This is a genomic window from Pseudolysinimonas kribbensis, from assembly GCF_039531715.1.
In the GTDB taxonomy this organism is placed as follows: Bacteria; Actinomycetota; Actinomycetes; order Actinomycetales; family Microbacteriaceae; genus Pseudolysinimonas; species Pseudolysinimonas kribbensis.
Genome location: NZ_BAAAQO010000002.1, coordinates 1,136,153 through 1,193,823 on the forward strand (window position 1 = coordinate 1,136,153; position 57,671 = coordinate 1,193,823).

General features: G+C 71.0%; 46 protein-coding genes (1 of these 46 cut by a window edge). 37 read left to right on the forward strand and 9 right to left on the reverse strand.

The annotated features are described in order from the left end of the window. Positions 1-36 precede the first annotated feature (36 nt). On the forward strand, positions 37-1,059 hold the full coding sequence (gene ligD, locus ABD285_RS06305; RefSeq protein WP_344201298.1) for a non-homologous end-joining DNA ligase: 1,023 nt from the start codon (positions 37-39) through the stop codon (positions 1,057-1,059). Between the two features lie 12 nt (positions 1,060-1,071). Here the strand turns inward: ligD and ABD285_RS06310 are convergent, their stop codons facing one another. Together ABD285_RS06310 and ABD285_RS06315 are read right to left on the reverse strand one after the other, a co-directional pair. Further along, the gene (locus ABD285_RS06310; protein WP_344201156.1) at positions 1,072-2,124 is read right to left on the reverse strand and encodes an ATP-dependent DNA ligase; all 1,053 of its coding nucleotides are present in this window, start codon (positions 2,122-2,124) and stop codon (positions 1,072-1,074) included. Positions 2,125-2,142: 18 nt separating this feature from the next. After that, a complete protein-coding gene (locus ABD285_RS06315; protein ID WP_344201159.1) occupies positions 2,143-4,011 on the reverse strand; it encodes an acyltransferase family protein in 1,869 nt (622 codons plus the stop codon). Positions 4,012-4,128: 117 nt separating this feature from the next. Between ABD285_RS06315 and ABD285_RS06320 the strand changes: the two genes are divergently transcribed. The 7 genes from ABD285_RS06320 to ABD285_RS06350 all read left to right on the forward strand — a co-directional run bounded on the left by ABD285_RS06320 (position 4,129) and on the right by ABD285_RS06350 (position 18,058). Beyond that, positions 4,129-5,037 (forward strand): tRNA pseudouridine synthase A, encoded by a 909-nt coding sequence (locus ABD285_RS06320; RefSeq protein WP_344201162.1) that lies wholly within the window; start codon positions 4,129-4,131, stop codon positions 5,035-5,037. A gap of 187 nt (positions 5,038-5,224) precedes the next feature. Then, on the forward strand, positions 5,225-14,365 hold the full coding sequence (locus ABD285_RS06325; protein WP_344201165.1) for a DUF7927 domain-containing protein: 9,141 nt from the start codon (positions 5,225-5,227) through the stop codon (positions 14,363-14,365). A gap of 47 nt (positions 14,366-14,412) precedes the next feature. Then, positions 14,413-15,063 carry a hypothetical protein gene (locus tag ABD285_RS06330; RefSeq protein WP_344201168.1) on the forward strand — a complete coding sequence of 217 codons (651 nt, stop codon included), beginning with the start codon at positions 14,413-14,415 and terminating at the stop codon, positions 15,061-15,063. Positions 15,064-15,249: 186 nt separating this feature from the next. Further along, on the forward strand, positions 15,250-15,696 hold the full coding sequence (rplM, locus tag ABD285_RS06335; RefSeq protein ID WP_284254418.1) for a 50S ribosomal protein L13: 447 nt from the start codon (positions 15,250-15,252) through the stop codon (positions 15,694-15,696). A 29-nt stretch (positions 15,697-15,725) separates the two neighbouring features. Further along, entirely contained in the window at positions 15,726-16,211 is a 486-nt protein-coding gene (gene rpsI, locus ABD285_RS06340) for a 30S ribosomal protein S9 (RefSeq protein ID WP_284254419.1), read from the forward strand. 5 nt (positions 16,212-16,216) lie between these two features. Beyond that, a complete protein-coding gene (gene glmM / locus ABD285_RS06345) occupies positions 16,217-17,587 on the forward strand; it encodes a phosphoglucosamine mutase (protein ID WP_344201171.1) in 1,371 nt (456 codons plus the stop codon). A 27-nt stretch (positions 17,588-17,614) separates the two neighbouring features. Continuing rightward, the gene (locus tag ABD285_RS06350; protein WP_284254420.1) at positions 17,615-18,058 is read left to right on the forward strand and encodes a nitroreductase family deazaflavin-dependent oxidoreductase; all 444 of its coding nucleotides are present in this window, start codon (positions 17,615-17,617) and stop codon (positions 18,056-18,058) included. Here the strand turns inward: ABD285_RS06350 and coaA are convergent. Further along, complete coding sequence (gene coaA, locus ABD285_RS06355; RefSeq protein WP_284254421.1) at positions 18,055-18,993, reverse strand: type I pantothenate kinase; 939 nt, start codon at positions 18,991-18,993, stop codon at positions 18,055-18,057. The genes ABD285_RS06350 and coaA overlap by 4 nt on opposite strands. A gap of 43 nt (positions 18,994-19,036) precedes the next feature. Between coaA and glmS the strand changes: the two genes are divergently transcribed. The 9 genes from glmS (at position 19,037) to ABD285_RS06400 (ending at position 25,907) form a co-directional block, all read left to right on the forward strand. Beyond that, the gene (glmS, locus tag ABD285_RS06360) at positions 19,037-20,881 is read left to right on the forward strand and encodes a glutamine--fructose-6-phosphate transaminase (isomerizing) (protein WP_344201175.1); all 1,845 of its coding nucleotides are present in this window, start codon (positions 19,037-19,039) and stop codon (positions 20,879-20,881) included. 4 nt (positions 20,882-20,885) lie between these two features. Next, the gene (locus ABD285_RS06365) at positions 20,886-21,239 is read left to right on the forward strand and encodes a holo-ACP synthase (RefSeq protein ID WP_284254422.1); all 354 of its coding nucleotides are present in this window, start codon (positions 20,886-20,888) and stop codon (positions 21,237-21,239) included. Further along, the gene (gene alr / locus ABD285_RS06370; RefSeq protein WP_344201178.1) at positions 21,236-22,315 is read left to right on the forward strand and encodes an alanine racemase; all 1,080 of its coding nucleotides are present in this window, start codon (positions 21,236-21,238) and stop codon (positions 22,313-22,315) included. Before ABD285_RS06365 ends, alr begins: the two co-directional genes overlap by 4 nt. Next, a complete protein-coding gene (tsaE, locus tag ABD285_RS06375) occupies positions 22,312-22,785 on the forward strand; it encodes a tRNA (adenosine(37)-N6)-threonylcarbamoyltransferase complex ATPase subunit type 1 TsaE (RefSeq protein ID WP_344201181.1) in 474 nt (157 codons plus the stop codon). The genes alr and tsaE overlap by 4 nt, the downstream gene beginning before the upstream one ends. Positions 22,786-22,794: 9 nt before the next feature. Continuing rightward, positions 22,795-23,403: a tRNA (adenosine(37)-N6)-threonylcarbamoyltransferase complex dimerization subunit type 1 TsaB gene (tsaB, locus tag ABD285_RS06380; RefSeq protein WP_344201184.1), complete on the forward strand. Its 609-nt coding sequence runs from the start codon at positions 22,795-22,797 to the stop codon at positions 23,401-23,403. Then, the gene (rimI, locus tag ABD285_RS06385; RefSeq protein WP_344201187.1) at positions 23,400-23,867 is read left to right on the forward strand and encodes a ribosomal protein S18-alanine N-acetyltransferase; all 468 of its coding nucleotides are present in this window, start codon (positions 23,400-23,402) and stop codon (positions 23,865-23,867) included. The genes tsaB and rimI overlap by 4 nt, the downstream gene beginning before the upstream one ends. Then, positions 23,864-24,925 carry a tRNA (adenosine(37)-N6)-threonylcarbamoyltransferase complex transferase subunit TsaD gene (tsaD, locus tag ABD285_RS06390; protein WP_344201190.1) on the forward strand — a complete coding sequence of 354 codons (1,062 nt, stop codon included), beginning with the start codon at positions 23,864-23,866 and terminating at the stop codon, positions 24,923-24,925. Before rimI ends, tsaD begins: the two co-directional genes overlap by 4 nt. Positions 24,926-24,929: 4 nt before the next feature. Next, a complete protein-coding gene (locus ABD285_RS06395) occupies positions 24,930-25,439 on the forward strand; it encodes a DUF4190 domain-containing protein (RefSeq protein ID WP_284254425.1) in 510 nt (169 codons plus the stop codon). Positions 25,440-25,547: 108 nt separating this feature from the next. Next, positions 25,548-25,907 carry a hypothetical protein gene (locus tag ABD285_RS06400; RefSeq protein ID WP_284254426.1) on the forward strand — a complete coding sequence of 120 codons (360 nt, stop codon included), beginning with the start codon at positions 25,548-25,550 and terminating at the stop codon, positions 25,905-25,907. Positions 25,908-25,996: 89 nt separating this feature from the next. On the opposite strand, the gene ABD285_RS06405 is transcribed toward ABD285_RS06400, so the two are convergent. Then, positions 25,997-27,172, reverse strand: coding sequence for a THUMP-like domain-containing protein (locus ABD285_RS06405; protein WP_284254427.1), 1,176 nt, complete (start codon positions 27,170-27,172; stop codon positions 25,997-25,999). A 287-nt stretch (positions 27,173-27,459) separates the two neighbouring features. On the opposite strand from ABD285_RS06405, the gene groES reads away from it, so the two are divergent. The 14 genes from groES (at position 27,460) to ABD285_RS06475 (ending at position 44,871) form a co-directional block, all read left to right on the forward strand. After that, positions 27,460-27,753, forward strand: coding sequence for a co-chaperone GroES (gene groES / locus ABD285_RS06410; RefSeq protein WP_284254428.1), 294 nt, complete (start codon positions 27,460-27,462; stop codon positions 27,751-27,753). A gap of 62 nt (positions 27,754-27,815) precedes the next feature. After that, on the forward strand, positions 27,816-28,715 hold the full coding sequence (gene rarD / locus ABD285_RS06415) for an EamA family transporter RarD (RefSeq protein ID WP_284255697.1): 900 nt from the start codon (positions 27,816-27,818) through the stop codon (positions 28,713-28,715). Positions 28,716-28,766: 51 nt separating this feature from the next. Further along, positions 28,767-30,020: an ABC transporter substrate-binding protein gene (locus ABD285_RS06420; protein WP_344201196.1), complete on the forward strand. Its 1,254-nt coding sequence runs from the start codon at positions 28,767-28,769 to the stop codon at positions 30,018-30,020. Positions 30,021-30,145: 125 nt separating this feature from the next. Beyond that, complete coding sequence (gene guaB / locus ABD285_RS06425) at positions 30,146-31,648, forward strand: IMP dehydrogenase (protein WP_284254431.1); 1,503 nt, start codon at positions 30,146-30,148, stop codon at positions 31,646-31,648. A gap of 35 nt (positions 31,649-31,683) precedes the next feature. Further along, entirely contained in the window at positions 31,684-32,697 is a 1,014-nt protein-coding gene (locus tag ABD285_RS06430; protein WP_344201199.1) for a LacI family DNA-binding transcriptional regulator, read from the forward strand. Positions 32,698-32,805: 108 nt separating this feature from the next. Beyond that, positions 32,806-34,101 (forward strand): ABC transporter substrate-binding protein, encoded by a 1,296-nt coding sequence (locus ABD285_RS06435; RefSeq protein WP_284254434.1) that lies wholly within the window; start codon positions 32,806-32,808, stop codon positions 34,099-34,101. Position 34,102: 1 nt separating this feature from the next. Further along, a complete protein-coding gene (locus ABD285_RS06440; protein WP_284254435.1) occupies positions 34,103-35,044 on the forward strand; it encodes a carbohydrate ABC transporter permease in 942 nt (313 codons plus the stop codon). Next, the gene (locus ABD285_RS06445; RefSeq protein ID WP_284254436.1) at positions 35,045-35,947 is read left to right on the forward strand and encodes a carbohydrate ABC transporter permease; all 903 of its coding nucleotides are present in this window, start codon (positions 35,045-35,047) and stop codon (positions 35,945-35,947) included. It begins immediately after the preceding gene. Positions 35,948-35,949: 2 nt separating this feature from the next. Continuing rightward, positions 35,950-38,073: an alpha-galactosidase gene (locus tag ABD285_RS06450; RefSeq protein WP_344201203.1), complete on the forward strand. Its 2,124-nt coding sequence runs from the start codon at positions 35,950-35,952 to the stop codon at positions 38,071-38,073. Continuing rightward, positions 38,070-40,943, forward strand: coding sequence for a glycoside hydrolase family 2 TIM barrel-domain containing protein (locus tag ABD285_RS06455; RefSeq protein ID WP_284254438.1), 2,874 nt, complete (start codon positions 38,070-38,072; stop codon positions 40,941-40,943). The genes ABD285_RS06450 and ABD285_RS06455 overlap by 4 nt, the downstream gene beginning before the upstream one ends. Before the next feature lie 2 nt (positions 40,944-40,945). Further along, positions 40,946-42,067, forward strand: a complete 1,122-nt coding sequence (locus ABD285_RS06460; protein ID WP_425564953.1) for a GuaB3 family IMP dehydrogenase-related protein — start codon at positions 40,946-40,948, stop codon at positions 42,065-42,067. A 55-nt stretch (positions 42,068-42,122) separates the two neighbouring features. Then, positions 42,123-42,650 (forward strand): cation:proton antiporter regulatory subunit, encoded by a 528-nt coding sequence (locus ABD285_RS06465; RefSeq protein WP_284254441.1) that lies wholly within the window; start codon positions 42,123-42,125, stop codon positions 42,648-42,650. After that, complete coding sequence (locus ABD285_RS06470) at positions 42,650-44,098, forward strand: cation:proton antiporter (RefSeq protein ID WP_284254442.1); 1,449 nt, start codon at positions 42,650-42,652, stop codon at positions 44,096-44,098. The genes ABD285_RS06465 and ABD285_RS06470 overlap by 1 nt, the downstream gene beginning before the upstream one ends. After that, entirely contained in the window at positions 44,098-44,871 is a 774-nt protein-coding gene (locus tag ABD285_RS06475; protein ID WP_344201210.1) for an SURF1 family cytochrome oxidase biogenesis protein, read from the forward strand. The genes ABD285_RS06470 and ABD285_RS06475 overlap by 1 nt, the downstream gene beginning before the upstream one ends. A gap of 6 nt (positions 44,872-44,877) precedes the next feature. Here the strand turns inward: ABD285_RS06475 and ABD285_RS06480 are convergent, their stop codons facing one another. After that, positions 44,878-46,629 carry a cation:proton antiporter gene (locus ABD285_RS06480; protein ID WP_344201213.1) on the reverse strand — a complete coding sequence of 584 codons (1,752 nt, stop codon included), beginning with the start codon at positions 46,627-46,629 and terminating at the stop codon, positions 44,878-44,880. A gap of 62 nt (positions 46,630-46,691) precedes the next feature. Here ABD285_RS06480 and ABD285_RS06485 point away from each other — a divergent pair, with 62 nt between their 5' ends. Both ABD285_RS06485 and guaA read left to right on the forward strand, forming a co-directional pair. After that, a complete protein-coding gene (locus ABD285_RS06485) occupies positions 46,692-47,126 on the forward strand; it encodes a DUF3817 domain-containing protein (RefSeq protein ID WP_284254444.1) in 435 nt (144 codons plus the stop codon). Beyond that, complete coding sequence (gene guaA, locus ABD285_RS06490; RefSeq protein WP_284254446.1) at positions 47,123-48,727, forward strand: glutamine-hydrolyzing GMP synthase; 1,605 nt, start codon at positions 47,123-47,125, stop codon at positions 48,725-48,727. Before ABD285_RS06485 ends, guaA begins: the two co-directional genes overlap by 4 nt. A 9-nt stretch (positions 48,728-48,736) precedes the next feature. Here guaA and ABD285_RS06495 read toward each other — a convergent pair whose 3' ends face one another. From ABD285_RS06495 to ABD285_RS06505, 3 genes are all read right to left on the reverse strand, one after another. Continuing rightward, entirely contained in the window at positions 48,737-49,699 is a 963-nt protein-coding gene (locus ABD285_RS06495) for an IS481 family transposase (RefSeq protein ID WP_284255698.1), read from the reverse strand. Between the two features lie 95 nt (positions 49,700-49,794). Then, positions 49,795-50,622 carry a Bax inhibitor-1/YccA family protein gene (locus tag ABD285_RS06500; protein WP_284254447.1) on the reverse strand — a complete coding sequence of 276 codons (828 nt, stop codon included), beginning with the start codon at positions 50,620-50,622 and terminating at the stop codon, positions 49,795-49,797. Between the two features lie 111 nt (positions 50,623-50,733). Further along, entirely contained in the window at positions 50,734-51,216 is a 483-nt protein-coding gene (locus ABD285_RS06505; protein WP_344201218.1) for a DUF4190 domain-containing protein, read from the reverse strand. Positions 51,217-51,241: 25 nt separating this feature from the next. Between ABD285_RS06505 and ABD285_RS06510 the strand changes: the two genes are divergently transcribed. The 4 genes from ABD285_RS06510 to ABD285_RS06525 all read left to right on the forward strand — a co-directional run bounded on the left by ABD285_RS06510 (position 51,242) and on the right by ABD285_RS06525 (position 56,596). Next, positions 51,242-52,195 (forward strand): glycerophosphodiester phosphodiesterase family protein, encoded by a 954-nt coding sequence (locus ABD285_RS06510; RefSeq protein ID WP_344201221.1) that lies wholly within the window; start codon positions 51,242-51,244, stop codon positions 52,193-52,195. Between the two features lie 51 nt (positions 52,196-52,246). Beyond that, positions 52,247-54,619, forward strand: a complete 2,373-nt coding sequence (locus ABD285_RS06515) for an ATP-dependent helicase (protein ID WP_284254449.1) — start codon at positions 52,247-52,249, stop codon at positions 54,617-54,619. A gap of 67 nt (positions 54,620-54,686) precedes the next feature. Next, on the forward strand, positions 54,687-56,303 hold the full coding sequence (locus tag ABD285_RS06520; protein ID WP_344201223.1) for a toxin glutamine deamidase domain-containing protein: 1,617 nt from the start codon (positions 54,687-54,689) through the stop codon (positions 56,301-56,303). A 29-nt stretch (positions 56,304-56,332) separates the two neighbouring features. Next, positions 56,333-56,596 carry a hypothetical protein gene (locus tag ABD285_RS06525; RefSeq protein ID WP_284254452.1) on the forward strand — a complete coding sequence of 88 codons (264 nt, stop codon included), beginning with the start codon at positions 56,333-56,335 and terminating at the stop codon, positions 56,594-56,596. Between the two features lie 59 nt (positions 56,597-56,655). On the opposite strand, the gene ABD285_RS06530 is transcribed toward ABD285_RS06525, so the two are convergent. Continuing rightward, positions 56,656-57,671, reverse strand: partial view of an MFS transporter gene (locus ABD285_RS06530; protein ID WP_344201224.1) — the 3' portion only. The gene runs 256 nt beyond the window's last position; the window shows 1,016 of its 1,272 coding nt (coding positions 257-1,272); its start codon lies beyond the right edge, outside the window — the gene reads right to left on this strand; its stop codon occupies positions 56,656-56,658.

Sequence of the window (57,671 nt, forward strand, 5' to 3'; positions counted from 1 at the left end):
GGGGCGTTCGTCGTCGTCGCGGCGTACGGTGGCGGCATGGCGGACGCGGTGACGCTCGACGTCGAGGGACCCGACGGCCCACGGTCGATGCGGGTCTCCAGCCCTGACCGTGTGCTCTGGCCGGATGCCGGGGTCACCAAGCGCGAGCTCGTCGAGTATCTGGTGGCGGTCGGCGACGCGTTCGTCGAGGCCAACGGCGACCGGCCCGTGGCCCTGCAGCGCTTCCCCGCCGGGATCGAGGGCGAGGAGTTCTTCAGCAAGGCGCCGCCGAAGGGCACCCCGGACTTCATCCGCACGACGATGGTGACGTTCCCGAGCGCCCGCGCGCATCCCATGCTCGTGATCGACGAGCCCGCCGCCGCGGTGTGGATGGCGCAGATGAACACGATCGTGTTCCACCCCTGGCCCTCCCGCGCCGAGGACATCGATCATCCCGATCAGCTCCGCATGGACCTCGACCCGCAGCCGGGCGTCGGCTTCGCCGATGCGGTGCGCGCGGCGCCCGTGCTGAAGGGGATCCTCGAGGAGGCCGGGCTGACGCCGTACGTGAAGACATCGGGCAACCGCGGCCTGCACGTCTACGCCCCCATCGAACCGGTGCGCGACTTCATCGACGTGCGGCACGCCGTCATCGCCGCGGCGCGGGAGCTGGAGCGCCGGATGCCGGGCGAGGTCACGACGGCATGGTGGAAGGAGGAGCGCGGCGAGCGGGTGTTCGTCGACTTCAACCAGACCGCGCGCGACCGCACGATCGCCGGCGCCTACAGCCCGCGCGCCCGGCCCGGCGCGGTGGTCTCCACCCCCATCACGTGGGACGAGCTCGACGGCGTCGACCCGACCGCCTTCACCGTGCGGTCGGTGCCCGACCGGCTGCGCGCGCACGGCGATCCGTGGCGCGGGATGGCCGAGCACCGCGGCACCCTCGACGTGCTGCTGGGCTGGTGGGAGCGCGACCTCGCGGCCGGGATCGGCGAGCTGCCCTACCCGCCGGAGTATCCGAAGATGCCGGGGGAGCCGCCGCGCGTGCAGCCGAGCCGTGCGCGCAAATCCGCGGAGTAGTCGCGGTCCGGCTCAGCCGAGCGCGTCGTCGAGGTCGTAGGCCGGGGGGCTCTCGAGCTGGTCGTAGCGGCACGACGCGGGGTCGCGATCCGGCCGCCAGCGCTCGAACTGCACGGCGTGCCGGAATCGCCCGCCCTCGAGCTGGTCGTAGCGCACCTCGAGCACGCGCTCGGGGCGCAGCCGCACGAAGCCGACGTCCTTGGCGGCCGAGAACCGGCTGCGCTCGCCCTCGCCGCGCACCGGCTCGCCGGCGGCATCGCGCTCGACCAGCGGCTCCAGCTCGTGCAGAAGCTCGAGCCGGCGGGCGGTGCTGAACGCCGAGGCGCCGCCGACGCCGCGCAGCGTGCCGTCGGCGTCGTAGAGGCCGACCAGGAGCGACCCGACGCCGGTGCCGGACTTGTGCACCCGGTAGCCGACCGGCACGACGTCGGCGGTGCGGTGGTGCTTGACCTTGCGCATCACCCGCTTGCCCGGCTGGTACGCGGCCGCCCGCGGCTTGGCGACGACCCCGTCGAGGCCGGCCCCCTCGAACTCGGTGAACCAGCGGCGGGCGAGGGCGGCATCCCGGGTCGTCCGGCTCAGGTGCAGCGGCGGCGCGACGTCGGCGAAGAGGGTCTCGAGCCGGGCGCGGCGCTGGGCGAAGGGCTCGTCGAGCAGCGAGCGGCCGTCGGCAGCCAGCAGGTCGAAGGCCACGAACGACGCCGGCGTCTCCTCGGCGAGCTTCGCGACCCGGCTGGCTGCCGGGTGGATGCGCTGGGACAGGGAGTCCCAGTCGAGCCGTTCGGCGCCGGGCCGGCCGGTGCGCACGACGATCTCCCCGTCGACCACGCAGCCCTCGCCCAGCTGCGCGGCGAACACGTCGACGAGCTCGGGGAAGTAGCGCGTGAGCGACTTGGACCCGCGGCTGCCGATCTCGACGTCCGCGCCATCTGCGAAGACGATGCCCCGGAAGCCGTCCCACTTGGGTTCGTAGTCGTACCCGCCCTCGACCGCGTCCGGCTCGGGCACCGCGTCGACGGCGGTCGCGAGCATCGGCTCGGTCGGCGGGTGCAGCGGCAGCGCCATCCGGCCAGCGTAGGCGCGCTACACCGGAATCGGCAGGGCCAGATCGTCGCGCTCGTCGCGCGGGGGCGGCAGCTCGGCCAGCTGCTGCAGGGCGTCCTTGACGACGCTCGTGAAGAGCCGGGCTCCCGCCCCGCCGAAGTGGATCTGATCGCGGTTGAGCTCGGAGAGATACGGCTGCACGGCGTCGTGCCAGTTCGCGAGCACCACGTTGCGGTACCGGTCCGCGAAGGCGGTGAGCGCCGCATTGACGCCGGGGGTCCAGCCGCGCGGCGCCTGCGCCGAGACCACGATGATCTCGCGGTCCGGTCCGACCAGCTTGTGGATCTGCTCGAGCGTCGCATGATCGATCGGGCCGTTGGTGCCGAGCTCGATGAGCACCACCTTGCGCAGGGACCCGGCGTCGAGGTCCGCCTGGATGATGCCCGGGGCGGCATACATCGAGCGCGACACGGCGGCGTCGATCGCGATGCCCGGCAGTCCAGCCTGCAGCTCCGGGGCCGCCGCGAGCATGACCGAGTCGCCGATGGCGGTGACCTGGTTGCCGCCGACCGGTGTCGGCACGGGTGTCGGGGTGCCCGAGGCGCCGGGCGTGGGCGCGGCATCCGGCGTCGGCGCGGGCGATGCCGATCGGATCGCCTTGCGCCCGGCCTCCACCTGCTGCTGGGTCTGCCCGATGCCCGGATCGGCGGCGAGCGCGAGCGTGCTGCCCGCCCCCGCGACGACCAGGAGGGCTCCGATCGCGACCGCCCACACCGGCACGCGCCACCGTGCGCGGCCGGACGGACGTGCCGAGCGGCGGAACCGGAACCGCCGGACCGGTTGCTCGACGAAGCGGTACGACAGGGCGGACGCGACGACCGTGATCGCGGCGGCGATGCCGCCGAGCGCCCAGCCCTGCCACCCGTCGCGCTGCCACGTCGGGAGTGCGCTCTGCACGAGCAGGAGCACCGGCCAGTGCCAGAGGTAGAGGCCGTAGCTGCGCCGGCCGACCCACCGGAACGGGCCTGTCTCGAGCGCGCGGCCGAGCCACGACCCGGGCACCAGCAGCGACGTGATGACCGCCGCGGTGAGGACGGCCACGAGCACGAGCCCGCCGCGGTAGGCGTCCGGGTCGGCGCCGTCGAGGACGACCGAGAGGCCGATCAGCGCGAGGAGGGCGAACACGCCGACGACGGGCAGCAGCCAGCGGACGGCGCGCGGCCAGGCGATCCGGCGCATCGGCCACCGCACCGCGGCGAACGCGAGAACCGCCCCGATGGCGAGTCCGAAGGCGTGCGTGTCGGTGCCGTAGTAGACGCGGGTGCTGTCGGTCGGGTCCACCAGCAGCGCCATCGCGAGCCCGGAGGCGGCGGCGAGCAGCAGCACGATCGCGATGCGCAGCCAGCGCGGGATGCGCAGCAGAACGAGCACGAGCAGCAGCGGCCAGACGAGGTAGAACTGCTCCTCGACGGCGAGCGACCACAGGTTGCGGAACAGCTCCGGCAAGCCGGTGCCGAAGTAGGTCGACCCGCTCGCGATGAGCAGCCAGTTGGTGCTGAACGTCGCCGCGCCGATCAGCTGGCGGCCGATACCGACCAGCACATCGCCGCCGATCGCCCATGCCGCGCTGCAGCAGACGAGCACGAGCACGACGAGCGCGGGCAGCAGCCGTCGAGCGCGTCGCAGCCAGAAGGACCCGAGCCGGATGCGCCCGGTCTCGTCGCGCTCGCGCACCAGCAGCGTCGTGATGAGGAACCCGCTGACCACGAAGAAGACGTCGACACCGAGATAGCCGCCGACGAGGGCGCCGGGGCCGAGGTGGAAGACGATGACCAGCACGACGGCGATCGCGCGGACGCCGTCGAGGCCGACGACACGGTACGGGCCGGCACCGGGCAGCCGGGTCACGGGGTCCTCGCGGGTCGAGGGCGTCTCCGCGGGCGCAGGCGCGGGGCGGCTCGGTCGACTCGGTGTCATGGGGCTTCGGGATCGGGGCGGGTGCGCCGTCAAGCCTAGACTCGCGGCATGCTCGAGGCGGGGCCGGCCGGGATCGATCCAGGAGTCGTCCGGGTGAGGCTCGACATCGCCTACGACGGCACCGGCTTCTCCGGATGGGCGCGCCAGCCCGGACTGCGCACCGTGCAGGGGGAGCTCGAGGAGCGCCTCGCCGCGCTGTTCGCCTCGACCGGTGCGACGCCCCGCGTGACCGTCGCCGGCCGCACCGACGTGGGCGTGCACGCGACCGGCCAGGTCGGCCACGTCGACCTCGGCGCCGGGGAGCTCGCGGTGCTCGCGCGCGTCCGGGGCCACGCGACGTCGTCGGGGCCCGACTCGCTCGCACGACGGCTCACGGGCATGGGCGGTCCGGTCTCGGATCTCGTCGTCCGCCGCAGCGGGGTGGCTCCGGCGGGATTCGATGCGCGGTTCGCGGCGCTCTGGCGGCGGTACGAGTACCGGATCGCGGACGCCGCCGGCGAGCGCGACCCGCGTCGTCGCGATCACACGCTCTGGCATCCGGGCCCGCTGGATGAGGCGGCCATGCTGGATGCCGCGGAGTCGCTGCTGGGGTTGCACGACTTCGCCGCGTTCTGCCGTCCGCGTGAGGGGGCGACGACGATCCGCACGCTGCAGGCCTTCTCGTGGCAGCGCGACGACTCGGGTGTGCTCGTAGCCGAGGTGCGTGCCGATGCCTTCTGCCACAGCATGGTGCGTGCGCTCGTGGGCGCGTGCATCGCCGCGGGCGAGGGGCGGCTCGCCGGCGGCGAAACGGCGGCGCTGCGGGATGCCGGCCTCCGGACGTCGGCATTCACGGTCGTGCCGGCCCGCGGTCTCACCCTCGTCGAGGTCGGCTATCCCTCCGACGACGAGCTCGCGTCACGCGTGGAGCGCACCCGCGCTCGTCGCGATGCGGGAGAGCTGCAGGCGGCCGACTGAGGGAGCCGGCCGACGTGACCAGGTGATAAACGGGTGAATTCTCGGAATCGGTCCCGAGGGGGTATGTTCAACGCGATTGAATCCAACTGTCAACCCTCGATTCAACGTTGATCGAGGCCGCGGGGGGCGCGGCCGATCGGCTCGGGTGACAGCAACAGGGGGAGCAGCCATGCACGGTCGATGGGGCATGTCGTCAAATAGCCGACCGGAGCCGCACCCGGCGCAGCATCGGCGGGCCATCGGCGTGCGGGGTCTTTTCTGGTACACGGATTCGCCCACCCGCGGGTTCCGGGCGCTCTCAGCGGCGGTGGTGCTGACGATCGCCGGCTTCTCCGTCTTCGGTCTGGCCGGCGCCGCCAACGCGGCCACCACGGCCGTGCACGAGATCACGGCGAACTGGGTCGGGAGCCCCTCGTCGGCGCCATACGGGAAGGCGGTCACGTCCGAGTGGCACATCAGCACGAACGATGCCACCGATCCGGAGGCGAACGACCCGGTCAACGACGTGCGCGCGACGCTCACCGTCACGAACGGCGTGTTCGCCAGCATCCCCACCGTCTGCAAGACGAAGGGCGTCACGCCCGTCTCCTCGATCTCGGCGAACGGCTCGACGCTGGTGTGCAACCTCGGCACCATCACCGAGGGCACGGCCTCGGTGATCCAGGCGCCCGTGCGCGCCACAGGAGCGGGGGGATCCGCGCTCTCCGTCTCCGGGACGGTCACCTCCGACTCGGCCGTCGCGACGGCGGGGCCCGCGACCACGACGTCGCTTCCCATCACGGGAACGCACGGCATGGACCTCGTGCTCAGCGCGCCGAACCAGAACTATCAGCAGACCACCGTGCAGAGTCGCAGCGGCGGCAACCGTCCGACCGTGGTGGTCGACTACGGCGTCGCCATGACGACGGGCAGCATCCCGGGTCCGTCGAGCTATTCGTTCACGGTGGACATCGCGGTCTCCGTCGCCGGGCAGCTCCCGGGACTGCAATGGGAGGGCTGCCGGCCGGTCGACGACTCGGCCCAGGCCACCGGGATCCCCTACTCCGATTCCGCCTTCAAGAACCGCACCAATGCGCCCACGTGCACCATCACCGGCAGCAGCACGCATTACACGGTGACGTTGAGCGGGCTGGACTACTCGCTCAAGCAGGTCCCCACCGTCGACAGTCTGGGGAACGCGATCCCGTCGACGAGCACCTTCGTCGCCTCCGGCCAGTTGCTGTTCAGTTACACGACTCCGATCACGACCACCGTGGGAGTGACGTTCGGGGCGACTTCGACCCCCTTCGTCTTCAGCGATGGGGTCACGCAGCCGGAGACCAACACCACCAACGACGTCTCCGGCACGACGCTGGTCCTCCCCGGTGTGTTCTCGATGAGCTGGCAGGGCGGCCCCACCGCCGGTCGCGCGCCGTGGGACGCCAATCTCTGGGTGGCACCGGGAACGGCGCAGGACAAGACGCTCCCCTGGCCTCCGGCGCGCTCGTCGACCGATCCCGGCCCGTACACCCTCGCCGACGAGCCTCTCGTGGGTCAGGCGGACAGCGTGACGTGGTCGACGTACAGCGGTCCGGGCGCGGCGAATCTGGCGGGTTCCTGCGTGATGGTGCAGAACCCGGCCGCGTTCACTCCGAGATGGGCGGATTTCGTCGCCGCAGATGGAGCCTCGTACTCCAACATGAAGACCGCACATCTCTGGTACCGCACCGATGCGCTGAGTACGAAGACGGAGACCTGCGGCGAGCCGGTCGGCGTGGCGGGGAGTCCGTGGATCGCCGCCCCGGTCGGCGCCGCGTGCGCCACGCAGAGCATCTCGATCTCGCCTGCGTACTCGGATGACCCGTGCATCGCCGCCCTCCCGGCAGGTGTGACCGCGGTGAAGATGACCTGGGATCCGGCGGTGGACAAGCAGTTCCACCACTTCCTGCGAGTCTGGGGCTACATTCCGCCGACGGCCCCGATCGGTGCGGAGTCGTGGGTGGTCGGGGCGTTCAACGCGCCCTACAACACCGCGACGGTGTTCCCGGGCTATCCGACCCTGAACAACTACACCAACCTCAGCACCAACCCGACGGTCTACGCGACCATTCCGGGCAGCACCTACGGCCCCAACACCAACGGCATGCGCGACGCCTTGCGCATCCAGGGCCCGACCGGCGTCATCACCAAGACGACGCCGAGCACGACGGCACAGCCCGGCGTCCCCGTGACCTACACCCTCAGCGCCGAGGCGGATCTCGCCGTCCAGACCCCGCCGAACCAGACGTTCACGGTCACCGACACCCTCCCGGCCGGCATGGCCTATGTCGCCGGCTCGGGCACTCCGACGCCGGCCCTGTCGACCAACGGCTCCGGTCAGCAGGTGCTCAGCTACACCTTCACAAACGTGCCGGCGAACACGGCGCAGCCCATCACCTACCGGGCGCAGATCCCGGCGAGCGCCTCGGTCGCGCCGGGAACCGTCTTGACCAACGTCGCCCAGATCGACGTGCCCGGCGACAACCGCCCGGCCGCCGTCCGGCAGGCGAGCGCGAGAGTGACCGTCCCGAGCAACAGCGCCACCACGCTCGGCAAGTCGGTCGAGTCGAACGTGCTGTCGTTCTACGGCGACAGCTCGGCGTGGGACCTCGCGATCAACTCGCAGGACCCTGTGACCAACTCCTTCACGGACACCATTGACATCCTGCCGAGCACAGCGGACGGTCGCGGCACAAATATCACCGGCGGCTACTCGATCACCGGCGTGACGCCTCCCGCCGGATCGACCGTGTACTACTCGTCCGCGCCGATCGGATCGCTCAGTAACGACCCGCGCGCCGCGTCGAACGGAGGCACGCCGGGGAGCATCAGCGGCAACACGGTGGGATGGTCCGCCACGGCCGTCGCGCACCCGACCGCCATTCGGGTCATCGCGCCCGCCCTCGCTCCCGGCGCCACCCAGAGGATCCGCATCGCGTTCACGACGCCGGCGGGAACGAGCTGCACGGCGCCGTCGGCGACGGACAACCAGCCGGGACAGGTGCTGGTGAACTCGGCCCTGTCGTTCGCCGGGCACACGGCCCTGCCCATGCTCTCGAGCGCGACGACGACCATCGGCGACTGCTACGCGTTCGACCTCAAGAAGTACGTGCTGGTCAAGGGTGGCAACCCCGCGACGGCGGCGGACTGGCATGACGCCAACGCGACCGCCGACTACCAGCAGTACGCGGCGGGCGACGCCGTGCCGTACAAGATCACCGTCACGAACAAGGGCACGGGCACCCTGACCGACATCCCGGTCACCGACTCCCTGGTGCCGGGCTGCGACTTCACGGTGCCCTCGCTCGCCGCCGGGGCCTCGGCGTCGAACACCTGCACGTCGACCGCCGTGGTCGGAACGACCGTGAACACGGCCTCCGCGAGCGTCACGCCGCCGTCGGGTCCCGTGCTCACCGCGAGCGACCCGGCCGGGATCGCCGTCCCGGAGCCGTATCACGTCGCGAAGACCTCCGTCCCCGCCGCCGGCAGCCCGATCGCGCCCGGCTCCAAGGTCACCTACACGGTGACGGTGTCCGAGCCCGCGACGAGCGCCGCGCCCTCGCTGAACCCCTCCCTGGCGGACGACATGTCCGGCGTTCTGGACGATGCCGCGTATGACGGCGATGTCGCCGCGAGCTCGGGCACCGCGACGGTCAGCGGCCAGACCCTGAACTGGTCGGCGCCCTCGATCATGCCCGGGCAGTCCATCACCATCACGTATTCGGTGACCGTCGACAGCCCTGATGCCGGCGACAAGGTCATGACGAACACGGTGACCAGCGGCACCGGAAGCAACTGCGTGACCGGCAACGCGGACCCCGCCTGCAGGGTGACCGTCGACGTCGAGTCGTACACGGTCGCGAAATCCGTCTCCGTCACCTCGGCGGCCGAAGGACAGAAGGTCACGTACACGATCGCGGTGACGAACACCGGCCAGGCCGCATACACGGCCGCCCACCCGGCGACGTTCACCGACAGCCTGACCGGAGTGCTGGATGACGCGAGCTACGACAACGACGCATCCGCGGGCGCCACGTACTCGGCTCCGAACGTGTCATGGTCGGGGGCGCTCGCCGTCGGCGCGACCCAGCTGGTCACCTACTCGGTGACCGTGAACTCGCCCGAAGCGGGCGACCACGTGCTGAAGAACTCCGTGTCGCCGACCGGCGACGGCGGCGTCTGCGACACCCCCGCGGCCTGCACCACGTCGACGCCGGTCGCCGCGTACACGGTTACCAAGACCTCGTCGCCCGCGAGCACGAGTCCCGGCAGCACCGTCGTCTACACCGTGACCGTGAAGAACACCGGGAAGGTGGCCTACACAGCCGGTACGCCGGCCTCGTTCACCGACGACCTCAGCGGTGTCCTCGACGACGCGACCTACAACGGCGATGCCTCGAACGGTGCGACGTATGCCGCGCCGACCGTGTCGTGGGCCGGCCCGCTCGCGGTGGACGGCATCCAGACGATCACCTACTCGGTGACCGTGAACACACCGGATGCCGGCGATCACGTACTGACCAACAGCGTCGTGCCGACCGGCACCGGGGGAACCTGTGCGACCGCCGACGCCTGCCAGACGCACACCCCGGTCGGAACGTACACGGTGTCCAAGACGGCCTCGGCGTCGTCGACGACGCCCGGATCGAGCATCACCTACACGATCGTGGTCACCAACACTGGGCAGGTGGCGTACACCGCGGCCAAGCCCGCCACCATCACCGACAACCTAAGCGGTGTGCTCGACGATGCGGTGTACGACGGCGATGCGACCGGTGGCGCGACCTACTCGGCGCCGACACTCAGCTGGGCCGGGGCGCTGCCGATCGGCGGCACCCACACGATCACCTACTCCGTGACCGTGAACAACCCGGACAACGGCGATCACCTGCTGAAGAACACCGTGTTCACACCGCCGGGCGTCGGCAACTGCTCGGCGGGATCGACCGATCCCGCCTGCTCGCCGGTCACCCCGGTGCAGTCGTACCGGGTGGTCAAGACGACCACGGCGACGACCGTCACCCCGGGTGAGGTCGTGCCGTACACGATCACCGTGACCAACACGGGACAGGTGGATTACACGGCGGCCGCCCCGGCGACCTTCACGGATTCGCTCTCGGACGTGCTCGACGACGCCACCTACGACAACGACGCCACGGGCGGGGCGACCTACGCGGCGCCGACGCTCTCGTGGTCGGGACCGCTCGCGGTCGGCGCGACCGTCACGATCACCTACTCGGTCACGGTGAACACCCCGGACGCGGGCGACCAGGAGCTGAACAACGCGGTCGTCACGGGGTCGACGGGTAACTGCTCGGTGACCTCCACCGACCCGTCGTGCTCCGCGCACGTGCCGACGAAGGCGTTCGACGTCGTGAAGACGTCGTCCGCGTCGACCACCACGCCCGGCGCGACGATCACGTACACGATCGTCGTCACCAACACCGGAGCGACCGACTACACGGCGGCGGCCCCGGCCTCCTTCACCGACAGCCTGGCCGGGGTCCTCGACGACGCGAGCTACGACAACGACGCCAGCAACGGCGCCGTGTACTCGGCCCCCGTCCTGTCGTGGTCCGGGCCGCTCGCGGTCGGCGCTTCGGAGACGATCACGTATTCCGTGACTGTCGACGATCCTGACAACGGGGACCATGCTCTGGACAACGCCGTGCTGACCCCCGCGGGATCCGGCGCGAACTGCACCGCGGACACCACGGACCCCGATTGCGCGGTCCACGTGCCCGTGCAGTCCTACACCGTCCAGAAGACCGTCTCCACGACCTCGACGACCGAGGGATCGCGGGTGACGTACACGGTGCTGGTGACCAACACGGGAGACGTCGACTACACCGCCGCCATCCCCGCCACCTTCACCGACGACCTGAGCGCGGCACTCGATGACGCCACCTACAACGGGGACGCCACCAACGGGGCCACCTACGCCGCGCCGACGCTCTCGTGGGCAGGAGCGCTGCCCGTCGGCGGATCCGAGATGGTGAGCTACTCGGTGACGGTCGACGGCCCCGACACCGGTGACCACGCGCTGCACAACACCGTCGTGCCGAGCGCGGCGGGCGGCTCGTGCGCCGCCGCGGGCGACTGCTCGACGACCACGCTGGTGCGGTCGTACACCGTGACCAAGAGCTCGTCGGCGACGACGACGACACCCGGCGGGACCGTGGACTACACCGTGACGGTCACCAACACCGGCGCCGTTCCGTACACGGCCGCCGACCCGGCGACCTTCACCGACAGCCTCGCCGACGTGCTGGACGACGCGGCGTACGACGACGACGCGACGAATGCGGCGACCTACGCATCGCAGACCCTGTCGTGGTCCGGTGCGCTGGCCGTGGGCGCCACCGAGACGATCACCTACTCCGTGACCGTCGACGATCCCGGCACCGGCGACGGCGTCCTCGCCAACACCGCGGTGCCCACCGCATCCGGCGGCACCTGCACGACGCCCGAGGCGTGCACGACCTCGACGCCGGTCGCCTCGTACACGGTGGCGAAGTCGGCGTCGACGGCCACCGCGACGCCGGGTGCGACGGTGACCTACACCGTGCTGGTCACCAACACCGGGCAGGTCGCCTACACCGCGTCGAACCCCGCGAGCTTCGCGGACGACCTCACGGGAGTGCTGGACGACGCGGCGTACAACGGCGACGCGAGCGCGGGCGCGACCTACGCCGCTCCGACGTTGTCGTGGGCGGGCGACCTCGCGGTCGGCGCCACCCGCACCATCACGTACTCGGTGACGGTGGACGAGCCGGATGGCGGCGACGACATCCTGAAGAACGCGGTCGTTCCCACCGGATCCGGAGGCGCGTGCGCGACGACGGGCGGGTGCGACACGACGACACCGGTCGAGTCCTACACGGTGGCGAAGGTCGCCTCGACGACCTCGACGGCGCCCGGCGGCACCGTCCGCTACACCGTCACGGTGACCAACACGGGCTCGGTGGCGTACACCGCCGCGCATCCGGCGTCGTTCAGCGACAGCCTCGCGGCCGTGCTGGACGACGCGACGTACGACAACGACGCGTCGAACGGTGCGACCTACGCGGCTCCGACCGTGTCGTGGTCCGGAGCGCTCGCGGTCGGCGGGACACGGACGATCACCTACTCGGTGACCGTCGACTCCCCCGACGCGGGAGATCACCTCCTGACGAACGCCGTCACACCGACGGGATCGGGTGGCGATTGCGTCAGCCAGAGCGCGTGCAGCACGACCACCCAGGTCGCCGACTACACGGTCGCCAAGTCGGCTTCGGCCGCGGTCGCGACTCCGGGGGCGACGGTGACGTACACGATCTTGGTGACCAACACCGGGCAGTTCGCGTACACCGCCACGCGCCCGGCGACGTTCACCGACAACCTCTCCGGCGTGCTGGATGACGCGACCTACGACAACGACGCGTCAAACGGGGCGACGTATGCGGCGCCGACCCTGTCGTGGTCCGGTGCTCTGGCGGTCGGCGCGACGCAGACCATCACGTACACGGTCACCGTGAAGAACCCCGACAACGGGGACCACGTGCTGGCGAACACCGTGTTCACCCCGCCGGGGGTGGGCAACTGCCCGGCCGGTTCGGATGATCCGGCGTGCTCCACGCACACGCCCGTGCAGGCGTACCGCGCGGTGAAGACCAGCTCGGCGACGACCGCCGACCCGGGCGACGTCGTGCCGTACACGATCACGATCACCAACACCGGCGAGGTGCCGTACACCGTGGACGACCCCGCGACGTTCGTCGACGACCTGTCGAGCGTGCTCGACGACGCGACGTACGACGGCGATGCCACCGCCGGGGTGACCTTCGACGGCACGTCGCTGTCGTGGTCCGGCGCCCTGGCCGTCGGCCAGAGCCTCACCTTCACCTACTCCGTGACGGCGAACACGCCGGATGCCGGGGATGCGCTGCTGACCAACGCCGTCGTCACGGGCTCGACCGGCAACTGCTTCGACGGGTCGACCGATCCGTCGTGCTCGGTGCAGGTGCCCACGACCGCCTTCCACGTCACGAAGTCCGCCTCCACGACCACGACGAGCCCGGGATCCACGGTGACCTACACGATCGTCGTGACGAACATCGGGGCGACCGACTACACGGCGGCGAAGCCGGCGAGCTTCACGGACGACCTGTCGCAGGTGCTCGACGACGCCCGCTACGACGACGACGCGACCAACGGGGCGGTGTACTCGGCGCCGACCCTGTCGTGGTCCGGGCCGTTGGCGGTCGGAGAGTCGGAGACCATCACCTACTCGGTGACGGTCGACGATCCGGACCACGGCGATCAGTCGCTCGACAACGCGGTGCTGACCCCGGTCGGCTCGGGCGGCAACTGCACGGCGGACACCACCGACCCCGACTGCGCGGTCCACGTTCCGGTGCAGTCGTACACGGTCGCCAAGACGGCCTCGACCACGTCGACCCTGCAGGGAGGGGTGGTGACCTACACGATCGTGGTCACCAACACCGGATCCGTCGACTACACCTCGGCGGCGCCCGCCACCTTCACCGACGACCTGTCCCGGGTTCTGGACGACGCGACGTACGACTTCGACGCGACGAACGGCGCGACGTATGTCGCTCCCACACTGTCGTGGCGCGGGGCGCTGCCGATCGGGGGGTCGCAGGCCATCACCTATTCGGTGACCGTGAACACACCGGACTCGGGGGATCATCTGCTGAAGAACACCGTGGTCACCCCGGGCGGCGACTGCGTCGCCGGGTCGTCCGACCCGGCGTGCTCGGTCACGGTGCCCGTGCAGTCGTTCCGGGTGGTCAAGACGGCGAACGCCGCCACGGCGGTGCCGGGTGCGGTGGTGGACTACACGATCACCGTCATCAACACCGGCGAGGTGGCGTTCACGCAGGATCGGCCCGCCTCGTTCAGCGACGACCTGACGAACGTCCTGACGTACGCGAGCTATGACGGCGACGTCGACAGCGGCGCGACCTACGCGGAGCCGACCATCCACTGGTCCGGCGCGCTGCCGATCGGCGGGGTCGTGTCGGTCACGTACTCGGTGCGGTTGGCCGCGGACGCGTCGGCGGGCGAGAGGCTGCTGAACACCGTGGTGACACCGGAGGACCCGTCGGGCGTGATGTCGAACTGCCTGCCGGGCGATCCGGATCCGTCCTGCGCCGCGAACGTCACGGTCCGGTCGGCGACGGCGTCCGGCGGCCAGGTGGCGTTCACCGGGCTCGACGTGATGCCGGCGCTGCTGTGGGCCGTCTCCCTCCTCGCGGCGGGCGCGCTCATCACCCTCGCAATCCGGCTCCGTCGTCGTCGTAGCTGATGCCGCTGCAGTCGCCACGTTCTCGGAGACAGGAGATGGTCGCGGGCATGAATCGGACCACAGCGCGGGCCGGCAGGCGCTCACGGGCGGCGTCCGCCGCCATCCTGGCGGGGCTCGCCGCGCTCGCCATGACGGGGCTCACCTCCGTCGAGCCGGCAGCGGCGGTCGCTCCGCCCGCGGGCCTGTCGATCACGCTCAGTGACGCGACCACTCAGACCGAGTCCGGCGCGATCCTGACCTACACGGCTGCCGTGACCAACGCCGGCGCCAGTGCGGTCAAGGGCACACTGCAGGTCACGGTGCCCGGCTATGCGTCGTACGCCCACTCGGCGTCGGGGAAGAAGACGGGCTCCGACCTCAGCTGGCCGATCACCGTCGGGGCGGGGAAGACGGTCAGCCGCGAGACCACCGTCCGTGTGGGCCGCATTCCCCGCGGCGAGGTGCGCTTCACGACCCTGGCGACCCTGTATCCGGAGGGGGAGCCAGGTCGGATCCTGGTCCGCACGGCGGACCCGGACGGCATCCGGGGAGTCGTCGATCCGGCACACTCGGTGCGGTCGCCCGGAGCCTCGGCGGGGCAGTCGAACGCGCCCCTGGTCATCACCGCGATCATCGGCGGCGCCATCATCGTGGTCGCGCTCGCCGTGCTGCTGTGGATCCGCGGGCGCCGGCGCGCACGGGCACGCTCCGCCACCTGAGCCCGGTCGCCCCGAGCGGGCGGGTGCGCCGGAATTGGCCGAATCGACGCCGATCGACTAACCTATTGAGGTTGCCCACCCGCGTGGGCGACGTTCCGAGCCCTCCACCGCAGGGTTCCCGGCGATCCGCCGAGAACGCTCACCGGAGCGGGATTCACGATTCTCCTCGACAGAAACGAGTCATTCATGACGCGTACGTTCAGCCCCAAGCCGGCGGACATCAAGCGCGACTGGGTCGTCATCGACGCGACCGACGTCGTGCTCGGCCGTCTCGCCAGCCACGCTGCGGCGCTGCTCCGCGGTAAGCACAAGCCCACCTTCGCCCCCCACATGGACATGGGCGACTTCGTCATCGTCATCAACGCCGAGAAGGTCGCGCTGACGGGCCAGAAGCTCGAGAAGAAGCTCGCCTACCGCCACTCGGGCTACCCGGGCGGCCTCTCGAGCGAGACCTACATCGAGATGCTCGAGAAGCACCCGACGCGCGCCGTGGAGAAGGCCGTGCGCGGCATGCTCCCGAAGAACTCGCTGGGCCGTGCCCAGATCAAGAAGTTGAAGGTCTACGCGGGCGCCGAGCACCCGCACGCCGCGCAGCAGCCCACGCCCTACACCCTCAACCAGGTCGCGCAGTAAGCGCCCGCATCGACTTCTTAGGACAGACAATGGCGAACATCGAGGACCTGGCTCCCGAGCTCCAGAGCTATTCCACCGAGACCCCGGCCGAGGAGACCGCCGAGGTCCGCGCTCCGCGCAACCTCAGCGTGCCCGGCGCGGCTGTCGGCCGACGCAAGGAGGCCATCGCCCGCGCGCGACTGACGCCCGGCACCGGCGGCTTCATCGTCAACGGGCGCTCGCTCGAGGACTACTTCCCCAACAAGCTGCACCAGCAGCTCATCAACGATCCGTTCAAGGTGCTCGAGCTCGCGGGCAGCTACGACGTGACGGCGAAGATCACCGGCGGCGGACCCTCGGGCCAGGCCGGTGCCCTGCGCCTGGCGATCGCACGCGCGCTCAACGAGATCGACCGCGAGAACAACCGCCCCGCCCTCAAGAAGGCCGGATTCCTCACTCGCGACGCCCGCGTCATCGAGCGCAAGAAGGCCGGTCTCAAGAAGGCCCGCAAGGCGTCGCAGTTCTCCAAGCGGTAACCGCCATGCCCCGCCTGTTCGGGACCGACGGAGTCCGGGGCCTGGCCAACGGCGACGTCGTCACCGCGGACCTGGCCCTCGGGCTCGCCCAGGCGGCGGCGCGGGTGCTCACGCACGGTCGGCACGCCGACCAGCTGCGCACCGAGGGCCGCCGGCCCACCGCTGTTCTGGCGCGCGACCCGCGAGTCTCGGGCGAGTTCATCGCCGCGGCTGTCGCCGCCGGGCTCGCCAGCTCCGGCGTCGACGTGCTGGATGCCGGAGTCATCCCGACCCCGGCCGCGGCGTTCCTGATCGGCGACATCGACGCCGACTTCGGCGTCGTCGTCTCCGCCTCGCACAACCCGGCGGCCGACAACGGCATCAAGTTCTTCGCGATCGGCGGCACCAAGCTGCCCGACGAGGTCGAGGACCGGATCGAGCTCGCGCTCAGCCAGCCGAAGATGACGCCGACCGGCGGGGGAGTGGGCCGCATCCGGCGCTTCTCCGACGCCGAGGACCGCTACATCGTGCACCTCGTCGGCACGCTCGACGTGCGGCTCGAGGGCCTGCACGTGGTGATCGACGCGGCGCACGGGGCGGCATCCGGAGCGTCGCCGGAGGCGTTCGCGCTCGCCGGCGCGAAGGTCACCGTGATCGGCGCCGACCCCGACGGTCTCAACATCAACGACGGCGTCGGGTCGACCCACCTCGACCACCTCCGTTCGGCGGTGCTCGAGCACCACGCCGACCTCGGCATCGCGCACGACGGCGACGCCGACCGCTGCCTCGCGATCGACGCGAACGGCGAGATCGTCGACGGCGACCGGATGATGGCGATCCTGGCGGTGTCGCTCAAGGAGCGCGGTCTGCTGGCCCGCGACTCCCTCGTGGCCACGGTCATGAGCAACCTCGGCCTGCGCATCGCGATGCAGGAGCACGGCATCCGGATGGTCGAGACCAAGGTCGGCGACCGCTATGTGCTCGAGGAGCTCGACGCGCAGCAGCTCAGCCTCGGCGGGGAGCAGTCGGGGCACATCATCTTCCGCGACCACGCGACGACCGGCGACGGCATCCTGACCGGACTGCAGCTCGCCGCCGAGATCGTGCGCAGCGGCAAGCCGCTCGCGGAGCTCGCCGAGGTCATGACGGTCTACCCGCAGGTGCTGCTGAACGTGAAGGGCGTCGACCGCGAGCGGCTCGACTCCGACGAGGCCGTGGCCGCGGCGGTGGCGGCGGCGCAGGAGCGGCTCGGGTCGACCGGCCGCGTGCTGCTGCGCCCGTCCGGCACGGAGCCGCTCGTGCGTGTCATGGTGGAGGCGGAGGATCACGACGCCGCGGTCGCCATCGCCGACGAACTCGCGGATGTCGTCCGGGATCGGCTCGCGGTCGTCGCCTGAGATCCTCTCCGAGCCGAGGAGGACACCATGCCGCTGAGCGGCGAGTACGCACCGAGCACCGCCGAGTGGGCGCGCAAGCAGGCCGACGTCTATGAGGCGAGCGGCGGCGCCGAGTCGCCCGATATGCGCGGCAGGCCGATCATCGTGCTGACGAGCGTCGGCGCGAAGACGGGCAAGCTGCGCAAGACGGCGCTCATGCGGGTCGAGCACGACGGCGAGTACGCGGTCGTCGCGTCGATGGGCGGCGCCCCGAAGCATCCGGTCTGGTACTGGAACCTCGTCAAGAACCCGCACGTCGAGTTGCAGGACGGCCCCGAGAAGCACGACTACACGGCTCGGGAGCTCGACGGCGACGAGTACCGCACGTGGTGGGAACGCGCCGTTGCGGCGTGGCCCGACTACGCGGTCTATCAGACCAGGACCGAGCGCCGGATCCCCGTGTTCCTGCTGGAGCGCGCGCTGGAGTCCTAGAGCTTGCGCAGCAGTACCGTCGACACGGAGTGATCCGCGTCCTTGCGCAGCACGAGCGACGCGCGGCCCCGGGTGGGCAGCACGTTCTGCTCGAGGTTGGGGCCGTTGATTTCCGCCCAGATCGAGCGGGCGCGGGCGACCGCCTCGCCCTCCGTGAGGTCGGCGTAGCGGTGGAAGTAGCTGTCCGGGTCGGCGAACGCGCCGCGTTGGAGGCGCAGGAACCGCTCGACGTACCAGCGCTCGATGTCGGCCGTGCGGGCATCCACGTAGATCGTGAAGTCGAACAGGTCGCTCACCGCGAGCCGACCGCCGACCGCCGGCTGCAGCACGTTCAGGCCTTCCACGATCAGGATGTCGGGGCGCTTCACGACGACCGCCTGCCCGGGCACGATGTCGTAGACGAGATGCGAGTAGACGGGTGCGCTCACCTCGGATGCGCCGCTCTTGACCTCGCTCACGAACCGCACCAGCCCCCGGCGGTCGTAGCTCTCGGGGAAGCCCTTGCGCTGCATGAGTCCGCGCCGCTCGAGCTCGGCGTTGGGCAGCAGGAACCCGTCCGTCGTGACGAGCTCGACCTGCGGGGTGTCGGGGAATCGGGCGAGCATCTCGCGCAGCAGCCGGGCGATCGTCGACTTGCCGACCGCGACGGAGCCGGCCACGCCGATGACGAACGGCGTCGGCGCGATGTCGTGCCGCAGGAACTCGCTCGCGGCCCGGCGGGTGCCGCGGGCACCCTGCACGTAGAGGTTGAGCAGACGGCTGAGGGGCACGTAGACCTCGGCGACCTCGTCGAGGTCGAGGGGGTCGCCGAGGCTGCGCAGACGCTCGATGTCGCGTTCGGTGAGCTGCATCGGCGCGCTCGGCGCGAGGGCGGCCCAGTCGCGGCGCTCGATCTCGACGAACGGCGTCGTTCCGGAGGCGCCGAGGTCGGACATCCGCACCAGATTACCGACAGGGCCAGACCATAGGATCGAGCCCATGTGCGGAATCGTGGGCTACGTCGGTCCGGGCAGCACCGTCGACGTGCTCCTCGGGGGCCTCCGGCGCCTCGAGTACCGCGGGTACGACTCCGCCGGCGTCGCCGTGCTCGGCGTGGACGGCGTGCTGCGCACGCGCAAGAAGGCCGGCAAGCTCGGGGCGCTCGTCGACGACCTCGACCGCAGCGGCATGGCCGACGGCCGCACTGGCATCGGGCACACGCGGTGGGCGACCCACGGCGGCCCCACCGACGCGAATGCGCACCCGCACCTGGGCGACGACGGGCGGCTCGCGCTCATCCACAACGGCATCATCGAGAACTTCGCCGAGCTCAAGGCGGAGCTCGGCGACGAGGACTTCACGAGCGAGACCGACACCGAGGTCGCGGCGCTGCTCGTCGGCCGGGCTTACCGCGAGACCGGTGACCTCACCGAGGCGCTGCGCCGAACCGTCGCCCGGCTGGAGGGCGCCTTCACGCTCCTCGTCATGCACCAGGACGCGCCGGGCGTCGTCGTCGGCGCGCGGCGCAACTCGCCCCTCGTGATCGGGCTGGGCGACGGCGAGAACTTCCTCGGCTCCGACGTCGCCGCGTTCGTCGAGCACACCCGGCGCGCGATGGAGATCGGGCAGGACCAGATCGTGACGATCCGGCCGGATGGCGTCGAGGTCGCCGACTTCGCGGGCACCCCCGTCGCCGCCACCGAGTTCGAGATCGCCTGGGACGCGTCCGCCGCCGAGAAGGGCGGCTGGTCGAGCTTCATGCGCAAGGAGATCAGCGAGGAGCCCGCGGCCGTCGCCAACACGCTTCTCGGCCGGATCCATGACGGCGCTGTGACGCTCCCCGAGCTCGACGACATCGCAGACACGCTCACCGGCATCGACCGGGTGATCGTGCTGGCCTGCGGCACGGCGGCGTACGCGGGGCTCGTCGGCCGCTACGCGATCGAGTCGTGGGCCGGGCTGCCCGTCGACGTCGAGCTCTCGCACGAGTTCGGGTACCGCGATCCGGTCGTGAACGAGCGCACCCTCGTCGTCTCGGTGAGCCAGTCGGGCGAGACGATGGACACCCTGCTCGCGGTGCGCGCCGCGAAGGAGCGGGGCGCCCACACGGTCTCCATCTGCAACACGCAGGGCGCGACGATCCCCCGCGAGTCCGACGCCGTGCTCTACACGCACGCCGGGCCGGAGGTCGCGGTCGCCTCGACGAAGGCGTTCGTCGCCCAGATCACGGCCCTCTACCTGCTGGGCCTGCACCTCGCCCGGCTGCGCGGTGCGCTCGACGAGCCGGCGATCGCGAAGCTGCTGGCCGAGCTGCAGGACATCCCCGACAAGCTCGACCAGGTGGTCGAGTCGACGCCGGCCCGCATCGCGGAGTTCGCGCACTGGATGGCCGACACGCAGTCCGTGCTGTTCCTCGGTCGGCACGTCGGCTACCCGATCGCGCTCGAGGGGGCGCTCAAGCTCAAGGAGCTCGCGTACATCCACGCGGAGGGCTTCGCCGCGGGTGAGCTGAAGCACGGCCCGATCGCGCTCATCGAGCCCGGGCAGATCGTGTTCGTGATCGTGCCGAGCCCGCGCAACGAGCACTCGCTGCATAAGAAGGTGGTCTCCAACATCCAGGAGATCCGCGCGCGCGGGGCGCGGGTCATCGCCGTCGCGGAGATCGGCGACGTCGCGGTCGCGCCGTTCGCGGACGAGGTGATCCGGATCCCGTTCGCCGCCCCCATGTTCGAGCCGTTGCTCGCGGTCGTGCCGCTGCACGTGTTCGCCATGGAGCTCGCCTCGGCCAAGGGTCTCGACGTCGACCAGCCGCGCAACCTGGCCAAGTCGGTCACGGTCGAGTGATCCGATGGCCGTCGTCGGGATCGGCGTCGACGTCGTCGACCTCGCCCGGTTCGAGCGCGCCCTGAGCCGCACGCCCGTGCTGCTCGAGCGCCTGTTCGCCCCCAGCGAACGCGAGCGCCCGCTGCGGTCGCTGGCGGGACGGTTCGCGGCCAAGGAGGCCGTCATCAAGGCGCTCGGCGAGTCGACGGGCGTCGGCTGGCACGACATGGTCGTGGTGAGCGACGACCTCGGCAACCCCGCGGTCGAGCTCTCGGGGGCGGCCGCGGCGCTCGCCGACGCGCGCGGCATCACGTCGTGGCACCTGTCGATGTCGCACGACGCCGGCGTCGCGGTCGCGATGGTGGTGGCCGAGCGATGATGCGCGAGGCGCGGATCGACCTGTCCGCGATCCGGGACAACGTCGCGAAGATCCGGCGGCTCGTGGCCCCGGCGCGCGTGCTCGCGGTCGTCAAGGCGAACGGGTACGGCCACGGGCTGGAGCTCGCGGCGCGTGCCGCGCTGGAGGGCGGCGCCGACCAGCTCGGCGTCGCGGACCTGGCCGAGGCCCTCCAGCTCCGCGCCGCCGGGATCGACGCGCCCGTGCTCGCCTGGCTCCATGCTCCGGATGCCGACTTCGACGCCGCGGTCGACGCCGGCATCGAGATCGGCGTCTCGTCGCGGGAGCAGCTCGAGCGCGCGGTGGGCGCGGTGGTGCACCTCAAGATCGACACGGGTCTCAGCCGCAACGGCATCCCGCCGGCCGACTGGGATGCGGCGGTGGCGCGCGCCGCCGAGCTCGAGCGCACCGGCGTGCTCCGCGTGCGCGGCGTGTGGAGCCATCTCGCCAACGCCGGAGCGCGCGAGACCGAGCGGCAGCGGCGGCGCTTCGAGGATGCCGTGGCCGCGGCCCGCGCGGCCGGCCTCGACCCCGAGGTGCGGCATCTCGCCGCGAGCGAGGCCGCGATCGCCGCTCCGGCGACGCGGTACGACCTCGTGCGCATCGGGATCGCGATGTACGGGCTGCCGCCGGCCGAGGACGTCGACGTCGCGGCCCTCGGGCTGCGCCCCGCCATGGAGCTCGCCGCGTCGGTGGCCGCCGTGCGCCGGGTGCCGGCGGGGGAGGGCGTCTCGTACGGCTTCGTGCATCGCACCGAGCGCGAGACGACGCTCGCGCTCGTGCCTCTGGGCTACGCCGACGGGCTGCCGCGCGCCGCGACGGGCGAGGCGGAGGTCGCGATCGGCGGCCGCCGGCATCCCGTCGTCGGCCGGATCGCGATGGACCAGTGCGTCGTCGACGTGGGCGACGCGCACGTGGCGGTCGGCGATCGCGTCGTGGTGTGGGGCGACCCCGCGACCGGAGCACCCTCCGCGGAGGACTGGGCGGCCGCCGCCGGCACAATCGGCTACGAGATCGTCACGCGCGTCGGCCCGCGTGTGCCCCGGGTGCCGGCGTGAGCGACCTCGAGCTGACGATCGCCGACCCTGAGGCGATGGAGGCGCTCGGCGAGCGGCTCGCGCGCGAGCTCCGTGCGGGCGACCTCGTGCTGCTGGAGGGCGAGCTCGGCGCCGGCAAGACGACGCTCACGCGCGGCATCGGGCGCGGGCTCGGCGCGCGCGGTGCCGTGACGAGCCCCACCTTCGTGCTCGCGCGGGAGCACCCCACGGCATCCGGCCCGCCGCTCGTGCACGTCGACGCCTACCGGCTCGGCAGCGCCGCGGAGCTCGACGACCTCGACCTCGACCTCGAGCGCTCGATCGTCGTGGTCGAGTGGCCGAACGACCGGGTGGATGCGGATTCCTGGCTCCGGCTGCGCATCGAGCGCCCCGCGGCGGGCGACCCCGACGCCGAGGCCGAGCCGCGGCGCGTGACGATCGACGCATCCGGAGCGCGGTGGGCCCCGGTGCTGAACGCCCTGGGCTCGTAGGCTCGGATCGTGCTGCTCGCGATCGACACCTCGGCGGGCACGAGCGTCGCCGTCGTCGATCGCGACCGCGGCATCCTGGCGCAGGAGGACGAGGCCGACACCCGCCGCCACGCCGAGGTGATCGGTGTGCTCATCCTGCGCGCGCTCGAGCGCGCGGGCGTCGCACCCCTCGAGCTGAGCGGCGTCGTCGCCGGCATGGGACCGGGGCCGTTCACGGGACTTCGGGTCGGCATCGCGGCCGCGCGCGCCTTCGCCTCCGGCGTCGGCAGGCCGGTCGTGCCGCTCGCCTCGCACGACGCGCTCGCCCTCGATGCCACGGAGCCGATCGCCGTCGTGACCGATGCCCGACGTCGCGAGCTCGCGTGGTCGACGTACGCCGCCGCCGACGAGCTCGGCCTGCCGGTGCGCGTGGCCGGTCCGGCGCTCGCGCCGGTGGGGGAGATCGACGCCGTCGTCGCCGGTTACCGACGGATCGACGCCCCGGCGATCCCGGCGGGAGCACTCGGCATGCTCGGCGAGCGGTTGTATGCGGCGGGGCGGGGCTTCGGCCCCGTCGAGCCGCTGTACCTGCGCGCCCCGGATGTCACGCTCTCCGTCCCGAAGCGGGTGGGGTCGTGACGGTGCTGCGGCGCGCCGAGGCGAGCGACCTCGACGCGATCATGGCGATCGAGCGCGCCAGCTACCCCGACGACGCCTGGTCGACCTCGTCGATGCGCGCCGAGTTGAGCGGTCCGCACGGCTACTACCTCGTCGCGGTCGACGAGAGCGGCGACGGGAGCGGCGCCGGCATCGAGGGATACGGCGGGCTGCTGGCGCCCGAGGGATCACACCAGGGCGACGTCCAGACCCTCACGGTCGCCGAGCCGGCGCGCGGTCGCGGCATCGGCCGCGCGCTCCTGAACGCGCTGCTCGCGGAGGCCGGCCGCCGCGGCGCCGACGAGGTGTTCCTGGAGGTGCGCGCCGGCAACGGGATCGCGCAGGGCCTCTACGCCTCGCTCGGATTCGAGCGCATCGCGGTGCGTCCGCATTACTACCAGCCCGACGGCGAGGACGCCTGGGTGATGAGGAGGACCGCGTCGTGACCCGCGAGCCGCTGATCCTCGGGATCGAGACCAGCTGCGACGAGACCGGTGTCGGCATCGTGCGCGGCACGACGCTGCTCGCGAACGCGATCGCCTCCTCGATGGACGAGCAGGCCCGCTACGGCGGCATCGTGCCCGAGATCGCGGCACGCGCCCACCTCGAGGCGCTCACCCCGACCCTGGATGCCGCGCTCGCCGAGGCGGGTGTCGCGCTCTCCGACGTCGACGCCGTCGCGGTGACGAGTGGACCCGGGCTCGCGGGCGCCCTCATGGTGGGCGTCGGCGCCGCGAAGGCGCTCGCGATCGCGCTCGGCCGGCCGCTCTACGCGGTCAACCACCTGGTCGGGCACGTCGGGGTCGACCTGCTGCGGCCCGCGGATGCCGGCGGCGGCCCGCTCGAGCTGCCCACCGTCGCGCTCCTGGTCTCCGGCGGCCACACGTCGCTGCTGCTCGTGCGCGACCTGCTCGACGACGTCGAGCTGCTCGGCGAGACGGTCGACGACGCCGCGGGGGAGGCCTTCGACAAGGTCGCCCGGCTGCTCGGGCTGCCCTATCCCGGCGGGCCGCAGATCGACCGCGCGGCCGCGGGCGGCGATCCGGCGGCGATCGCGTTCCCGCGCGGCCTGACGGCCGCCAAGGATCAGGCCGCCCACCGGTTCGACTTCTCGTTCTCGGGGCTCAAGACGGCGGTCGCGCGCTACGTCGAGCAGTGCCAGGCGCGCGGTGAGCCGGTGCCCGTCGCCGATGTCGCGGCATCGTTCCGGGAGGCCGTGGTCGACGTGCTCACCGCGAAGGCGCTCGCCGCCTGCCGCGAGCTCGGGGTGCCACGACTGCTGCTGGGCGGCGGCGTGATCGCGAACGCGCGGCTGCGGGAGGTCGCGACCGAACGCGCCGCGGCATCCGGTGTCGCGCTCCGGATCCCGCCGCTCGCGCTGTGCACCGACAACGGCGCGATGATCGCCGCGGTCGGCGCGCAGCTGGTCATGGCCGGGCGGGCACCGTCCGGATGGGATGTGGGCGCCGACTCGACCCTGCCCGCGACCGTGGTGCAGGCTTAGCCCCATGAGCGATTCGACGCCGCCCGTCCCGCCCACGCCCCCGGTGCCGCCGGGAGACCCGGCCGCGATGCCCGTGCCGCCGGCGCCCGGTCAGCCGCCCTACGGTCAGCAGGCGCCGGGTCAGCAGGTGCCGGGCCAGCCGATGCCGGGTCAACCCGTCTACGGCCAGCCGGTGGCCGGCCAGCCGGTGTACGGGCAGCCGGTCTACGGCCAGCCGTACCCTCCCGCCTACGTCGCCGGTCCCCGTACCAACACGCTCGCGCTGGTGTCGATGATCCTGTCGCTCGTCGGCCTGGTGAGCGGGATCACCGCCGTCGGCGGCATCATCTGCGGGCACATCGCGCTCTCGCAGATCAAGCGGACCGCCGAGGCCGGGCGCGGGATGGCGCTCGCCGGCGTCATCGTGGGCTACGTCGTCGTCGGCCTCTGGGTGCTGTTCATCGTCGCGTACATCGTCATCCTGGCCGTCGTGTTCGGCATCGCCGCCTCGACAGGATCCTTCTCCGGCAGCTGAGAACTGATCGAATCCACATTGGGTCCGCACGGCGGTTCGCATTGACGCCCTCCCAGGGCGCTGCCAGGATTACCCCGTATTAGGCACGCCTCAAGACAAGGAGCTCCCATGAGCGACGCCACTCCTCCTCCGCCGACGCCCGAGCAGCCGGCAACGCCGGCCGCCCCTGCAGCGCCGGCCTACGCCCCGGGCACCCCGGTGAAGCAGGGCCTGAGCCTCACGGGATTCATCCTCGGCATCGCCGCGGTCGTCTTCTCGTGGGTCTTCATCTTCGGCCTGCTCGTCGCCATCGCCGGCCTGATCATCTCGCTGATCGCCCGTGGCCGCGAGCCGCAGGCCCCGAACTGGATGAAGCTCATCGGCCTCATCCTGAGCATCGTGGGCCTCGTGATCGCCGCCCTCGTGCTGATCTTCACGATCATCGGCCTCGTGGCGCTGGCCTCGGTGGGCAACCTCAACTCGTACTGAGTCGAGCAGTACGAAGGGGTCGGACGCGAGTCCGGCCCCTTCGTCGTTCCCGGGGGGCTTCAGTCCGCGGGTCGGCTTCAGACCCGGCTTCAGACGCGGTCGGCCAGGATCGCCACCCGCGCCCCGGCGATCCGCGTCAGCACCAGCACGGCGCTGTTCTCTCCCCGCAGCGCGAGCCGCTTGCGGAACTCCGCCGGGTCGACGTCGACGCCGCGCTTCTTGATCTCGAGCGTGCCGATCCCGCGGGCCGCGAGCTCCTTCTTGAGAGTCCTCACATCGAGCGCGAAACGCTCGCGCACGCGGAACACCGCCCCGAACGGCGTGGTCGGCTCTGCGTCCGTAGTGATCCACGCGATCGTCGGGTCGAGCATCCGCCCCTCGACACCGCGCGCGAGGTCGCCGATGAGGCGGGCCCGGATGACGGCGCCGTCGGGCTCCACCAGGTATTCGCCGAGCCCGCCGGCCTCCGCGTCGTCGGCATCCCGCGGCCCCGTGAGCTCGGCCGCACCGTGCGCGCCCAGCACGAGGGCCGCGCGACCGATGCCCTCGCGCTGCAGGCCGCCGGCCCATACGACGGCCTCCACGACATCCCGGTCGGCGGAAATCCACTGCCACTCCGCGCCGGCCGGCAGCAGGTCGCGGTCGATGCCGGGGCCGAGCTTGACGCCGACGGGCAGCCGATCGGCGAGGCCGAACGACCAGTCCAGGGGCGGCGACCACGCGGCCGGGTCGCGCCGCCGCACGCCCTCGGACCGGCGGGCGGGGTCGAGCCAGACCGCGCCGACGGCGGCGAGGTCGGCCTCCTCGGCGGCGCCCGCCTCGACCCGGGCCGAGGGGAAGGGGGCGAGGTTGTACGCGGCGACGGCGGCGGTGACCTCGTCGCGCTCGACCGCGACGACGCCGAGGTCGAGGCCGGCGAGGGCGATCGCGTCGCCGCCGATGCCGCAGCCGAGGTCCGCGACGACGTCGATGCCGGCATCCCGGAACCGCCCCGCGTGCACGGCGGCCACCCGCAGCCGCGTCGCCTGCTCGAGCCCATCGGGCGTGAACAGCATGCGGTCGGCGAACTCGCCGAACTTCGCGCGGGCGCGTGAGCGCAGCCGGGCCTGCTCCAGCACGGCCGCGACGAGAGCCGGCGGATGCCCGTCGGCGCGCAGCCGCGACACGAGGCGCACGACGTCGGCGGTGCGGTCGATCGGCCCCACCTCGTCGAGCAGCCGCAGCCCCTCGGGCGTGAGCAGCGCGCGCAGTTCGGCGGCGTCCATCCCCCCATCCTGTCGAAAGTCGAGGATCGGGCGGCGCGTCCGGGCCGCGATCGCCGAGACGCGCCGCCGGGGTCCTGAACCTTTGACGGGGGGAGAGGGGAGGGGGGAGGGGGGAGGCGCGACCCGGTCCTGAACCCGTGACCTGGGCCGAGGCGACGCGGGGTCCTGCGCCCTCGACCGGGGGTGGCTGGCAGTCGCATTGAACGAGTGCTAACGAGGCGCTACAGTTGATCTGGCACTCCCGACCGGAGTGTGCCAACCCTAGAACTTTCAGAAAGAGGTCACACGTGTCGGTCTCCATCAAGCCGCTCGAGGATCGCATCGTCATCAAGCAGGTCGAAGCCGAGCAGGTCACCGCGTCGGGTCTCGTGATCCCCGACACCGCGAAGGAGAAGCCCCAGGAGGGCGAGGTCGTGGCGGTCGGCCCCGGTCGCATCGATGACAACGGCAACCGCGTGCCGCTCGACGTCAAGGTCGGTGACAAGGTCCTGTACTCGAAGTACGGCGGCACCGAGGTCAAGTTCGGCGGCGACGACCTGCTCGTCCTGTCGGCTCGCGACGTGCTCGCGATCGTCGGCTGACGAACCGCAGCTCATCCGAAGGCCCCGCCGCACCGGCGGGGCCTTCGGCGTCTGGTCGGGGGATCGCGCTCGCCGTCGGGGCGAACGTGCTGTGGGGCCTGTTCCCGCTCTACTTCCTCCTGCTCGTCCCGGCGACGGCCTACGAGGTCGTCTCGTTCCGCGTGCTGCTCTCGCTGGTGTTCTGCGCGCTGCTGATCACCGTGCTGCGCGGCTGGCCGCGCATCGCCGGGATCGTGCGCACGCCGCGCGTGCTGCTCGCCCTCGCCCTCAGCGGCGTGCTGATCCTCGCGAACTGGGAGATCTACGTCATCGCGATCGACGCCCAACAGGTCGTCGACGCCGCGCTCGGATACTTCATCACCCCGATCGTGACGGTGCTGCTCGGGGTGTTCGTGCTGCGCGAACGCCTGCGTCCGCTGCAGTGGACCGCCGTGGGCGTCTCGGTCGTGGCGATCGTGGTCGTCGCGGTGGGCGGCGCCACCGTCCCGTGGGTCGCCCTCGGTCTCGCCGCATCGTTCGGGTTGTACGGGCTCGTGAAGAAGCGCGTGGGACCGGGGGTCGATGCGCTGAGCGGCCTCACGCTCGAGACGGCGTGGGTGACCCCGCTCGCGCTCGTGCAGCTGGCGATCGTCGCGGGAGGGACGGGTCTGGCGATCGGACGGCACGGGGCGGGGCAGACGGTGGCGCTGCTCCTCGCCGGGGTGGTCACCGCCATCCCGCTGCTCATGTTCGCCGGCTCGGCGCGCCGCCTGCCGCTCGTGATCATCGGGCTCGCGCAGTACATCATCCCCACGCTGCAGTTCGTCATCGGGGTGGCGCTGCTGCACGAGACGATGCCGGCGGGGCGGTGGATCGGATTCGGGATGGTGTGGCTGGCCCTCGTGCTGCTGACCGTCGATCTCGTCGCGGCATCCCGGCGACGCGGCACGGTGCCGCTGCCGGCGTCCCCGGAGATCCGCTGACGTCGCGATAGGGTCGCCGCAGCCCGTAAGACCCTTCCCGAGAGGATGGCGATGCCGCGCGTCCCCCGCGTACGCGGCGCTGCCGCACTCGGCCTGCTCGCCCTCGCCGGCCTGCTCGCCGGGTGCACCAGTGCGCCGACGCCCACCCCCACGACCACGCCGACGCCCACCGTGCGCCCGGCCGGCGACGGCACGCTCACGATCGGGACGCTCCTCCCGACGACGGGGGGCGGCACCTACATCACTCCGCCCATGGCGGCCGCCGTGAAGGTGGCGGTCACCGACATCAACGCCGCGGGCGGCGTCAACGGCAAGCCCGTCGTGCTGGTGTCGCGAGACTCCGGGGATGCATCCACACGCACGGCCGAGGCCTCGTTCGCCGACCTCGTGAAGAACCACGCCGACGTGGTCGTCGGTCCCGTCTCGTCGGCGCTGGCGCAGCGACTGCTCGACCCGGCGCAGAAGGCCGGCGTGCCGCTCATCTCGCCGGCGGCCGGATACCCGCAGCTCGCGGATCAGCCCGACTTCTTCCGCACGGTGCCGGCATTCGGGCACGAGGGCACCGTGCTCGGGTCGCTGCTCCCGGGCAAGGGCGCCAAGGAGGTCGTGCTCGTCGCGACCCAGGAGGCGCTCGGCGCCTCGATCGCCGCGCCCCTGAAGGCGGCGCTCGCGGCGCACGGCGGCACGCTCGCGGCATCCATCACGGTGCCGCTCTCGGGCGCGAATGCGGCGGCGATCGCCGGCCAGGCGAAGGCGGCGGCCCCGGATGCGGTGGTGCTGGCCACGCCCGACAACGGCAACCTGAGCCGCTCGCTCATCACGGCGCTCTCCTCGGCGGGGCTCGGCGGCACGAAGCTGTGGCTCACGGGCCAGAACATGGCCGACTACTCGCAGGCGCTGCAGGGCGGCATGCTCGCCGGCGTGCGGGGCATCTTGGAGGGCGCCGCAGCGGACGCCGCGTTCCAGGCCAAGCTGAAGGGCGCGACCTCGGGGCTCGGCTCGTTCGCGTACGCTCCCGAGACCTACGACGCGGTCGTGCTCGCCGCGCTCGCCGCCGACCTCGCCCACGACGACGCCGGACCGGCGGTCGCCTCGCACCTCGTGGCGGCATCGACCGGCGGCATCAAGTGCGGCAGCTACGCCGAGTGCGTCGACGTGCTGCGCACGGAGCCCGACATCGACTACGACGGCCTGAGCGGCACCCTCGACCTCGACCGGTCGGATGCGCCGGCGGTCGCGAGCTACGGCGTGTACGCCTACGACGGCAGCAACAAGTACGCGCGGAGCGGCACCGTCCGCTTCTGAACGCGCCGCGTTCCGGGCCCGTGCCGCGGAATGCCGGGAGCCGCTGTCCCGTTAGCATGGAACACCGGTCTCCACCGTCGCAGCCGGGCGCTTCTGCACTCCCGAACTCGGCCCAGAGGACAGCCATGGAACAGCACGACCCGTTCGCCTTCGTCGGCCTCACCTATGACGACGTGATGCTGCTGCCGGGTCACACCGACGTGATCCCGAGCGAGGCGGACACGGCATCCCGGCTCACCCGCCGCATCAGCCTCGCCTCGCCGCTCGTGTCGAGCGCGATGGACACCGTGACCGAGTCGCGCATGGCGGTCGCCATGGCGCGGCAGGGCGGTCTCGGCGTGCTGCATCGCAACCTGTCGATCGAGGACCAGGCGGCCCACGTCGACAAGGTCAAGCGCTCCGAGTCGGGCATGATCACCAATCCGGTGACGACGACCCCCGACGCGACGGTCGCGGAGGTCGACGAGCTGTGCGGTCGCTTCCGGGTCTCCGGCCTGCCCGTCGTGCAGGACGACGGCCGGCTGGTGGGCATCATCACCAATCGCGACATGCGCTTCGTCTCGCCGTTCGAGAAGGCGAGCACGCTCGTGCGCGACGTGATGACGACGATGCCGCTCATCACCGCTCCCGAGGGCATCGACCCGGATGACGCGGTCGCGATCTTCGCGCAGCACAAGATCGAGAAGCTGCCGCTCGTCGACGCCGAGGGCCGGTTGCGCGGGCTCATCACGGTCAAGGACTTCGACAAGAGCGAGAAGTACCCCAACGCGACGAAGGATGACGCCGGACGCCTCCGCGTCGGCGCGGCCATCGGCTTCTTCGGCGACGCGTGGGACCGCGCGGGAGCCCTGCTCGATGCGGGGGTCGACGTCATCGTCGTCGACACCGCCAACGGCGACTCGAGGGGCGTGCTCGAGATCATCGCGCGGCTCAAGTCCGACCCCGCGTTCGCGGGCGTCGACATCATCGGCGGCAACGTGGCGACCCGGTCGGGCGCGCAGGCGCTCGTCGACGCGGGCGCCGACGCGATCAAGGTCGGCGTCGGCCCGGGCTCGATCTGCACGACGCGGGTCGTGGCGGGGGTCGGAGTGCCCCAGGTGACCGCCGTGTACGAGGCGTCGCTCGCGGCGCGCGAGGACGGCATCCCGGTCATCGCCGACGGCGGTCTGCAGTACTCGGGCGACATCGCGAAGGCGCTCGTCGCGGGCGCCGACACCGTGATGCTCGGCTCGCTGCTCGCGGGCACCGACGAGGCGCCCGGCGACCTCGTCTACGTCAACGGCAAGCAGTTCAAGAACTATCGCGGCATGGGTTCGCTCGGGGCCCTCAGCGATCGCGGCAAGAAGACCTCGTACTCGCGCGACCGCTACTTCCAGGCGGACGTGCCGTCCGATGCGCAGCTGATCCCCGAGGGCATCGAGGGCCGGGTGCCCTACCGCGGCGCGCTCGGCGCGACCGTGTACCAGCTCGTCGGCGGGCTGCGGCAGTCGATGTTCTACGTCGGGGCGCGCACGATCCCGGAGCTCAAGGAGCGCGGTCGGTTCGTGCGCATCACCCCGGCGGGGCTCAAGGAGTCGCACCCGCACGACATCCAGATGACCGTCGAGGCGCCCAACTACACGCGCTGAACGCCCCGCACCCGGCGCGGGTCTACGATCGCGGCGTGGAGGCGGAGAGCACGCGGCCGGCGTCGATCCGCGACGTGGCCGCGCGCGCGGGGGTCTCGCGCCAGACCGTGTCGCGCGTGCTCAACGGCCTGCCCGGCATGACCGACGCCACCGCCGAGCGGGTGCGAAAGGTGATCGACGAGCTCGACTACCGGCCGAACCGCGCCGCCCGGATCCTCGCCTCCTCGCGGCACCGCACGATCGGACTCATCACGACGGCGGCGACGATGTTCGGCCCCGCGAGCATCAAGGAGGCGATCGAACGCGCGGCGCGCGCGCAGGGCTACGCGATCACCGCGGTCACCGTGCTCTCCGAGGCGGAGGACGAGATCGCCGAGGCGCTCGACGAGCTCATGGTGCACGGCGTCGACGGCATGATCGTCATCGCCCCCCAGGAGCGCACGTGGCCGCTCATCCAGCGGCGGCTGGGCGGCAAGCCGTCCCTCACGCTGCAGTGGCAGGGGGGACCGGCCAACACGGTCGCCCTCGAGCAGCGCGAGGGCGCCCTGCTCGCCGTGCGGCACCTCATCGGACTCGGCCACCGTCGCATCCTGCATCTGGCCGGACCGCTGCACTGGGCCGAGGTCGAGCAGCGCGTCGAGGGCTATCGGCAGGCGCTCGATGAGGCGGGACTCGAGCAGCTGCCGGTGGAGCACGGCGACTGGTCGGCCGACTCGGGGTACGCGATCGGGCTGCGGGTGCTGCCGGCGCGGGATGCCACGGCGGTCTTCGTGTCGAACGATCAGATGGCGATCGGCCTGCTCCACGCCGCGCACGAGCTCGGCATGGACGTGCCGCGCGAGCTCAGCGTCGTCGGATTCGACGACATCCCCGAGGCGCGGCACGCGACCCCGCCGCTGACCTCGGTGCGCCAGGAGTTCGCCGCGCTCGGCGATGCCGCCATCACCCGCATCGTCGCCCTCATCGAGGGTCGGCCGGCGCCGGCCGGTGAGATCACGGATCAGACGACTCTGCACGTGCGCGAGAGCACGGCGCCGCCGCGCGTCTGATCCCGCCTCCGGAAGTCGATTGACTCCCCCGGACGGGTGGGCCTACGCTCCTACGTGACCGGTCAACTTGATCGCGTCGCGACCACCGAGAGACAAGGAAGTCGATCCATGCCGCACCCCACCACAGCGCAGCTCAGCCGCCGCGGTCTCCTGACCGGTTTCGGCGTCGGAGCGCTCGGACTCATCGCCATCCCCACGCTCGCGGGCTGCGCCCCGAGCAACGGCGGCGGCGGTGGATCCTCCACCGGGTCGCTGACCTTCGGCTCGAACGCGTCCGACCCCGTGCCGAAGAAGGCCTACGCGGCCTTCGTATCCGCCTTCGAGAAGAAGTCCAAGGACACGGTCACCGTCAACACGAGCGACCACAACAGCTTCCAGAACAAGATCACCAACTACCTGCAGGGCAGCCCGGATGACGCGTTCACCTGGTTCGCCGGCTACCGGATGCGCTATTACGCGAGCAAGGGCCTCGTCGGCGATGTGAGCGACGTCTGGGACAAGATCGGCGACAACTTCTCGCCGGCGCTCAAGAAGGCGTCCACGGCGGACGACGGCAAGCAGTACTTCGTGCCGAACTACAACTACCCGTGGGGCTTCTTCTACCGCAAGTCGTTCTGGGCCGAGAAGGGCTACACGATCCCGGGCACCTGGGACGACCTGATCACCCTCGCCAAGAAGATGCAGGCCGACGGGATCATCCCCGTCGCCTTCACCGACAAGGACCAGTGGCCCGCGTGCGGCACGTTCGACTACCTGAACATGCGCATCAACGGCTACCAGTTCCACGTCGACCTGTGCGCGCACAAGGAGGGCTGGGACACGCCGAAGGTGCAGGAGGTCTTCGACACCTGGAAGGAGCTCCTGCCCTACATGGACCCGAGCGCCGCGGGCCTCACGTGGCAGGAGGGCGCCCAGAAGCTCGGCAACAAGCAGGCGGGCATGATGCTTCTCGGCTCGTTCATCACCCAGCAGTTCACGGATGCGACCGTGCTCGCCGACATCGACTTCTTCCCGTTCCCGGCCGTCAAGGTCGAGGGCACCGACGCGGTCGAGGCTCCGATCGACGGGCTGATGCTGTCGAAGAAGGGCGGGCAGAGCGCTCCCGCCAAGGCGATGCTGCAGTTCATGGGCTCCGGCGCCGGCCAGGAGGCGTACTACTCGATCGACAAGTCGAACATCATGACGGCCAAGGACGCCGACACGTCGGGCTACTCGGCGTTCACGAAGAAGCTCGGCGGCGTCATCGCCGACGCGAAGTCGATCAGCCAGTTCTTCGACCGCGACGCGCTGCCCGCCATGGCGAGCAACGTGCTCGAGCCCGCGATGCTCGACTTCCTCAAGAGCGGCTCCGTCGACCTGAAGAACATCGAGTCGCAGGCGAAGACGCTCTACGCCCAGCAGTAGCGTGACGGATCTGAACCCGATCTCCGCGGCGTCGGTCACCCCGGCGCCGCGGAGGCATCTGCGTCAGCTCACCGGCCGGGACCGCGGGGTCCTGGGCGTCATGATCGGCCTGCCGACGATCATCCAGGTGATCCTCGTCTGGCTGCCGCTCGTCGCCTCCGTCGTCCTCTCGTTCATGAAGTGGGACGGCCTGTCGTTCACGAGCTTCCACTGGAACGGGCTCACCAACTACACGTTCGCCCTCACTCAGTCGCCGCAGTTCCTCCCAGCGCTGCTGCACAACGTGGTCTGGCTGCTGTTCCTCGCCGTCATCGGCACGCCGCTCGGTCTGCTGCTGGCCGTGCTGCTGGATCAGAAGATCCGTGGATCGCGCATCTACCAGTCGATCTTCTTCCTGCCCGTCATGCTCTCGGTCGCCCTCATCGGGATCATCTGGGAGCTCATGTACTCGCAGGACAACGGCTTCATCAACAACCTGCTCGGCACCGCCGGCACGAGCGGCGCGATCGACTGGTTCGGCAACGCCAACGTCAACCTGTGGGCGGCGCTCGTCGCGGCCACCTGGCGCCACGCGGGCTACATCATGATCCTGTACCTGGCGGGTTTGAAGGGCGTGGACCCGAGCCTGCGGGAGGCGGCATCCCTCGACGGGGCGAACGGGGCGCAGACCTTCTTCCGCGTCGTCTTCCCCGCCATGGCGCCGACGAACGTGATCATCGTGGTCATCACGATCATCGAGTCGCTGCGCGCCTTCGACATCGTGTGGGTCATCAACGGCGGCAACAACGGCCTCGAGCTGCTGAGCGTGCTGGTCGTCAAGTACCTGGTCGGCGAGACGCAGGTGATCGGCATCGGCAGCGCCTTCGCGGTCGTGCTGCTCGTGATCTCGCTCGTGCCGATCGTCTTCTATCTCGTCCGCACGTTCCGCAACCGGGAGATCTGAATGAGCGCCGTCACCGTCAGCGCCCGCACCCCGTCGAGGACGGGGCCGGTACGCAGGCGCCCGCACGTCGGCACGCACCTGTTCCTCATCGTCATGGCGGTGATGTGGCTGATCCCGCTGCTGTGGTCGCTGTACACGGCGCTGCGCCCGAAGGCCGACACCGACAAGTACGGGTACTTTTCGATCGCCGGCACCTACAACCTGCAGAACTTCATCGACGCGTGGAACCAGGGCGGATTCCCGACCTACTTCCTCAACTCCGTGATCATCACGGTGCCGACCGTGATCCTCACCCTGCTGTTCGCGTCGATGATGGCGTTCGCGGTGAGCCGCTTCTCGTGGAAGTTCAACGTGACGCTGCTCATCATGTTCACCGCCGGCAACCTGCTGCCACCGCAGGTGCTCGCGACGCCGATCTTCGAGCTGTTCAAGCTGATCCAGCTGCCGTACTCGATCTCCGACTCCGGCACGCTGCTGAACCAGCTGGTCGGTGTGATCGCCGCGAACACCGGATTCCAGATCGGCTTCTGCACGTTCGTGCTGTCGAACTACATGAAGGCGATCCCGACCGAGCTGACCGAGGCCGCGCGGGTCGACGGCGCGGGCGTGTGGACGCAGTACGTGCGGATCATCATGCCGCTCACCCGCCCGGCGCTCGCCGCGCTCGCGACACTCGAGGTGATCTTCATCTACAACGACTACTTCTGGCCGCTGATCCTCATCCAGTCGGGCAACCGGCTGCCGGTGACGACCGCGATCAACAACCTGCAGGGGCAGTTCCTGTCCAACTACAACCTGCTGGCGGCCGGGGCGGTCATCATCGTGATCCCCACCCTCATCGTCTATCTCGCGCTGCAACGCCAGTTCGTGGCCGGCTTGACCCTCGGCGCGAGCAAGGGCTGACGGTGCCCGCGGGAATGGAGCAGGCCTACCTCGAGAACGGCGGCACCGCGCTGCTCGTCGACCTGCGCGACGGGGACGCCGTCATCGTGCACTGGGGAGACGCACTGCCCGCGCCGCTGCCGGATGCCGCACTGCTGCTCCCCGCGGTGCCGCGGTCGAACTTCGACGTGCCGATTCGCCCCTCGCTCGTGCCGCAGGCGTCCCGCGGATGGCGCGGCGCTCCCGGGCTGAGCGGTGCGCGCGACGACGGCTCGGGCTACTCGCCGCTGCTGACCGTGCGGTCGGCCGACGCGACCGCGACCCGCCTGGACCTCGAGCTCGAGGATGCCGTGGCGCGGCTGCGCGTGCGCATCGGGCTCGAGCTCGACGCGCACGGCATCCTGCACGCGTCGGCGGAGCTCGAGAACGCGAGCGACGCCGCCTATCGCCTCGTGGGCCTCGAGCTGGCGCTGCCACTGCCGGCGCGGGCGGCCGAGGTGCTCGACCACGCCGGACGCTGGGGTCGCGAGAAGCAGCAGCAGCGCCACGGGATCGCGCACGGCGAGTGGGTGCGTGCGGGGCGGCACGGCCGCACCGGTCACGATGCGACCGGGCTGTTCGCGGCCGGCACCGCCGGGTTCGGCTTCGGCCGCGGCGAGGTGTGGGGCATCCACCTCGCCTGGAGCGGCGACCACCGCCACCGCGTCGAGCGACTCGGCGACGGTCAGACGGTGATCGCCGCGGGCGAGCTGCTGCATCCGGGCGAGGTCGTGCTCGGCGCCGGCGAGAGGTACACGGCTCCGGAGCTGCTGGCCGCGCATTCGACCGAGGGGCTCGATGGCGTGAGCGCACGGTTCCACCGGATGCTGCGGGCGCGACCGACGCATCCTCGCACCCCGCGTCCGGTGGTGCTCAACACCTGGGAGGCGGTCTACTTCCGCCACGACCTGGACGAGCTCAGCCGCCTGGCCGAGACCGCGGCCGCGGTCGGCGTCGAGCGGTTCGTGCTCGACGACGGCTGGTTCCGCGGCCGCCGCGACGACCACGCGGGGCTCGGCGACTGGGTCGTCGATGCCGACGTGTGGCCGCAGGGGCTCGGCCCCCTCATCGAGCGCGTCGAGGCGCTCGGCATGCGGTTCGGCCTCTGGGTCGAGCCCGAGATGGTCAATGAGGACTCCGACCTGGTGCGGGCGCACCCCGACTGGATCGCCGGACCCGCGGGCCGGCGTTCGCTGGAGTGGCGGCATCAGCAGGTGCTCGACCTCGTCAACCCCGACGCGTTCGCGCACGTGCTCGGGCAGCTCGACGCCCTGCTCAGCGAGAACCAGGGCATCGCGTTCCTCAAGTGGGACCAGAACCGCGACCAGACCGAGCTCGGCTCCGGTGGCCGCGCCTCGACGCACGCGCAGACCCTCGCCGCGTACCGGATGCTCGACGAGCTGCGGCGGCGGCATCCGGACGTCGAGATCGAGAGCTGCTCGTCGGGCGGCGCGCGCGTCGACCTCGGCGTGCTCGCCCGCACCGATCGGGTCTGGGCCTCCGACACGAACGATGCGCTCGAACGGCAACTGATCCAGCGCGGCACGCAGGCGCTGATCCCGCCCGAGCTGGTCGGCGCGCACATCGGCCCGGCCCACTCGCACACGACCGGCCGCACGCAGGACCTGTCGTTCCGGGCGATCACCGCGCTCGTGGGGCACTTCGGCATCGAGTGGGACATCCTGCGCGCGTCCGACGCGGAGCGCGCCGAACTGGCGCAGGCCATCGCCTACTACCGCGACCGGCGGGAGCTGCTGCACTCCGGTCGTCTCGTGCACGCCGACGACCGCGGCCCGTCGTCGACGGTCTACGGCGTCGTCGCCGACGACCGCTCCGAGGCGGTGTTCGTCGTGGCGCAGCTGACGCTCGCCCCGGACGAGCAGACCCCGCCCGCGACACTGCCCGGGCTCGACCCGGCACGGCGCTATCGGGTGCGGTTCGGCCTGCCGCTCGACGAGCGCGGCGTCGGCGAGCGCGGTGCTCCCGCGTGGATCGCGGCCGGTGGCGAGCTCGAGCTGACCGGCGCGGCGCTGGCGGTCATCGGCGTGCCGGTGCCCGCACTGCTGCCCGAGCACGCGTTGTTGCTCGACGTACGGGAGGTGCGGTGACCGACTTCACGGGATCCGACGCGCTCGCCGCGCGCGCGCGGTTCGCGACCGATGCGCGCACCTTGTCGCTCGATGGCGAGTGGGCCGTGCGGTTCTCGCCGTCGTGGGCCGAGGCGCCGGACGACCTCGGCGATCCGGAGCTCGCGATCGACGGCTGGGGCCGGATCCCGGTGCCGTCGAGCTGGCCGATGCAGGCCGAGGGCCACGGACGCCCCTGGTACACGAACACGAAGTTCCCGTTCCCGGTCGAGCCGCCCTTCGTGCCCGACGAGAACCCGGTCGCCGACCACGCGGTGCGCTTCGACTGGGAGCCGGGGGATGCGACGGTGCTGCGACTCGAGGGCGTCGACGCCGCCGGCACGGTCGTGGTCAACGGCGTCGAGGTCGGCACGACCCGCGGCAGCCGGCTCGTGCACGAGTTCGACGTGTCGCGCGAGGTGCGGTCCGGCTCGAACCTGCTCGTCGTGCGGATCGCGCGGTGGGCCGAGACGAGCTACCTCGAAGACCAGGACATGTGGTGGCTGCCGGGGCTGTTCCGGCCGGTCACCGTGCTCGACCGGCCGGCGGACGGCATCCGGGACCTGCGGGTCGAGGCCGACTGGCGGGACGGCGTCGCGACGCTGCGGGTCGAGGTGGATGCCGACGCGCCCGCCCGGGTGAGCGTGCCCGAGCTGGGCATCGAGCTCGCCGCGGGGCAGCGGGTGGAGGTGCCGGGAGCCGAGCCGTGGTTGGCGGAGGCGCCGCGGCTGTACGACCTCGTGGTGGCGGCTCCGGGCGAGACCGCGCGGCTGCGCATCGGGTTCCGCACGGTGCGCATCGACGGGCACCGCTTCCTCGTCAACGACCGGCCGGTGCTGCTGCGCGGGGTCAACCGGCACGAGCACCACCCCGACCTCGGCCGAGTCGTGCCGCGGGCGACCGTGGAGCACGAGCTGCGGCTCATGAAGCGCCACAACATCAACGCGATCCGCACCTCGCACTACCCGCCGCATCCCGACCTCGCCGACCTCGCCGACGAGCTCGGGTTCTGGCTCATCGTGGAGTGCGACCTCGAGACGCACGGCTTCATCCACGTCGACTGGCGCGGCAACCCGAGCGACGACCCGGCCTACGAGGCCGCCTACCGCGACCGGATGGCGCGCACCGTCGAGCGCGACCGCAACCACCCGAGCGTGATCATGTGGTCGCTCGGCAACGAGTCGGGCGTCGGTCGCAACCTCGCGGCGATGGCCGAGGAGGCGCGGCGGCGCGACCCGTCGCGGCCGTTGCACTACGAGGGCGACTGGACGGCCGCCGACACCGACGTCTACTCGCGCATGTACGCGCATCCCGAGGAGGTCGCCCTCATCGCGCGCGGCGAGGAGCCGCCGCTCGACGACCCCGTTCTCGATGCGCGCCGACGCGGGATGCCGTTCCTGCTCTGCGAGTACGCGCACGCGATGGGCAACGGGCCGGGCGGGCTGGCCGAGTACCAGGAGCTGCTGGACTCGAGCGACCGGATGGCGGGCGCATTCGTGTGGGAGTGGCTGGAGCACGGCATCCGGCGCCGCACGCCCGACGGGCGGGAGTACTGGGCATACGGCGGCGACTTCGGCGAGCCCGTGCACGACGGCAACTTCGTGGCCGACGGCCTCGTCGATGCGGACCGGAACCCCCGCCCGCAGCTCGCGGATCTCGCGACCGTGTTCGCACCGGTGCGGATGCGGATCGGCGCCGACGAGGTCGAGATCGCGAACCGGCAGGACCACATCGGGGTGTCGTGGCTGCGCGCAGAGTGGGAGCTGTCGACCGCCGCGGGGGCGGTCGTGAGCGGCGAACTCGCGCTGCCCGAGGTCGCGCCGCGGGAGAGCGCCGTCGTGCCGTTGCCCGACCGGGCGCGCGGCGACGGGGTGCTCACGATCCGCGTGGTGACTGCCGGCGAGAGCACCTGGGCACCCGCCGGGCACGAGGTGGCGTGGGCGCAGCGCGGCGCGCTCGCGGTGCCGGCGGCTCCCGCCGCGACGGGGGCGCCGCGGCGCGAGGGCCGCACGATCGCGCTCGGCTCCGCCCGCATCGACGCCGTCACGGGACTGCTGCGCCTCGACGACCCGGACCGGGGTGACCTCGATCTCGGCGGCCCGGAGCTCGTGCTCTGGCGCGCGCCCACCGACAACGACCGCGGCCACGGGCTGCTGCCGCTGCGCGGGCACGACCGCGAGGAGCTCTCGGAGGAGCAGGCGTGGGAGGCCGCGGAGCTGCCGCGGCTGACCACCCGCGTGGAGTCGGTGGAGGCCGGCGGCACGTTCGTCGAGATCGTGACCCGGGTCGCGCCCGCGATCTTCGACTGGGGCGCGCGGGTGCGCATCCGGTACACGAGCGACGGCGACGTGCTCGGCATGGGCGTGCGGGTGGAGCCCGTGGGCGCGTGGCCGTGCACCTGGGCGCGAGCGGGGCTGCGGTTCCGGCTCCCGTTCGCACCGAGCGCTCACTGGCTCGGGCTCGGGCCCGGGCAGGCGTACCCCGACACGGGCCTCGCGGCGCGCCTCGGCGAGTGGTCGGCGAGCCCCGACGAGCTGCGGACCGACTACGTGCGCCCCCAGGAGAACGGCTCGCGCCGCGGCGTCGTATCGGTCGATCTGACCGACGCGCGCGGCAGCGGCCTCGGCATCACGGGCGAGCCGTTCGCGTTCACGGTGAGCCCGTGGACCGCCGCCCAGCTCGCCGCGGCGGCACACCCCACCGATCTCCCGGACCCCGGCGAGGGCAGCTGGCTCACCATCGATCTCGCGCAGCACGGCATCGGCACGGCATCCTGCGGCCCGGGCGTGCTGGAGCCGTACCGCCTGACTCCCCGCACCGTGGAAGGCCGCATCGCGCTCACTAGAATCTGATGGTGAGCGACATCGAGATCGGGCGTGCGAAGCGCGCGCGGCGGGCGTACACCTTCGACGACATCGCGATCGTGCCCAGTCGCCGCACGCGCGACCCGCAGGACGTCAGCGTCAGCTGGACGATCGACGCGTTCACCTTCGAGATGCCGGTGCTCGCGGCGCCGATGGATTCCGTGGTGAGCCCCGAGACGGCGATCGCGATCGGCCGCCTCGGCGGGCTCGGCGTGCTCGACCTCGAGGGCGTCTGGACCCGGTACGACGACCCGGAGCCGGTGCTCGCCGAGATCCGCGCGCTGCCGCAGGCGGAGACGACCCGGCGGCTGCAGGAGATCTACGCGGAGCCCATCAAGCCCGAGCTGGTCACCCAACGCCTCGCGGAGATCCGGGCGGCCGGCGTGCCGGTCGCGGGCGCCCTCAGCCCGCAGCGCACGGCCGAACTGAGCGACACCGTCGTGGGCGCGGGCGTCGACCTGTTCGTGATCCGCGGCACGACGGTGAGCGCCGAGCACGTCAGCAAGACCACCGAGCCGCTCAACCTCAAGAAGTTCATCTACGAGCTCGACGTGCCGGTCATCGTCGGCGGCGCCTCGACCTACACCGCGGCGCTGCACCTCATGCGCACCGGCGCCGCGGGCGTGCTCGTGGGCTTCGGCGGCGGTGCCGCGTCGACGACGCGCACGAGCCTCGGCATCCACGCGCCGATGGCGAGCGCCGTCGCGGATGTCGCCGGCGCACGCCGCGACTACCTCGACGAGTCGGGCGGCCGCTACGTGCACGTCATCGCGGACGGCGGCCTCGGCACCTCCGGCGACGTCGTCAAGGCGATCTCGATGGGCGCCGACGCGGTCATGCTCGGCTCGATCCTGGCCCGTGCCGAGGAGGCGCCCGGCGCCGGATGGCACTGGGGCGCCGAGGCGCACCACGAGGAGCTGCCGCGCGGTCACCGCGTCGAGGTGGGCACGGTGGCGCCGCTCGAGCGGGTGCTGTTCGGCCCGTCGAGCGCGGCCGACGGCCGCACGAACGTGATCGGCGCGCTGCGCCGGTCGATGGCCACGACGGGCTACTCGGATCTCAAGGAGTTCCAGCGCGTCGAGGTCGTCGTCGCGCCGTACACCCGCAGCTGACCTCGCTCTGCGCGAACCCCGGGCGCCCCGAAACGAGCGCCGGTAGAATAGAAGGATGGTCGACGTCCGTCGTGTGAAGCTCCCCGGGGTGGGGGTGCTGCACACCTTCGTGACCGACGACGGTGGCAAGGTCGGCGTCATCACCCACCGCTCCGGCCATAGCGACCTCGTGTCGTTCGCCGACGCCGCCGACAAGGACCACACCAACAAGGTCTCGCTCCGGCTCGACGAGGACGAGGCGCACACGCTCGCGGAGCTGCTGGGCGGCACCCGCATCACCGAGTCGCTCAGCGGCCTCGACCAGATCCCGGGCCTGTCCATCGACTGGTTCCACGTCGACTACGACGACCACATCGCCGGTCAGCCGCTCGGCGACATGACCGAGCGCGGGCTCGCCGGCGTGACCGTGGTGGCCGTCGTCCGCGGCGAGTCCGCCAATCCCGCTCCCGACACGCACTTCAAGGTGTTCCCGGGCGACACGCTCGTGCTCGCGGGCGCTCCGGAGAAGGTCGCGAAGGCGTTCCACTTCTACCGTGCCGGCGAGTTCTCCAAGTCCGAGGCCGTCGCTCCGCCGGGTCGCTGATGCTGTTCGCCGCCCAGTCCGATGCCGGCCAGTCCATCGGCGAAGAGCTTCTCGTGCTGGGCGCGCTGTTCGTCATCGCCTACATCCTGGGGCGGCTCGGCAAGCTCATCGGACTGCCGGCGATCCCGATCTACATGCTGGTCGGCCTCATCGCGAGCCCGAACTTCCACTTCTTCCCCCTCGAGGTGCCGTCCGCCGACGTGCACCTCATCGCCGTCTTCGGGCTCATCTTCCTGCTGTTCAACCTCGGCCTCGAGTTCGACCAGGACGCCTTCTTCGGCAACTTCACGAGCCTGATCATCTCCGGCGGCAGCCGGATCATCATCAACTTCGGCGTCGGCTTCCTGTTCGGGCTGTGGGTCGGGTGGGGCACGCGCGAGGCGCTCATCATCGCCGGGATGACCGCCACCAGCTCCAGCGCGATCATCACGAAGCTGCTCATCGAGCTGCGCCGCCTCGCGAACAACGAGACCCCGACGGTGCTCGGCATCGCGATCGTCGAGGACGTCTTCATCGCGATCTACCTGGCGATCGTGACCGTCATCCTGAACGGCAAGACCGACGTGTGGCAGATCGTCGGCGAGCTCGCGATCTCGTTCGGCTTCCTGATCGGGATGTTCGTGCTCGCGCGCTGGGGCGGCCGGTTCGTCTCGCGACTGATCGGCACCCGCGACGACGAACTGTTCACGATCGTGTTCTTCGGTCTCGCGGTCGCGTTCGGCGGCATCGGCGAGCTGCTCGGCGTCTCCGACGCGATCGGCGCGTTCCTGATCGGGCTCGTACTCGGCGCGACACGGTTCCGGGCGCGCATCGAGCAGCTGTCCCTGCCGCTGCGCGACGTGTTCGCCGCCTTCTTCTTCCTCGAGTTCGGGCTCGCACTGGAACCGTCGCAGTTCGGGTCGGTGCTCGTGCCGGTGATCCTCGCGGTGGTGCTCACGCTCGTGCTCAACACGGCGGGCGGTCAGCTCATCGCGGTGCTGAACAAGCTCACGCCCGCGGAGGGGCTGAACGTGAGCGCGATGCTGCAGAATCGCGGGGAGTTCGCGCTCATCCTGGCGACGCTGGCGGCGGGGGCGGGCCTCGACTCCCGGCTGACTCCCTTCGCCGGTCTGTACGTTCTGATCATGGCGATCGTCGGGCCGATACTGGCCGTCAACTCGGAGCGCATCGGCGGTCTCTTCGGCCGGCGCCGGCGCCGGATCGTCACCAGCCCGAACGTCGACGTCGAGCGCGAGGCGGAGCTCGCCCTCGCCGAGGCCGCGATGTCGGGCGACGATCTGCCGGAGGCGTTCGAGATCGCCGCGGGAGAGCGGCCCGAGGAGGAGGCCGTCGTCACGGCCGACGCCGCGCAGACCGCCGACGCCGCGGCGGAGGCCGACACCGAATCCGCCGTCGACGTCGAGGCCGTCGACCGGGACAGCGCCCGCCGTCGCGACCCGGAGTACTGATGACGCTCGCCCCCGGACGGTTCGCCGAGCCCGTCACGTTCGCGCGCGTCGCCCGCCGGCCGCGCTGGATCGCCGCGCTCGTGCTCGCCCTCGCGCTCGCCGCCGGTTTCGCCTGGCTCGGCCAGTGGCAGCTGGGCCGCAGCGTCGCCTCCACCGCGACCTCGGGACCAAAAACCGAGAAGGTCGTGCCGCTCACGTCGTTCGCGAAGACCGGCACGACGTTCCGCGACGACCAGCTCGGACGCATGGCGAGCGTCGACGCCCAGCTCGTTCCGGGCGACTGGGTGCTGCTGAGCGAGCGGCTGAACGGCGACCGGCAGGGCTGGTGGCTCGTCGGGCACGCCGTCACGACGGACGGCGACGAGCTGGCGGTCGCGCTCGGATGGGCGCCCACGCGCGCCGCCGCCCGCGCGGCCGAGGCGACCGCGGCGATCCCGACCCCGCTCGTCGGCCGCTACCTGCCGTCGGAGGCTCCGGATGGTCCGAAGGCCGAGAAGGGCGTGCAGTCGGCGGCGTCGGTCGCGGCCTTCATCAACCAGTGGGCGCACTTCACCGGGCACGTCTACCCCGGCTATCTGGTGTCGCATTCGGCGCCGGAGGGCCTCACCCGGATCGACTCGCCCCGGCCGATCCCCCCGGATGCCGTCAACTGGCTCAACCTGTTCTATGCGATCGAGTGGGCGGTCTTCGCAGGCTTCGCGATCTACCTCTGGTACCGCCTCGTGAGGGACGTCGTCGAACACGAGAACGAGTCGCTCGAGCAGGTCGAGTAACCCCGCTCAGCGCTGCATGCCACCGCCGCGCAGCCGCAGCCGCGACTCCTCCAGATCGAGCAGCGCCTGGGCGTCGTCGAGCGCGCGCGTGGAGTAGGCGCCCTTGCGGCGCTCCTCGAGCAGCTTCTCGCGCTCCACCTCGACCATGGCCAGCCGCAGGGCGCGGTAGAGCAGGTGCGGCTGGTCGGAGGTCGCCAGGTTCTGCGATCGTGCGCGTTCCCAGACCGCCTCCGCCCGGATGTAGCTCGACTGCCGGGCGCGCTCGATCACGTCGGGGTCGATCGGCGACTCGACGCCGATCGCGGTCTCCGGATCGTCGAGCACGCCCATGCCGGCCTGGCTGAGGTCGTCGAGCAGGCGGGCGAGGTCCTCCTGGTGCGCGGTGGTGTCGTCGTCGCGCACCTTGAGCACCCGGATCAGCAGCGGCAGCGTGCCGCCCTGCAGCACGAGGCTGACGACCGCGACGGTGAACGCGATGAGCACGAGCTGGGGACGGTACGGGATCACGTCGGGGTCCATGGGGAGCGACTGCGCGGCGGCGAGAGTGACCACGCCGCGCATGCCGGTCCATCCGAGCACGACGCCGCCGCGCCATCCGACCTGCTGCTGCCGATGGTGCTCGAGGTCGGCCCGGTCACGCTCGAAGCGCCGCTCGAGCTGGGCCTTGCGCCGCCGTTGCAGCACGTTGGTGACCGGATGATTGCGGTAGTGGTGGATGACGAGGTACTCCCGCAGCATCCGCCGCTCCGCGCGCCGGGCGACCCCGGCCATCCCGAGCAGGAGCGGCCCGACCCAGAGGTAGCGGATGACGACGACGGCGAGCGTCGCGATGAGGCCGATCCCGATCGACTCGCCGAGCCCCAGCACCTGCGGATCGATGTCGTTGATGAGGGTGCGGATCTCGATCCCGATCAGCAGGAAGACGCCGTTCTCGAGCAGGAACTGGATCGTGCGCCAGTTGGTGCGCTCGGTGATCCGGGCCTGCGCGGAGAGGGCACGGGAGCGCGAGTGGCCGGTGTACAGGCCGGCGACGACGACCGACAGCACGCCGGATGCCCCGAGCGCCTCGGCGGGCATGAACGCGACGAACGGCACGGCGAGGCTGATCGCGGTGTCGAGAACGCTGTCGGACAGGCGCGAGCGGATGAACACGGTGACGATGCCCACGATGAGGCCGATCGCGACGGCCACGGCCACGGAGAGCAGGAAGTCGCCGATCGCGTTCCACGGTGTCGCGAGAGTGCCCGCGGCGGCGGCGAGGGCCGAGCGCAGCAGCACGAGGGCGGTCGCATCGTTGAGCAGTCCCTCGCCCTCCAACAGGGCGAGCAGGCGTGGGGGGAGCCCCAACCGCCGGCCGATCGAGGTGGCGGCCACGGCATCCGGCGGGCTGATGATCGCGCCGAGTGCGATCGCCGCGCCCAGGTTGAGGTCGGGCAGCACGGCGTACAGGAAGAAGCCCGCGCCGAAGGCCGTCGCGATGACCAGGAGCACCGAGAGGCTGACGATGGGCGCGGCGTTGCGCCGGAACTCCGTGATCGGCACGGTGATCGCCGCCGCGTAGAGCAGCGGCGGCAGCACGGCGTCGAGCACCAGCTCCCCCGGCACCTCGATGAACGGCACGCCCGGCAGGTAGGAGATGCCGACCCCGACGACGACCAGGATGATCGGCGCCGCGATCCCGAGCTTCTGCGAGAACGCCGCGACCGCCACGATCACGGCGACCGCGGCCACGGCGTAGATGCCGAGCTCGAGTCCCATGGGCACCAGCGTAGGGATCCGGCGGTCGGCGACCGCCCATCCGCCGCCCGTAGAATCGGGGCATGCCCGCCGGACCCCGCCCCGAGGACGTGCCGCGCATCCGCATCGTGCTGGCGGTCTTCCGGGTCTCGGCGATCGTCACGGGCGTCTTCCTGCTCGGCCTGTGCACGATGATGGTGCTCCGCTACGCCTTCCACGTCGACATCGAGGTGGGCGGCCCGTTCGGGCTGGTCGCGCTCGTGCCGCCGAAGGAGATCACGGCCGTCAACTTCTCGACCCTCGAGTTGATCGCGCACGGCTGGCTGTACGTGCTCTACCTCGGCCTCGACTTCCTGCTGTGGCGGATGCTGCGGTTCTCGTTCGGCCGGTTCCTGTTCTTCGCGCTCGGCGGCATCATCCCGTTCCTCTCCTTCTACTTCGAGTTCCGCATCCCGGCGTACGTGAACGCCCGGCTCGCGGAGGTGCCGGCCGCCGCGTCGGCGGAGGTCGCCGCGTGACCGAGCCGGCGTCGGAGCCGGATGCCACCCGGCGGCCGGTGCTCGTCGTCGACTTCGGCGCCCAGTACGCGCAGCTGATCGCGCGCCGGGTGCGCGAGGCCGGCGTCTACAGCGAGATCGTGCCGCACACGATCACCGCGGAGGAGATCGCCGCGAAGCAGCCGGCCGGCATCGTGCTGAGCGGCGGGCCGTCGAGCGTCTACGAGCCCGGATCGCCGGAGCTCGACCCCGGCATCCTTCAGCTGGGCGTGCCGACCCTCGGCATCTGCTACGGCTTCCAGGTGATGGCGCAGCAGCTCGGCGGCGAGGTCGCCAAGACCGGGCGTCGCGAGTACGGGTCGACGCAGGTGCACGTCGCGCACCCCGACGGATCGGTCGCCGGCAGCTTCCTCTCCGGGCAGCCCGAGGAGCAGACCGCGTGGATGTCGCACGGCGACTCCGTCGTGCAGGCGCCCGAAGGCTTCGAGGTGCTCGCCACCACCGACGACACCCCGGTCGCCGCGTTCGGCAGCGACGAGCGCAAGCTCTACGGCGTGCAGTGGCACCCGGAGGTGCGGCACTCGCAGCACGGGCAGGCGGTGATCGAGCGGTTCCTGCACAAGGAGGCCGGCATCCCGGCCGACTGGAACAGCGGCAACGTGATCGCCGACCAGGTCGCGAAGATCCGCGCGCAGGTCGGGTCCGGCCGGGTGCTGTGCGCCCTGTCGGGCGGCGTCGACTCCGCGGTGGCCGCGGCGCTCGTGCACGAGGCGGTCGGCGACCAGCTCGTATGCGTGTTCGTCGACCACGGGCTGCTGCGCGCGGGCGAGCGGGAGCAGGTCGAGCGGGACTACGTGGCCGCGACCGGTGTGCGGCTCGTGACCGTCGACGCGGTCGACCGGTTCCTCGACGCGCTCGCCGGGGTGAGCGATCCGGAGACCAAGCGCAAGATCATCGGACGCGAGTTCATCCGGGTCTTCGAGCAGGCGCAGGCCGAGCTCATCGCCGAGTTCGCGGCCGAGGGCGACCCGATCCGGTTCCTCGTGCAGGGCACGCTCTACCCTGATGTCGTCGAGTCGGGCGGCGGTTCCGGCACCGCGAACATCAAGAGCCACCACAACGTCGGCGGCCTGCCGGAGGACCTCCAGTTCGAGCTCGTCGAGCCGCTGCGCACCCTGTTCAAGGACGAGGTGCGGGCCATCGGCCGCGAGCTCGGGCTGCCCGAGGTGATCGTCGGACGGCAGCCGTTCCCGGGGCCGGGGCTCGGCATCCGGATCGTCGGCGAGGTCACGCGGGAACGCCTCGATCTGCTGCGCGAGGCCGACGCCATCGTGCGTGCCGAGCTGACCGCGGCGGGCCTCGACGGCGAGATCTGGCAGTGCCCGGTCGTGCTGCTGGCCGACGTGCGCTCGGTGGGCGTCATGGGCGACGGCCGCACCTACGGGCATCCGATCGTGCTGCGACCGGTGTCATCCGAGGATGCCATGACCGCCGACTGGATCCGGCTGCCCTACGACCTGCTCGCGCGCATCTCGAACCGCATCACGAACGAGGTCGCCGGCGTCAACCGGGTCGTGCTCGACGTCACGTCGAAGCCGCCGGGCACCATCGAATGGGAATAGCGGGACGCGCTAGTTGTAGTTCCCCGTGAGGTTGTGGACGCGGGCTGCTGGGATAAGGCCGCCGATTCCGGTGTGGGGTCGGTGGTGATTGTAGAAGTGCAGCCAGCGGGGATAGTCGGCTGCTCGTGCTTCGTCTGAGGGGTAGTGCTTGGCGTAGGCCCATTCGGCGGCGAGGGTGCGGTTGAACCGCTCCACCTTGCCGTTGGTCTGGGGTCGGTAGGGGCGGGTGAAGACGTGTCGGGTGCTGCCGAGGGCGGCGGCGAAGTCGCGAGAGCGATAGCAGGATCCGTTGTCGGTCATCGCAGCATCTATGCGGATGCCTGCGGCGGCGAAGAACGCTGCGGCTCGGATCCAGAAACCGGCTGCGGTCTCCTTGCGTTCGTCGGCGAGGATCTCGGAGTAGGCCAGCCGGGAGTGATCATCGACCGCGTGGTGCAGGAACGCATAGCCACGACCCTGCTTCTTGTTGTTGTGGTTGCCGATGGTGCGTCCGAGGGTGCGGTGGCCTCCGCCATCGGGGATGCGGCCGAGTTTCTTGATATCAACGTGGACCAACTCGCCCGGAGCGGCCTTCTCATAGCGAACGAGACGCGACCGCCGGACCGGCAGTCCGGTCGCTTGATCCAGATGTGCAAGCAACGGCATCCGATAACGCTCAAGCACCCTTCCGACCGTCGAGCGCGGGATGCCCAGGTGATAACCGATCCGATGCGGACCCCAGCGACGAACGAAACGCAACGCGACGATCCGATGCTCCAGCCGCCGCGAGCACCTGGTGGGCGACTGGTGCGGGCGTGAGCTGCGATCCGTCATCGGCAGCCCCGCCCGATATCGGGCAGCCCACTTCGAAGCCGTCGCCGGCGAGCACTGGAACCGCTCAGCAGCTCGTCTCGCGGACCAGCCCTGCTCGACGATCAACCGGGCAAGCCGAAGCCTGCCCTCGGGCGCGAAAGGCGCTCTAACGTGAGTCACGAAGACCTCCGGTTTGACGATGAGAGTGTGGTTACCCACATCGTCCCGGAGGTCTTCGCTACCTCAAACGATCACAACGTCCCGAGGAACTACAGCTAGTTGCGCGGCATGAAGTACGACACGAGCCGCAGGATCTCGAGATACAGCCACACGACGGTGACCATGATCCCGAAGGCTGCGGTCCAGCCGTAGATCCGCGGCTGGCCGGTCTCGACACCGCGCTTCACCTGGTCGAAGTCGACGACGAGCGAGTAGGCCGCCATCAGCACCACGAGGATCCCGAGCGGGATGCCGAGTGGGATGCCGAAGATCGTCACGTCGCGCAGGCCGCCGAACCCGCTCACGACACCGGTCAGCATCAGCACGACGTTGATCACCGAGAACACCAGGTACCCGACCAGCAGGACCAGGAACACCTTGGTCGCCTTCGCCGACGCCCGCACCCGGCCGCTCGCGAACAGAGCGAGCGTGACACCGACCACACCCAGCGTGCCGAGCACCGCGATCGGGACGATGCCCTGCCACAGCGACGCGTAGAAGCTCGAGATGCCTCCCACGAAGAGGCCCTCGGCGCCCCCGTACAGCAGCACGAGCGCGGGCGACGGCTTGCGCTTGAAGGTGTTGACGAGCGCGAGCACGAAGCCGACGAGAGCGGCGGGGATCGTCACGATCGGCACGAACCAGCCGATCGCCGCGGCCGCCACCAGGATGCCGAACGAGATCAGCGTCTTGACGATGGTGTCCTCGTAGGTCATCCGGCCGGCCTCGTCGGCGGTCGCCGTCGGGAGGTCGTACTGGGCCTGGAGCTGCTCCGCAGTCGGGACGGGCACCGGGGGCACGCCGGCGACGGCGTCCCGCTGGGCGATCCGGCGCGCGGCCCGGTCGTCGAAGGCGGGGGAGTTCGAGAAGGCGAAATTGGCCATCATCGATTCTAAGAATTTCCTGGACATCGTTGCTGGGCAGGTGCCCTGAGACCGCCCCCAGACCGCCCGGCACCGACCGCGACCGCGCAGCCCTGCCGGGCTCGATCGGCTTCAGGCGTTGCCGACCAGGTAGACGATGCCGAGACCGACGATGAACACGAGCGACGCGTAGCCGAGCACGATCGCGATGATCGCCGCCAGTCGTCCGCGCTCACCGGATGCCGCGATCTGCATGAGCGCGATGTGGCCGAACAGCGCGGCGACCGGGCTCACGAGGCACCCGAGCACGAGGGCGACGACCGCCAGCGGATTCAGGCGCCGGCGACGCAGCCGCACGCGCTCGCGTGACCGGGTGCGGATCGGGGTCGGGGGAGCGGCGGGCGCGACCGGTGGCGGGGCGAGGGGCAGCGTCACCGGGTGGCCATCGCCGACGGCGTGGGAGACGGGCTCCGCGGTGGGCTCGGCGACGGACGCCGTGGCGGGCCCGGCCACGGCATCCGGGCGTGGGGGCACGACGCCGGTGGGCGTCCCGCAGTGGATGCAGAATTTCCAGTCCGGGCGAAGCTCTCGGGCGCAGTTCGCACAGGCGGACATGTCACCTCGACGTTACCGTGGCGTCATGAGCGCCGGCCCTCGTCCCTCGACCCCCGTTCTGGTGATCGGGCATCGGGGCGCGTGCGGCTACCGGCCGGAGCACACGCGCTCCGCATACGAGCTCGCGATCGCCCTCGGCGCCGACGCGATCGAGCCCGACATCGTCGCGACGAAGGACGGCGAGCTCGTGCTCCGGCACGAGAACGAGATCTCCGGCACGACCGACGTCGCGCGGCATCCGGAGTTCGCCGACCGCCGCACGACGAAGACGATCGACGGCGTACGGCTGACCGGCTGGTTCACCGAGGACTTCACCTGGGCCGAGCTCGCGACCCTGCGCGCGGTCGAGCGCCTGCCCGAGCTGCGGCAGCATTCGGCGACCTTCGACGGACTCGATCCGATCCTCCGGCTGCGCGACCTCCTCGAGATCCTCGACGCCGCAGGGCGGCCGATGACGCTCGTGGCGGAGGTGAAGCACCCCACCCATTTCGCGTCGATCGGCCTGCCGCTCGACGAGCTCGTCGCGGCCGAGCTGGGTCGCTGGCGGCATCCGGAGCGTCTCGTAGTCGAGTGCTTCGAGCGCGGCCTGCTGCACCGGATGCGGGATCGCGGCGTGGCCGCCCGCTACGTGTACCTGATCGAAGACGGCGGGCACGCCCCCGACACCGCGGTCGCCTACGACGCGGAGGTCGCGGGAGAGCTGCGCGCCCTCGACGTCGACGGCATCAGCGTCGGCAAGCCGCGGCTGTTCCGCTCGCCGGAGCTCGTCGACCGCGCGCACGACGCCGGGATGCTCGCCTTCACCTGGACGCTGCGCCCCGAGAACCGCTTCCTCGCCCCCGCGCACCGCGGCTCGGGTTCGAAGGCCGACTGGGGCGACTGGATGGCGGAGTACCGCGCCGCGATCGCCACCGGTGTCGACGGGATCTTCGTCGATCATCCGGACCTCGGAGTCGCCGCGCGCGAGCGGGCCGAGTAGGCCTCGGGGAGCACGAGCCGGGGTCGGAGGCCGAACGTAGAATCGGGGATCATGACGTGGCTCCTCGATGACCTCGATGGAGACCAGGCCACCCCCGACGCGGTGACCGTCGACGAGGAGCTGCTCGCCGGGCTCAACCCGCAGCAGCGCGAGGCGGTGCTGTACCGCGGGCCCGCGCTGCTCATCGTGGCGGGCGCCGGCTCCGGCAAGACGAGCGTGCTCACCCGCCGCATCGCCGGACTCATCGCGAGCCGCGAGGCGTGGCCCAGCCAGATCCTCGCGATCACGTTCACCAACAAGGCGGCCGCCGAGATGCGCGGGCGCATCCGCGAGCTCGTCGGCAGCGACGCCGACGGCATGTGGATCTCGACCTTCCACTCGGCGTGCGTGCGCATCCTGCGCCGGCAGGCGGAGGTCATGGGCCTCAAGCAGGGGTTCACGATCTACGACACCGCCGACTCCCGCGCGCTGCTCAAGCGGATCCTGAAGGAGCTGGATGCCGACACCCTCGGCTTCAGCGTCGCGGGCGTCGCGAACCGCATCTCGAAGCTCAAGAACGAGCTCACCGACGTCGACCTGTTCGCCCGGCAGGTGAACATGGACGACCCGAAGGAGTCCGCGTTCCTCGAGCTGTTCCGCCGCTACACGCAGGGCCTGCGACGCGCGAACGCCCTCGACTTCGACGACCTCATCGCCGAGACGGTCTACCTGTTCCGCGCGTTCCCGGATGTCGCGGCCCTCTACCAGCGCCGGTTCCGGCACGTGCTCGTCGACGAGTACCAGGACACCAACGCCGCGCAGTACGCGCTCATCCGCGAACTGGTGCGCCCGGTCGCGCCCGAGCACGTGCCGCTCGACACCCGGATGCGCGTCGGTGCCGACGGCGGCATCCCCGCGGCCACGCTCACGGTCGTCGGCGACTCCGACCAGTCGATCTACGCCTTCCGGGGCGCCGACATGCGCAACATCGTCGAGTTCGAGCAGGACTTCCCGCAGGCGAAGGTCGTGCTGCTCGAGCAGAACTACCGCTCCACGCAGAACATCCTCGACGCGGCCAACGCCGTCATCGGCAACAACTTCGACCGGGTCGCCAAGAACCTCTTCACCACCGGCGGCGCGGGCGAGCGCATCGTCGGCTACACGGGCTACTCGGCGCACGACGAGGCACAGTTCGTCGCCGACGAGATCGAGGCGCTCAAGAAGGCGGGCGAGACCTACGACGACGTCGCGGTCTTCGTGCGCACCAACGCGCAGACCCGGCCGCTCGAGGAGATCTTCATCCGCTCCGCGATCCCGTACCGGATCCCGGGCGGCACCAAGTTCTACGAGCGTGCCGAGATCAAGGACGCCATGGCGTACCTCATCCAGATCGCGAACCCGGACGACGACCTCGCCCTGCGCCGGGTGATGAACGTACCCCGGCGCGGCATCGGCCCGGCGACCGAGGCGGCGCTGCAGGCGCACGCCGAGCGCACCGGGCAGACGCTGCGCGATGCGATGCGGGATGCCGCCTCCCTCGGCCTCGGGGCGAAAGTCACGGGGGCGATCCTCGATCTCGCGAAGCTGCTCGACGACGTCGCCGCCACGGCGGCCACGGCCGCGCCCGCCGACATCCTGAACACGCTGCTCCAGCAGACCGGGTACCTCGCCGGGCTGCGCGCGTCGGGCGACGCGCAGGACGAGGCCCGCGCCGAGAACCTCGAGGAGCTCGTGGCGCAGACCCGCGAGTTCCGGCGTCAGACCCCGGAGGGCAACCTCGTCGACTTCCTCACCGGCGTCGCGCTGTTCGCCGCGGCCGACGAGATCGACGACGAGGACGGCTCGGTGTCGATCATGACCCTGCACACGGCGAAGGGGCTCGAGTACGACGCGGTGTTCCTGACGGGTGTCGAGGAGGAGCTGCTGCCGCACCGCATCTCGTCGGGCGAACCCGGCGGCATCGCCGAGGAGCGGCGCCTGTTCTACGTCGGCATCACCCGAGCACGCAAGCGCCTGTACGTCTCGCTCTCGATGACCCGGTCGCTGTTCGGCGAGCCGAGCGTCGCGATGCCGTCACGGTTCCTGCAGGAGATCCCGGCATCCCTGATCGACTGGAAGCAGTCGCCGGGTGACGCGGCCGGCCGCAACGCCATGCGTCCGCGGGCCGTCACCTCGCGCGAGGGCGGACGCCCGAAGTTCTCGTACTCGACCTCGTTCCCCTCCGACCGGCCCAAGAAGGAATGGACCTCGGCCGTGACGGCGACGGTGCGCGACAACGGCGACCTGACGCTGGCGGTTGGCGACCGCATCCGGCACACCGACTTCGGCGAGGGTCGGGTGACCGACGTCACCGGCACCGGCTCGAAGTCGATCGCCGAGGTGCAGTTCGACACGGCGGGGCGCAAGCGGCTGCTCATCAAGATCGCGCCGATCGAGAAGCTGTAGGCGCTGCGAACACCGCGGATGTGGGCAAATCTCACAGACCCCACCTTCGAGATGCTTCGATGTCAGCGTGGTGCGTCCGTCGGATTGGTATCTGGTCGATCTGGAGGCGGATCCGACGCCGGGTGATTCGTTCGGGATCCGTCAGGTGGCGCAGAAGTACACGGACATCGCCTATGTGGCGGCGAATGCGGCGAGTGTGGTGCGGGCAATGCGTGCCTCGCAATCGGCGGAGGCGTGGGTTGGTGAGGCGGGGTCGGTGTTTCGGTCCGAGACGGATCGGATGCCGGAGGAGCTGTCGAAGGCCGATGATTCGTATTCGCTGGTGGCGAGTGCGTTGGGTGTGTGGGCGTCGGCGTTGGAGGATGCGCAGTCGCAGGCGGATCGAGGTTTGGCGCAGGCGCGGGAGGCGCACGCGGATCTGGCGAGTGCGCGGTCGGCGTATGACGAGGCGCAGCGGTCGTGGTCGACGGCGCATGCGCAGCAGCTGAGCCAGCAGAAGCTGCAGAAGCAGTATCAGGATGTGCCGCCGCCCTCAGGCGTGACGATGCCGACGGATGCACAGTTGCGGGCGACGGGCAGGAACGTGTCGCAGTTGCAGTCGTCGATGGATGCGGCGAGCGCGTCGATGGCGTCGGCGAATGCGCGGCTGGAGGCGGCGAAGCGTCTTGTCATGGAGGCGAAGGCCGCCCGTGATGGTGCCGAGAAGATCGCGGTGAAGGCGATCGGCGACGCCAGGGGCAAGGCGGTCAAGCCCTCATCGGTGTGGGAAGCGATCCAGGACAGCGCGGCGTGGCAGGCGATCGTGGTGATCGCGACCGTGGTGTTGACAATCGTGTCGATCGTCGCGATCTTCGTGGGAGGTCCGCTGGTGTGGGCCCTGATCATCGCGGCGACGGCCCTTCTCATGCTCAACGCATTGATGTCGATCGCTCAGGGCAAGAACGCCTGGGGCGAACTCGCCCTCCTCACCATCGGACTCATCCCCGGCGGTCGCCTGCTCGCCCTCGCAGGCACCGCCGGACACGCGGCCGTCGCGGCGATGGCCCTGACCAGAGTCGGGGAACGCGTCGTGCCGACGGTGGTGCGCGCGGGGGAGGCCGTCCAGCGCGTCGCGAGCGACCTGCGGAATGGTGTCGCCTCGTCCGAGACAATCGTGCCGCTGGTGCGCAGGATCTCCGATCTCGCGACGGCGGTGCCCGGTGGCACGCTCAAGGCGATCCATGCCGAGTCGGGCCCGCCGGGCCTCATGACGTCGGTGTTCCAGCACGCGTATCCCAAGCTGAGCGACGTGAACCTCGGACGCGCCCTCAAGCAGCAGCCCGGATTCATGGACAACTGCACCAACTGCGTCGTCGCCACCGATCGCACGCTGTCCGCGGGGAGCGTCGAGGTGGCAGGTTCCGTCGGAGCCGGCGGTGCGCCTATTTCGAACGTCGCGGACGCGTTGGGTGGTCATTGGGGTCAGGTCGGAGGTTACGACGATGTCGTACGCTCGATGAGCGATGCCGGAGATGGGGCAACCTCGGTGGTGTTCGTGGACCGCGGGCCAGAGCTGGTTGGTCACGTTTTCAATGTGATTCATGATCAGAACGGCGTCGTCTTCGTGGACGGCCAGATCGGTCAGTTCGCTCGACTCGAACCGTTCGAACGTCTGTTTTTCCTTGCGGGAAGGTGGTTTCTGTGAACGATGCGACATTCCCCGAGGCGGAGCGCATGCTCAAGAAGCTCGAGGTCGAAATCGCCCGGCCTGCGGCGTTCTGGACCGGCGACGACGGACGGATCCGCGTGACGGACCTCGGCGACGTCGTGCTCTATGCCTGGAACAGCGTCGAATACCTGGAGACGAAGGATGTCTTCCTTCAGCAGCTCTATGGTCCGATCGCTGTGCCGCGCGACGGATCGGGCGCGTTCGTGCTCGGGACCGCGCTCAAGCCGGAGGAGTTCATCGCGGAATGGCGGAAGAGTCGCGGCGCGTGATCGCCGATCTGGCGACGAGGCCCGTGCGGCGTGAGACGGACTGACCCGTCGTCGAGGCACTACTCCACGACGGGGTTCGACGCCGTGTCGACGACCTGGATCGTCGCCGTGACCGGAGCCGGCATCCGGCGCCCGCGCGCCAGCACGACGACGAGCAGCGCGGCGGCGACGACGAGGATCCCGACCGCGCCGAACGCCACGGCGCCGCTCACGCCGAGCGCGCCCGCGAGCAGGCCCATCAGGATGCCGCTGCCGGCCTGGAAGCCGTTGGACGTCATCCCGGCGGCGCCCACGAACCGTCCGCGGCGCTCGGGCGGCGCGGTGAGCTGCACGATCGTGGTGGAGGTCGACGACGTGATCAGGCTGCCCGCGCCCGCGACGAAGAGGGCGACGATCGACAGCGCATAGCTGTGCGAGAACGCGAAGACGAGGATCGACAGGGCGTACGCGATGGCCGTCGTGATCACGACGCGGACGCTCGCCCGAATGCGCCCGATCGCCTCGAGTGTGATGCCCGAGACGAGCGCGCCGGCGGCCATCGAGGAGATGAGCACGGCATAGCCCGCCCCGTCCGGGACGCCGAGGGTGCCGCCGAACTCGGGCAGCAGGGGCATGAGCGCTGCGCCGATGAACAGGGCCACCGCCCCCTGCAGGATCATCACGATCAGGATCGCCGGATATTTCGGCACATCGCGCAGCACCGAGATGATGTCGCTCCAGTGCGCCGCCGCGCGACGTCCGGCATCCCGCACATGCCCGGTCATCGGCGTGATGAAGAGGTACGTGATGAACGGCAGGTACATGAGCACGTTGAGGAAGATCGCGACCGTCGGGCCGACCGTGGTCAGCAGCAGCGCGCCGATCGCGGGGCCGACGAGCTGGCCGAGGGTCAGGCCCGTCGCCATGAGGCGCACCGCGCTCGGCACGCCCTCCGGCCCGACCATGTCGTAGAGCATCAACTGGTCGGGCGCCTTCCAGATGGCGCTCGCGAAGCCGTGCACGAGCAAGAGGGCGACGCACTCCCAGGGCTGGAGCGAGTTCGTGGCGAACAGCACGCCCCATCCGACGGACGCCG

Bases quoted from the DNA above. Each gene is read 5' to 3' on its own strand.
- ABD285_RS06420 (WP_344201196.1), top strand. From the start codon at position 28,767: ATGCCGCGCGTCCCCCGCGTACGCGGCGCTGCCGCACTCGGCCTGCTC.
- ABD285_RS06330 (WP_344201168.1), top strand. From the start codon at position 14,413: ATGAATCGGACCACAGCGCGGGCCGGCAGGCGCTCACGGGCGGCGTCC.
- ABD285_RS06405 (WP_284254427.1), bottom strand. From the start codon at position 27,172: ATGGACGCCGCCGAACTGCGCGCGCTGCTCACGCCCGAGGGGCTGCGG.
- ligD (WP_344201298.1), top strand. From the start codon at position 37: ATGGCGGACGCGGTGACGCTCGACGTCGAGGGACCCGACGGCCCACGG.
- ABD285_RS06395 (WP_284254425.1), top strand. From the start codon at position 24,930: ATGAGCGATTCGACGCCGCCCGTCCCGCCCACGCCCCCGGTGCCGCCG.
- ABD285_RS06310 (WP_344201156.1), bottom strand. From the start codon at position 2,124: ATGGCGCTGCCGCTGCACCCGCCGACCGAGCCGATGCTCGCGACCGCC.
- ABD285_RS06480 (WP_344201213.1), bottom strand. From the start codon at position 46,629: ATGGGACTCGAGCTCGGCATCTACGCCGTGGCCGCGGTCGCCGTGATC.
- ABD285_RS06365 (WP_284254422.1), top strand. From the start codon at position 20,886: ATGGCCGTCGTCGGGATCGGCGTCGACGTCGTCGACCTCGCCCGGTTC.
- ABD285_RS06500 (WP_284254447.1), bottom strand. From the start codon at position 50,622: ATGGCCAATTTCGCCTTCTCGAACTCCCCCGCCTTCGACGACCGGGCC.
- ABD285_RS06470 (WP_284254442.1), top strand. From the start codon at position 42,650: ATGCTGTTCGCCGCCCAGTCCGATGCCGGCCAGTCCATCGGCGAAGAG.
- ABD285_RS06435 (WP_284254434.1), top strand. From the start codon at position 32,806: ATGCCGCACCCCACCACAGCGCAGCTCAGCCGCCGCGGTCTCCTGACC.
- ABD285_RS06505 (WP_344201218.1), bottom strand. From the start codon at position 51,216: ATGTCCGCCTGTGCGAACTGCGCCCGAGAGCTTCGCCCGGACTGGAAA.
- ABD285_RS06525 (WP_284254452.1), top strand. From the start codon at position 56,333: ATGCTCAAGAAGCTCGAGGTCGAAATCGCCCGGCCTGCGGCGTTCTGG.
- glmM (WP_344201171.1), top strand. From the start codon at position 16,217: ATGCCCCGCCTGTTCGGGACCGACGGAGTCCGGGGCCTGGCCAACGGC.
- ABD285_RS06325 (WP_344201165.1), top strand. From the start codon at position 5,225: ATGTCGTCAAATAGCCGACCGGAGCCGCACCCGGCGCAGCATCGGCGG.
- ABD285_RS06400 (WP_284254426.1), top strand. From the start codon at position 25,548: ATGAGCGACGCCACTCCTCCTCCGCCGACGCCCGAGCAGCCGGCAACG.
- guaB (WP_284254431.1), top strand. From the start codon at position 30,146: ATGGAACAGCACGACCCGTTCGCCTTCGTCGGCCTCACCTATGACGAC.
- glmS (WP_344201175.1), top strand. From the start codon at position 19,037: ATGTGCGGAATCGTGGGCTACGTCGGTCCGGGCAGCACCGTCGACGTG.
- ABD285_RS06465 (WP_284254441.1), top strand. From the start codon at position 42,123: ATGGTCGACGTCCGTCGTGTGAAGCTCCCCGGGGTGGGGGTGCTGCAC.
- ABD285_RS06515 (WP_284254449.1), top strand. From the start codon at position 52,247: ATGACGTGGCTCCTCGATGACCTCGATGGAGACCAGGCCACCCCCGAC.
- ABD285_RS06350 (WP_284254420.1), top strand. From the start codon at position 17,615: ATGCCGCTGAGCGGCGAGTACGCACCGAGCACCGCCGAGTGGGCGCGC.
- rpsI (WP_284254419.1), top strand. From the start codon at position 15,726: ATGGCGAACATCGAGGACCTGGCTCCCGAGCTCCAGAGCTATTCCACC.
- alr (WP_344201178.1), top strand. From the start codon at position 21,236: ATGATGCGCGAGGCGCGGATCGACCTGTCCGCGATCCGGGACAACGTC.
- ABD285_RS06485 (WP_284254444.1), top strand. From the start codon at position 46,692: ATGCCCGCCGGACCCCGCCCCGAGGACGTGCCGCGCATCCGCATCGTG.
- ABD285_RS06510 (WP_344201221.1), top strand. From the start codon at position 51,242: ATGAGCGCCGGCCCTCGTCCCTCGACCCCCGTTCTGGTGATCGGGCAT.
- rplM (WP_284254418.1), top strand. From the start codon at position 15,250: ATGACGCGTACGTTCAGCCCCAAGCCGGCGGACATCAAGCGCGACTGG.
- ABD285_RS06445 (WP_284254436.1), top strand. From the start codon at position 35,045: ATGAGCGCCGTCACCGTCAGCGCCCGCACCCCGTCGAGGACGGGGCCG.
- ABD285_RS06475 (WP_344201210.1), top strand. From the start codon at position 44,098: ATGACGCTCGCCCCCGGACGGTTCGCCGAGCCCGTCACGTTCGCGCGC.
- coaA (WP_284254421.1), bottom strand. From the start codon at position 18,993: ATGTCCGACCTCGGCGCCTCCGGAACGACGCCGTTCGTCGAGATCGAG.
- ABD285_RS06320 (WP_344201162.1), top strand. From the start codon at position 4,129: ATGCTCGAGGCGGGGCCGGCCGGGATCGATCCAGGAGTCGTCCGGGTG.